47 protein-coding genes (2 of these 47 running past the window's edge) are annotated in these 57,671 nt (G+C 46.3%); 18 read left to right on the plus strand and 29 right to left on the minus strand.

Annotated features, from left to right (window positions below; all coding sequences use genetic code 11):
• The 10 genes from L0660_RS18395 to menB form a co-directional block, all read right to left on the minus strand.
• Positions 1–1,588, minus strand: the 5' portion of a protein-coding gene (locus L0660_RS18395; protein WP_235160691.1) for a phosphocholine-specific phospholipase C. The gene continues 959 nt to the left of window position 1, outside the view; 1,588 of the gene's 2,547 nt are visible here — the first part of the coding sequence; it begins with the start codon at positions 1,586–1,588; the stop codon falls past the left edge of the window.
• Positions 1,589–1,736: 148 nt separating this feature from the next.
• Positions 1,737–2,081 (minus strand): 50S ribosomal protein L20, encoded by a 345-nt coding sequence (rplT, locus tag L0660_RS18400; protein ID WP_026631508.1) that lies wholly within the window; start codon positions 2,079–2,081, stop codon positions 1,737–1,739.
• A 102-nt stretch (positions 2,082–2,183) separates the two neighbouring features.
• Positions 2,184–2,378 (minus strand): 50S ribosomal protein L35, encoded by a 195-nt coding sequence (gene rpmI / locus L0660_RS18405; protein WP_026631509.1) that lies wholly within the window; start codon positions 2,376–2,378, stop codon positions 2,184–2,186.
• 179 nt (positions 2,379–2,557) lie between these two features.
• Entirely contained in the window at positions 2,558–3,109 is a 552-nt protein-coding gene (infC, locus tag L0660_RS18410; RefSeq protein WP_051350250.1) for a translation initiation factor IF-3, read from the minus strand.
• A 113-nt stretch (positions 3,110–3,222) separates the two neighbouring features.
• Positions 3,223–5,166 carry a threonine--tRNA ligase gene (thrS, locus tag L0660_RS18415; protein WP_235160692.1) on the minus strand — a complete coding sequence of 648 codons (1,944 nt, stop codon included), beginning with the start codon at positions 5,164–5,166 and terminating at the stop codon, positions 3,223–3,225.
• A 59-nt stretch (positions 5,167–5,225) separates the two neighbouring features.
• Positions 5,226–6,422, minus strand: a complete 1,197-nt coding sequence (locus L0660_RS18420; RefSeq protein ID WP_235160693.1) for a lipopolysaccharide assembly protein LapB — start codon at positions 6,420–6,422, stop codon at positions 5,226–5,228.
• The gene (locus L0660_RS18425) at positions 6,415–7,302 is read right to left on the minus strand and encodes a class I SAM-dependent methyltransferase (protein ID WP_026631512.1); all 888 of its coding nucleotides are present in this window, start codon (positions 7,300–7,302) and stop codon (positions 6,415–6,417) included. The genes L0660_RS18420 and L0660_RS18425 overlap by 8 nt, the downstream gene beginning before the upstream one ends.
• Before the next feature lie 60 nt (positions 7,303–7,362).
• Positions 7,363–8,943, minus strand: a complete 1,581-nt coding sequence (locus L0660_RS18430) for a hypothetical protein (protein WP_235160694.1) — start codon at positions 8,941–8,943, stop codon at positions 7,363–7,365.
• Positions 8,933–9,343: an EVE domain-containing protein gene (locus L0660_RS18435; RefSeq protein WP_026631514.1), complete on the minus strand. Its 411-nt coding sequence runs from the start codon at positions 9,341–9,343 to the stop codon at positions 8,933–8,935. Before L0660_RS18435 ends, L0660_RS18430 begins: the two co-directional genes overlap by 11 nt.
• 54 nt (positions 9,344–9,397) lie before the next feature.
• The gene (gene menB / locus L0660_RS18440) at positions 9,398–10,222 is read right to left on the minus strand and encodes a 1,4-dihydroxy-2-naphthoyl-CoA synthase (RefSeq protein WP_082216399.1); all 825 of its coding nucleotides are present in this window, start codon (positions 10,220–10,222) and stop codon (positions 9,398–9,400) included.
• A gap of 113 nt (positions 10,223–10,335) precedes the next feature.
• On the opposite strand from menB, the gene L0660_RS18445 reads away from it, so the two are divergent.
• A complete protein-coding gene (locus L0660_RS18445) occupies positions 10,336–11,421 on the plus strand; it encodes an AMP-binding protein (RefSeq protein WP_235160695.1) in 1,086 nt (361 codons plus the stop codon).
• Positions 11,414–12,187: a hypothetical protein gene (locus L0660_RS18450; RefSeq protein WP_235160696.1), complete on the plus strand. Its 774-nt coding sequence runs from the start codon at positions 11,414–11,416 to the stop codon at positions 12,185–12,187. The genes L0660_RS18445 and L0660_RS18450 overlap by 8 nt, the downstream gene beginning before the upstream one ends.
• Before the next feature lie 15 nt (positions 12,188–12,202).
• Here the strand turns inward: L0660_RS18450 and L0660_RS18455 are convergent, their stop codons facing one another.
• From L0660_RS18455 to topA, 4 genes are read right to left on the minus strand one after another with little or no spacing between them, the layout of a single operon-like run.
• Positions 12,203–13,222 carry a helix-turn-helix transcriptional regulator gene (locus tag L0660_RS18455; protein ID WP_235160697.1) on the minus strand — a complete coding sequence of 340 codons (1,020 nt, stop codon included), beginning with the start codon at positions 13,220–13,222 and terminating at the stop codon, positions 12,203–12,205.
• A 17-nt stretch (positions 13,223–13,239) separates the two neighbouring features.
• A complete protein-coding gene (locus tag L0660_RS18460) occupies positions 13,240–14,121 on the minus strand; it encodes a bifunctional 5,10-methylenetetrahydrofolate dehydrogenase/5,10-methenyltetrahydrofolate cyclohydrolase (protein ID WP_235160698.1) in 882 nt (293 codons plus the stop codon).
• A complete protein-coding gene (locus L0660_RS18465; RefSeq protein ID WP_233798036.1) occupies positions 14,121–14,807 on the minus strand; it encodes an NAD-dependent deacylase in 687 nt (228 codons plus the stop codon). Before L0660_RS18465 ends, L0660_RS18460 begins: the two co-directional genes overlap by 1 nt.
• 34 nt (positions 14,808–14,841) lie before the next feature.
• Positions 14,842–17,304, minus strand: a complete 2,463-nt coding sequence (topA, locus tag L0660_RS18470) for a type I DNA topoisomerase (protein WP_235160699.1) — start codon at positions 17,302–17,304, stop codon at positions 14,842–14,844.
• A 335-nt stretch (positions 17,305–17,639) separates the two neighbouring features.
• Here topA and L0660_RS18475 point away from each other — a divergent pair, with 335 nt between their 5' ends.
• Both L0660_RS18475 and L0660_RS18480 read left to right on the plus strand, forming a co-directional pair.
• The gene (locus L0660_RS18475; RefSeq protein ID WP_235160700.1) at positions 17,640–20,411 is read left to right on the plus strand and encodes a bifunctional aconitate hydratase 2/2-methylisocitrate dehydratase; all 2,772 of its coding nucleotides are present in this window, start codon (positions 17,640–17,642) and stop codon (positions 20,409–20,411) included.
• Between the two features lie 57 nt (positions 20,412–20,468).
• Complete coding sequence (locus L0660_RS18480; protein ID WP_235160701.1) at positions 20,469–22,739, plus strand: aconitate hydratase; 2,271 nt, start codon at positions 20,469–20,471, stop codon at positions 22,737–22,739.
• Positions 22,740–22,906: 167 nt separating this feature from the next.
• Here L0660_RS18480 and lspA read toward each other — a convergent pair whose 3' ends face one another.
• Together lspA and L0660_RS18490 are read right to left on the minus strand one after the other, a co-directional pair.
• Positions 22,907–23,419 (minus strand): signal peptidase II, encoded by a 513-nt coding sequence (gene lspA, locus L0660_RS18485; protein WP_233798040.1) that lies wholly within the window; start codon positions 23,417–23,419, stop codon positions 22,907–22,909.
• A complete protein-coding gene (locus L0660_RS18490) occupies positions 23,420–24,112 on the minus strand; it encodes a DUF1080 domain-containing protein (protein WP_235160702.1) in 693 nt (230 codons plus the stop codon). It abuts the gene before it with no gap.
• A 137-nt stretch (positions 24,113–24,249) separates the two neighbouring features.
• Between L0660_RS18490 and L0660_RS18495 the strand changes: the two genes are divergently transcribed.
• Positions 24,250–26,067 carry a M61 family metallopeptidase gene (locus tag L0660_RS18495; RefSeq protein ID WP_235160703.1) on the plus strand — a complete coding sequence of 606 codons (1,818 nt, stop codon included), beginning with the start codon at positions 24,250–24,252 and terminating at the stop codon, positions 26,065–26,067.
• Between the two features lie 69 nt (positions 26,068–26,136).
• Here the strand turns inward: L0660_RS18495 and L0660_RS18500 are convergent, their stop codons facing one another.
• The 3 genes from L0660_RS18500 to L0660_RS18510 all read right to left on the minus strand — a co-directional run bounded on the left by L0660_RS18500 (position 26,137) and on the right by L0660_RS18510 (position 32,191).
• A complete protein-coding gene (locus L0660_RS18500; protein ID WP_235160704.1) occupies positions 26,137–29,943 on the minus strand; it encodes a CotH kinase family protein in 3,807 nt (1,268 codons plus the stop codon).
• A gap of 221 nt (positions 29,944–30,164) precedes the next feature.
• Positions 30,165–30,935, minus strand: coding sequence for a TIGR03915 family putative DNA repair protein (locus L0660_RS18505; protein WP_235160705.1), 771 nt, complete (start codon positions 30,933–30,935; stop codon positions 30,165–30,167).
• Positions 30,935–32,191, minus strand: a complete 1,257-nt coding sequence (locus L0660_RS18510) for a putative DNA modification/repair radical SAM protein (protein ID WP_233798045.1) — start codon at positions 32,189–32,191, stop codon at positions 30,935–30,937. The genes L0660_RS18505 and L0660_RS18510 overlap by 1 nt, the downstream gene beginning before the upstream one ends.
• 141 nt (positions 32,192–32,332) lie before the next feature.
• On the opposite strand from L0660_RS18510, the gene L0660_RS18515 reads away from it, so the two are divergent.
• On the plus strand, positions 32,333–33,082 hold the full coding sequence (locus tag L0660_RS18515) for a thioredoxin family protein (protein WP_233798046.1): 750 nt from the start codon (positions 32,333–32,335) through the stop codon (positions 33,080–33,082).
• Here the strand turns inward: L0660_RS18515 and L0660_RS18520 are convergent, their stop codons facing one another.
• Together L0660_RS18520 and L0660_RS18525 are read right to left on the minus strand one after the other, a co-directional pair.
• Positions 33,083–33,529 carry a DUF2059 domain-containing protein gene (locus tag L0660_RS18520; protein ID WP_235160706.1) on the minus strand — a complete coding sequence of 149 codons (447 nt, stop codon included), beginning with the start codon at positions 33,527–33,529 and terminating at the stop codon, positions 33,083–33,085.
• Between the two features lie 37 nt (positions 33,530–33,566).
• Positions 33,567–34,367, minus strand: a complete 801-nt coding sequence (locus L0660_RS18525; RefSeq protein WP_235160707.1) for a GNAT family N-acetyltransferase — start codon at positions 34,365–34,367, stop codon at positions 33,567–33,569.
• A 110-nt stretch (positions 34,368–34,477) separates the two neighbouring features.
• Between L0660_RS18525 and L0660_RS18530 the strand changes: the two genes are divergently transcribed.
• The 3 genes from L0660_RS18530 (at position 34,478) to L0660_RS18540 (ending at position 36,798) form a co-directional block, all read left to right on the plus strand.
• On the plus strand, positions 34,478–35,317 hold the full coding sequence (locus L0660_RS18530) for a sulfurtransferase (protein WP_235160708.1): 840 nt from the start codon (positions 34,478–34,480) through the stop codon (positions 35,315–35,317).
• A 135-nt stretch (positions 35,318–35,452) separates the two neighbouring features.
• Entirely contained in the window at positions 35,453–36,484 is a 1,032-nt protein-coding gene (locus L0660_RS18535) for an AraC family transcriptional regulator (protein WP_235160710.1), read from the plus strand.
• A 35-nt stretch (positions 36,485–36,519) separates the two neighbouring features.
• Positions 36,520–36,798, plus strand: coding sequence for a hypothetical protein (locus L0660_RS18540; protein WP_235160711.1), 279 nt, complete (start codon positions 36,520–36,522; stop codon positions 36,796–36,798).
• Here the strand turns inward: L0660_RS18540 and L0660_RS18545 are convergent.
• Positions 36,795–37,061, minus strand: a complete 267-nt coding sequence (locus tag L0660_RS18545; RefSeq protein ID WP_235160712.1) for a hypothetical protein — start codon at positions 37,059–37,061, stop codon at positions 36,795–36,797. The genes L0660_RS18540 and L0660_RS18545 overlap by 4 nt on opposite strands.
• Positions 37,062–37,230: 169 nt before the next feature.
• Here L0660_RS18545 and L0660_RS18550 point away from each other — a divergent pair, with 169 nt between their 5' ends.
• Together L0660_RS18550 and L0660_RS18555 are read left to right on the plus strand one after the other, a co-directional pair.
• Entirely contained in the window at positions 37,231–41,328 is a 4,098-nt protein-coding gene (locus L0660_RS18550) for an FG-GAP-like repeat-containing protein (protein ID WP_235160713.1), read from the plus strand.
• Positions 41,329–41,438: 110 nt separating this feature from the next.
• A complete protein-coding gene (locus L0660_RS18555; RefSeq protein WP_235160714.1) occupies positions 41,439–45,545 on the plus strand; it encodes an FG-GAP-like repeat-containing protein in 4,107 nt (1,368 codons plus the stop codon).
• 86 nt (positions 45,546–45,631) lie between these two features.
• Here L0660_RS18555 and L0660_RS18560 read toward each other — a convergent pair whose 3' ends face one another.
• Positions 45,632–45,865, minus strand: coding sequence for a hypothetical protein (locus L0660_RS18560; RefSeq protein WP_235160715.1), 234 nt, complete (start codon positions 45,863–45,865; stop codon positions 45,632–45,634).
• Between the two features lie 74 nt (positions 45,866–45,939).
• Entirely contained in the window at positions 45,940–46,569 is a 630-nt protein-coding gene (locus L0660_RS18565) for a pyridoxamine 5'-phosphate oxidase family protein (protein WP_235160716.1), read from the minus strand.
• Between the two features lie 79 nt (positions 46,570–46,648).
• Here L0660_RS18565 and L0660_RS18570 point away from each other — a divergent pair, with 79 nt between their 5' ends.
• Both L0660_RS18570 and L0660_RS18575 read left to right on the plus strand, forming a co-directional pair.
• The gene (locus tag L0660_RS18570; protein WP_235160718.1) at positions 46,649–48,142 is read left to right on the plus strand and encodes a PLP-dependent aminotransferase family protein; all 1,494 of its coding nucleotides are present in this window, start codon (positions 46,649–46,651) and stop codon (positions 48,140–48,142) included.
• A gap of 24 nt (positions 48,143–48,166) precedes the next feature.
• Positions 48,167–49,381 (plus strand): MFS transporter, encoded by a 1,215-nt coding sequence (locus L0660_RS18575; protein ID WP_235160719.1) that lies wholly within the window; start codon positions 48,167–48,169, stop codon positions 49,379–49,381.
• On the opposite strand, the gene L0660_RS18580 is transcribed toward L0660_RS18575, so the two are convergent.
• On the minus strand, positions 49,378–49,734 hold the full coding sequence (locus L0660_RS18580) for a helix-turn-helix domain-containing protein (protein WP_026632876.1): 357 nt from the start codon (positions 49,732–49,734) through the stop codon (positions 49,378–49,380). The genes L0660_RS18575 and L0660_RS18580 overlap by 4 nt on opposite strands.
• 125 nt (positions 49,735–49,859) lie before the next feature.
• Here L0660_RS18580 and L0660_RS18585 point away from each other — a divergent pair, with 125 nt between their 5' ends.
• Positions 49,860–50,138, plus strand: a complete 279-nt coding sequence (locus L0660_RS18585; protein ID WP_026632877.1) for a hypothetical protein — start codon at positions 49,860–49,862, stop codon at positions 50,136–50,138.
• 8 nt (positions 50,139–50,146) lie between these two features.
• Here L0660_RS18585 and L0660_RS18590 read toward each other — a convergent pair whose 3' ends face one another.
• From L0660_RS18590 to L0660_RS18605, 4 genes are all read right to left on the minus strand, one after another.
• A complete protein-coding gene (locus tag L0660_RS18590; protein ID WP_233798058.1) occupies positions 50,147–50,503 on the minus strand; it encodes a hypothetical protein in 357 nt (118 codons plus the stop codon).
• Between the two features lie 169 nt (positions 50,504–50,672).
• Positions 50,673–52,643, minus strand: a complete 1,971-nt coding sequence (locus L0660_RS18595; RefSeq protein ID WP_235160721.1) for a TonB-dependent siderophore receptor — start codon at positions 52,641–52,643, stop codon at positions 50,673–50,675.
• Positions 52,644–52,689: 46 nt separating this feature from the next.
• Positions 52,690–53,010: a DUF6660 family protein gene (locus L0660_RS18600; protein ID WP_233798060.1), complete on the minus strand. Its 321-nt coding sequence runs from the start codon at positions 53,008–53,010 to the stop codon at positions 52,690–52,692.
• A gap of 17 nt (positions 53,011–53,027) precedes the next feature.
• On the minus strand, positions 53,028–55,061 hold the full coding sequence (locus L0660_RS18605) for a heavy metal translocating P-type ATPase (protein WP_235160722.1): 2,034 nt from the start codon (positions 55,059–55,061) through the stop codon (positions 53,028–53,030).
• A gap of 302 nt (positions 55,062–55,363) precedes the next feature.
• Between L0660_RS18605 and L0660_RS18610 the strand changes: the two genes are divergently transcribed.
• The 4 genes from L0660_RS18610 to L0660_RS18625 all read left to right on the plus strand — a co-directional run.
• Complete coding sequence (locus L0660_RS18610; protein WP_235160723.1) at positions 55,364–55,555, plus strand: hypothetical protein; 192 nt, start codon at positions 55,364–55,366, stop codon at positions 55,553–55,555.
• Positions 55,549–55,869 (plus strand): type II toxin-antitoxin system PemK/MazF family toxin, encoded by a 321-nt coding sequence (locus L0660_RS18615; RefSeq protein WP_255712390.1) that lies wholly within the window; start codon positions 55,549–55,551, stop codon positions 55,867–55,869. The genes L0660_RS18610 and L0660_RS18615 overlap by 7 nt, the downstream gene beginning before the upstream one ends.
• Before the next feature lie 214 nt (positions 55,870–56,083).
• On the plus strand, positions 56,084–56,539 hold the full coding sequence (locus tag L0660_RS18620) for a DinB family protein (protein ID WP_235160724.1): 456 nt from the start codon (positions 56,084–56,086) through the stop codon (positions 56,537–56,539).
• Positions 56,540–56,595: 56 nt separating this feature from the next.
• Positions 56,596–57,671 carry the 5' portion of a pyridoxal-dependent decarboxylase gene (locus L0660_RS18625; protein ID WP_235160725.1) on the plus strand. The gene runs 328 nt beyond the window's last position, so 1,076 of the gene's 1,404 nt are visible here — the first part of the coding sequence; the start codon lies at positions 56,596–56,598; the stop codon falls past the right edge of the window.

The raw sequence follows: 57,671 nt of genomic DNA on the forward strand, positions 1-57,671 counted from the left end.
CAAAAACCTCTGAGCATACATTGCCCCCGCGGTTCCAGGGTGAGGCCACAACCAGCGGAACGCGGAAACCCAGTCCAATCGGACTTTCCCGGCATTCCTTTTTCTCTTTTTGGGTCATATCCTGCTCCATCGTCACAAATTCCGTTTTGCAATCGATGCCTTCGGAAACTGCGCCGGTGTCTTCCTTATAAGGATTAGGAACCACGAAAGGCGGAACGTGATCAAAATAGCCGTCGTTTTCGTCGTAGCAAAGGATGAAAATGGTTTTTTTCCAAACTTCGGGATCAGCGGTCAGGATATCCATTACTTCCGAAACATACCAGGCTCCATACCAGGGGGAGGTGGGGTGGTCGGAGAAATTTTCGGGTGCCACGAGCCAGGAGACGGTTGGCAGTTTTCCGCTTTTTACATCGCTTCGAAACTGGTGCAGAATGTCGCCTTGCGGTGCTTTGGCTTCATGTTCAATGTCGCCGTCGTGATATTTTACGGTGGTTACCTTGCGATAATCCGGGTCATTCTTGTTGGTGGTAAAGGCTTTTTCGTGAATGTTCTTGGTGCGTTGTGAGAGCTTTTCATAATTCTCAGGCGTCCACTTTTCAAGTTCTTCTTTTGCAAACGTGAGCTCCTTTTGCTTTGCAGTCAGGGACTTTTCAAGATCCGTCGCTGCTTTTGTTCCCTTTTCAGCTTTGGCCAGTTTCGCCTCCGTTTCTTTGATCTCGTTCGGAAGCGCAGCTAATCTTGCTTTTTGGTATTTCTGATAACCTGTGTGATAACGGATCTGATATTGGCTGAACCATTCAATCGGATTATCCGTAAAATTGGCCAGCCACGAATCTTCCTCGCCCGTCAGGCCTGTATCTATACTGAGTTCGTTCTGGTAAATGCGCCATGAAACGCCGTTGTCTTCGAGTCGTTCGGGAAATGTCATCCATGACGCTTCCTTATCATCCGTCACATTTTCATTTCTGACATTGGCGTAATGTTCCGGCCCCGATTTCTCACGTACAGTCCCCGACCACAGATAAAGCCGGTTTGGCGTCGTGCCAGTAAGTGACGAACAGAAATTCTGGTCGCACACGGTGAAAGCATCCGCCAGTGCATAGTAAAATGGAATGTCTTCCCGGTTATAGAAACCTTGTGTCAACGGCATTTTGGCATAATCCTTATGGCCCGGCTGCTTCGCAACTAGCCATTTGTCATATTTTCCATCATTGCGCGCATCCACCTGGTTGGGCCAGGAATGGGGTAGGGAACCCATCCAGGTTGCATTCGATTCGCGCATGTTCAGCCGGAACGGAACATAGGTTTCGCCAAATGCATTGGTTTGCATCCAGACCAGATTTTTATTGGGAAGGGTGATTGCGCGGGGATCATTAAAGCCGCGAACACCTCGCAAAGACCCGTAGCAATGGTCAAAAGAACGGTTTTCCTGCATCAGGATCACCACGTGTTCGGCGTCGAGGTAAGTACTTCCTTTTTTGGGATCAATAGCGAGTGCCCTTTGTATGGAAGCCGGCAACACGCTGAACATGCCAGCTGCTCCGGTGAGCATGGTTGCCTTTTTTATAAATTCTCTTCTAGAGTCCATGGTGTTATCAGGAATAGGTTTTGGTAACGTTTTATATTACCGCTTATTTCTGCTAAAGTACCACCGATTTGGATTCGAAGAATTATTTTAATATTAAGAGCGGACCGAAAGGGCAAAAAAAATCCCGCCGTTAAGGCGGGATGCTGTTTTATTTTACCTGATCAACGATCGCTTTGAATGCTTCCGGATGATTCATCGCCAAGTCAGCGAGAACTTTACGGTTCAGCTCGATGCCTGATGCACTTAGCTTGCCGATGAAAGCAGAATATGATAAACCGTGAAGACGTGCTCCCGCGTTGATACGCTGGATCCACAATGCACGGAAATTACGTTTCTTTTGCTTACGACCTTTGTATGCGTATGCCAAACCGCGCTCTACTGCGTTTTTAGCTACTGTCCATACATTTTTACGACGGCCGAAATAGCCTTTCGCAAGTTTTAATACTTTTTTACGTCTTGCACGTGACGCAACGTGATTTACTGAACGTGGCATAATTTAACTGTTTTTGATGGTCGGCGCTCTGATGAGTCTTGAAATGCCTTCTATCGGGTTGAACAAAAAACCAGAATTGGTATTCTAATTAATGGCTGCGAATTATTTCGCAAGCATAGCCATCACCTGCTTAACATTAGACACATCGATCAGACCAGTTTTAACCAATCCACGCTTGCGCTTGTTTGATTTCTTTGTCAGGATGTGGCTGTGAAACGCGTGTTTGCGTTTGATTTTTCCAGTGCCGGTCAGCGCGAAACGCTTTTTAGCACCAGAGTTGCTTTTCATTTTAGGCATGATTCAAAAAATTATTAATTGATAAAATATAAAACAGCGCGCGAAATTAGCCAAAATGTTTCATAAATGAAAATCGTGTCCCTGACAAAGTCAAAGACACGATCCATTCAAACATTATATATATCAGTAAATTCCTTCCGGGTTAACAAAACACCGGTTCGGTAACCGAATTTAAAAATCTATTTTTTTGCAGGAGCAGGTGCCAGAATGATCGTCATTCTCTTTCCTTCCAGTTTTGGCTCCATTTCAACCTTACCATATTCCGAAAGCGCTTCTGAGAATTTGTTCAACAGATTTACACCTCTTTCTTTAAATACAATGGTACGGCCAACGAAATGCACATAAGCCTTTACTTTCGAACCCTCTTTAAGGAAATTTATCGCATGCTTTAGTTTAAAATCAAAATCGTGATCATCCGTATTAGGGCCGAAGCGGATCTCTTTGATGACAACTTTCATTGCCTTCGCTTTGATCTCTTTCTGCTTTTTCTTCTGCTCATATTTAAACTTTGAATAGTCTACCACTTTGCAAACTGGCGGAACTGCCGTTGGCGCAATTTCAACTAAATCAAGGCTTTGCGCCTTTGCAAGAGCTCGGGCTGTATTGATATCAACTATACCTGGTTCAATATTTTCTCCAACCAGACGTACTTCTTTTGCTGTAATCCGTTCGTTTATTTTATAAGGTTCTTCGGGAACTCTTAACCGTCCACTCGGGGGTCTTAATGCCATATAACTTGGTTTGGTGTACTTTGGGTTTTGTTGGTAAAAGTCAAAAAAGTTAACACTGCTGTCACAAAAATAGTGCCTTAGTGCCGGAATAATAACAAAAAGTTAGAAAATCATCAAATTATGGCAGCCTCTTTCTTGAAAAAGCTTGCAAAATCCGCTATTGTCATGCTTCCCAGGTCGCCTTCGCCTTTTCTGCGGACTGACAATTTGCCCTCTGCTGCCTCTTTCTCGCCGACGATCAGCATAAAAGGAACCTTGGTAACTTCCGCATCCCGGATCTTGCGACCGATCTTCTCATCGCGGTGATCCACAAAACCGCGAATGTCATGATCCTGCAACTGGAAGAAAACGTCTTCCGCATAATCCGCAAATTTCTCAGAGATCGGCAGAATAGCGATCTGATCCGGTGAAAGCCACAATGGGAACTGCCCGGCCGTGTTTTCGATCAGGATCGCAATGAAGCGCTCCATTGAACCGAACGGTGCGCGGTGAATCATAACCGGCTGATGCTTCTGGTTATCAGAACCGGTGTATTCGAGGCCGAAACGTTTCGGCATCTGGTAATCCACCTGGATCGTGCCCAGCTGCCACTTTCTGCCCAATGCGTCACGCACCATGAAATCGAGTTTCGGGCCGTAGAATGCTGCTTCGCCAAGTTCGGTTACGGTGCTTAACCCGCGTTCCTGAGCGGCTTCAATGATCGCATTTTCAGCTCTTTCCCAATCTTCGTCTTTTCCTATATATTTCACTTTATCGTTCGGGTCACGGAGCGAGATTTGCGCGCTGTAATCCTCGAAACCAAGTGATTTGAAAACATATAATACCAAATCAATTACACGAACAAATTCTTCCTTCACCTGATCCGGGCGGCAGAAAATGTGTGCGTCGTCCTGTGTAAATCCGCGAACGCGTGTAAGTCCGTGTAATTCACCGCTTTGCTCGTATCTGTAAACCGTTCCAAACTCCGAGAACCGCAGTGGCAGATCCTTGTAGGAGCGGGGAGAGGTCTTGTAGATTTCGCAGTGATGCGGGCAATTCATTGGTTTCAACAAATATTCCTCACCCACATTAGGTGTTTTAATCGGCTGGAAAGAATCCTTGCCATATTTGTCCCAGTGGCCGGAAGTAACATAAAGTTCTTTGCTGCCAATGTTGGGCGTGATCACCGGAAGGTAACCCGCACGAGATTGCGCTTTGCTCAAAAACGACTGAAGACGCTCGCGAAGCATAGCGCCTTTGGGCAGCCACAACGGAAGTCCCTGACCCACTTTTTCTGAGAAAGCAAATAGTTCAAGCTCTTTTCCCAGTTTTCTGTGATCGCGTTTTTTCGCTTCCTCCATCAATGTTACATACTCTTCCAATTCTTTTTGCTTTGGAAAAGTAATCCCGTAAATGCGGGTTAACATCTTGTTTTCCTGCTTGTTACGCCAGTAAGCGCCAGCAATGTTGGTTAGCTTAACCGCTTTAATGAAGCCGGTGTTGGGAATGTGCGGTCCGCGGCAAAGGTCGGTAAAGCCGCCTTGCTCGTATAATGTAATGGAGCCATCTTCCAGGCCATCAATCAGTTCCAGTTTATATTCGTCACCTTTTTGGGTGAATAGTTCTAATGCATCCGCCTTGCTGATGGGCTTTCTGACGTATTCATTTTTTTGACGCGCCAGTTCAAGCATCTTTGCTTCGATCTTTGGAAAATCATCCTGTGAGATCGATTTATCGCCCAGATCAACGTCATAGTAAAAACCTTTTTCTATCGACGGCCCCGTCCCGAATTTTACACCCGGATACAATGCTTCCAATGCTTCCGCCAGCAAGTGGGCAGAAGAATGCCAGAATGTTGATTTACCGTCTTCGTCATTCCAGGTGAGCAATTTCACGAGGGAATCCTGCGTGATCTCACGCGTAGGGTCCCAAACTTCATTGTTCACTTTGGCTGCAATTACATTACGGGCCAAACCTTCACTGATACTGAGCGCAATGCCCATGGCAGTTATACCTTTTGGGTAAAACCGTTCACTTCCGTCGGGCAGGGTAATTTTTACTTGAGACGCGTCTTCCATTCAAAAATTTAATTCAATGACAATTAATCAAAGGCTTGTGAGGGCCACAAAGTACAAATCTATTCAATTTTAGCTTTTCGAGACGAGTCTACACGGATATTTGTAGTTCCTCTCGGTCGTATAACGTTAATTTTAACCCGGGATGTGTCCAGCAGCTTATAGCCGGAGCTGGCGCTTTCATTGGGATCATAAGTGGAGTAAATGTCTGTATTCTCCTCTCTTCTGATGCGCCAAAGGCCGTTTCGGGCACTCTGGTCACCTGGGCTTAGCACGAGCGCGGTAGAATAATAGTCCACAGCTTTGGTATAATCGCCTGCTTTTTCATAGGCATAACCCAGCATATTATTGATATCCTTGGACTTAGGCTTTATTTTCAAAAGCTGCTCCAATGCCCGGATTGCCTTGTAATATTCTTTCAATTGTGTTCCAACTGTCGCGACGCGCATCAGCGCCTCCTCATAGGTCGGTTTCAGCACGACTGCCTTCTGGTAACTAAGTAATGCCGTATCTGGTCTCGCCAAGGCATTGAAAATTTCCCCTTGTTCAAAATAAAGGCTGGGCACATTAGGGAAACGCTTTATCGCCCTATCGTTTATGGTAAGCGCCTCTGCGGGATTTTTTAGTTTTCTTAAAATGATAATGCTCTGCTCATAAGCCCTGAAAAGCTTTGGATTCACATTCATGGCATATTTGAAGCTGGAAAGACTGGCCAGCGAATCTCCCTGCCGCGCCTGCAACATGCCTTTGACATAATAGGCAGAGCCATCATAAGGAGCCATTTTCAATGCCTGGTTCAGGTAATTAACCGCTTCCCGGAAACGTCCCTTGGCTTGCAGGACGTCTGCCAGCAACACATACAGCTCAGGACTGCTTTGCTGTAACGCTTCCGCACGCTGTGCATCCTCCAAGGCCTTATCGATCTCACCAAGCTCCCGGTTGATTTTTCCACGTAGCAAAAAATATTCACTCACATTTTCCTGCTCGTAAATGGATTCATTAATGTCGTCAAGCGCTTCCGTATATTGTTCTCTTTCAAAATAGATGCGGGCACGTTTGAAATAATTCTGATCCGTATCAATGCTGCGGTTAATAAGCTCGGTAAGGGAAAGTAAAGCGTCATTTTGCCATTGCTCATGTGATTTTTTCACTACGGGCGGAATGCGCGTGGAATTCCTGGCGTCGCTCTGGCAGGATTGAATTAGCCCGGTCAGCACGATGCAAAGCAACAGTAATATGCTTTCGAAAGTTTTAGACATTCTGGTCCGAGAATCTTGAAAATACGCCTAACGGAAGGTTTTTGCCAAAAGAATCCGGGATAAACAACTCGCCAAATTCATGGTGAATCTGCGTCCCGAAATGTGCTTTGATCAAATTCTCCACGATGAGCGCCGAGAAGCCCAAAGAATATAAATTGATGATAAAAAAGAAATTTTCCTTCTTTAAAAGTAATGCGCAAAGTTTCAGGATCTCATTCAGACTTTCTTCCAAAAGCCATTTCTCGCCATCCGGACCGCGACCATAGGCGGGCGGATCCAGAATAATGCCATTGTATTGATTGCCTCTGCGCACTTCCCTCTGCACAAATTTCAATGCGTCTTCCACAACCCAGCGAATGTTATCCAATCCGCTCAGATCCATATTTTCCCGCGACCAGCTGATCACCTGTTTTACCGAATCCACGTGGGTAACATCCGCGCCGGAAGCTTTTGCTGCAAGTGAGGCAATGCCTGTATAAGCAAACAGATTAAGGACAGAAGGCTTCGTTTCCGGGATCTGTTTCAGCTTTTTGGCAATGTAGTCCCAGTTTGTCGCCTGCTCAGGAAACACGCCGACATGCTTAAAAGAGGATAATGCCAGTTTCGAGCGCAAATGCAGTTCTTTGGTCCGATATTGAAAAACCCACTTGTCCGGCATGCCGTCCTTCGCAATCCACTGACCTTTTTCCTGAGAATTTTTATCTCTTTTGAAAACCGCATTCGAACGCTTTTCCCATTCAGCCTCAGAAAGGGTTTTATCCCAAATCGCCTGTGGCTCAGGGCGCGATAAAATGTATGGACCAAACCGTTCAAGCTTTTCAAAGCCGCCGGTATCAATCAATTCGTAATCTGTATGTTGCTCCGGAGATAATAGAATCATGAAAATATAAATTTTTAAAAAATTTCCGTTGGCTTAAGCCGACGGGAATGGGGCAATGGGTTAATACGCAATCTTATTTAAATAAAACACATTGCGCCTGCCCCTGGTCTGCGGATCGCCGGCTGCATTGATAATGCGCTGCTCGCCCCATGCAAGGTAAAAGTTCTCATACCAGTAATCAATGTCGTCGGTGCTGGTTTTTCTTACTTTATCACCTTCGACATTGGTCTCGTTCGGGATCACGCGATCGCCGTCCACCACCTGGTTCCCTTTGATGATCTTGCTCCGGATGGCGCCGTTATGGCTATAAACCAGGCGTGAGTTACCATTGGTAAAAGTCTGCACCTTGATCTTCTCGCGCAGCTCCATGCTTTTCACATTATCAAAATTAATGCTGTTATCCCAAAGCATTTTTCCGTTTTCATCCACATCGGCCACCACTGCATGCGTGTAAGTGAAGCCATCAAAAACCTGCTGGTTATAGCCACCGCGTCCGCCGTACATCGGGTTCCATAAGTAAGGATTATAAAGGCCCATTCCAAAGGGATAACCCATCATGCTGCCATAACCCAGGCCGCCCATCATCATGGGATTCTGGTAACGGTATTCAGGATAAAAAACCTCTGCGACCAACAGGAAATTGTCGTTTTTCGGAACAATGTCATGCACCAGTAATCGGTAATTCAGTTTCAGATCGTCGCCGCTTTCTTTCTTCTTGCGGATGCGTTTTTCCATCTTTTCCTGCTGCCGCTCGTTCATGAAATTGAAGAAATTCTTAAACTCGGTAAAGCTGTGGTAACGCGTGAAAACCGGCTCATCCCCAACGATCTTGCTGATATAAAGTCCTTGTGAAGCTGCATTGGACGTGCTTTGCATATTCCGGTAACCATAAGTGCCGATCACGACCCTTACAGAGTCGTTGAGCACTTGTAACCTGCCGCTCAGCAACGAATAATCATCCTCGGGATCCACCGAAACCTGCGCATAAAGCTCACCGGTTTCTTCATACGAACGAGCCACAATGCGGGTCTGCCTTCCTTTTTTTACTGCGAAACAAACATTCACCAAATGATGCGCCGTGTCCACTTCAACGGTCTGAATGGCATTGGAGCCTTTGATAGCCGATGGCAAAACCTTCGTTTGGGATGTCCTGAGCTGTGTTAGAATTAAAACAGGCTCATTGCGGACCATTCCGGCCATGAAAACGGAGTAACCCAATGTTTTGAAATCAGTGATCTCGAAACGATCGAGTGTGTTGATCGTAAATGTTTCCACAAAGCCCGGCCCGACATTCACTTTCACGATCTGATATAAGGAACTGCGGTATTTACTGAAAAGCAAAAACACAGCCTGGCCATCGTATGAGGAGGTGATATAGTCCAGATTGGATTCAATAGGCCCGTCAATCGACCAAACGCGTTCCAGGTTTGTATCAAATTTCTGAACATTGAATGTGCCTTTCTCCGGTTTGGAGATGAGCAAGACGCCTTGCGCACCGAGCGGCACCGTCTGGTAAGCCATATTCCCTGATAAAGGCAACTCTATTCTCTTAACACCTTGTGCAGCAGCCAGCAATGATGCTGTAACAAGGCTAAAAAGCAACAGGATCTGACGAAGTGCAGAAATGGAATTAAGATTCATGTGCCAATGCAACAATAATGTCGAATTCTTCACGCTTAACCGGCACTACCGAAAGTCTGGACAAGCGCACCAGTTCCATATTTTTGAGAATATCATGTTTCTTGATCTGTTCGAGCGTGACCGTTTTAGGAAAATGCTCCACCGGGACCACGTTAACAACGACCCAGTCACCCGTATCGATCGTTGGATCGGGATAATGTTCTTTTGAAACTTTGGCCAAACCCACAACCTCCTTACCAATGTTGCTATGATAAAAAAGCACCAGATCGCCTTTCTTCATGGCCATCAGGTTGTTACGTGCGGCGAAATTCCGGACGCCGTCCCACATGCCTTCCTTTTCTGCTACAAGATGGTCCCAGGAATATTTATTCGGTTCACTTTTTACAAGCCAATGGTTCATGGATTTCAGTTAGGTTTTAAACAAATTTGTTGGTTTCAGAGATGGATCTTGCGATCAGGGAAATTTCGGGTATTTGCTGAAATCGGGTTTTCTTTTTTCAAGAAACGATTTCTGGCCTTCTTTCGCTTCCTCGCTCAGATAATAAAGCAATGTTGCATTGCCAGCCAATTCCTGAATTCCGGCTTGTCCATCCAGTTCCGCATTGAACGAGCTTTTCAGCATCCGGATAGACAATGGACTCTTTTCCTGGATTTTCTTGCACCATTCAACCGTTGTCGTTTCCAGGTCTTCCAAAGGAACGACTTTATTTACCAAACCCATTTGCAATGCTTCCTGCGCATCATATTGATCGCATAGGAACCAGATTTCGCGTGCTTTTTTCTGTCCCACAACCCGTGCAAGATAAGATGCACCAAAGCCGCCGTCGAAACTCCCAACCTTTGGGCCTGTTTGTCCGAAACGCGCATTTTCAGCCGCAATGGAAAGGTCGCAGATCACGTGCAGCACGTGTCCGCCGCCTATGGCCCAGCCTGCCACCATAGCGATAACTGCCTTAGGAATAGAGCGTATCATGCGTTGCAGATCCAGTACATTCAAACGTGGCACATGGTCATCGCCAATGTAACCGCCGTGGCCGCGAACGGACTGATCGCCGCCGGAACAGAATGCTTTTCCGCCTTCGCCGGTTAAAATAATAACGTCGATACGCGTGTCTTCGCGGCAAATGTGCATCGCGTCGATCATTTCGGTAACGGTGAGCGGCGTGAATGCGTTGTGTTTATGCGGGCGATTTATGCTTATTTTTGCAATGCCTTCGTGAAGCGTAAAAAGGATTTCCTCGTATTCTTTAATGGTTTCCCACTGGATTGAGCTTGACATAAATTCGGAATGTAAATGAATAATCTGGCGTTAAAAAGTTAACTATAACGGCCGTTAACTCGTTCGCAACAATCTGCGAAATTACAGATTGTTTGGGTTTCCTTCAAAAACAAATGAATAACTTTCCAATGCTCTGGAACACAAGTATAAGCGCAATTAAAACGCAGGAAAGGCCGGAGCATTCCTACTTTGCCGAGGCATATGATTTCATGCAATCCTGGTTGAGCGGCCAGCAAACATTCACATTACAGACTTCCGGCTCGACCGGGACGCCCAAACCGATCCAAATTCACCGAAGCCAGTTGATCGCAAGTGCACAAATGACGGGCAAGGCGCTGGGCCTTCATGCAGGAACGCGCGCGCTTGTTTGTCTGAATGTACATTATATAGCAGGCCTGATGATGCTTGTCCGCGGGATGGAGCTGGATTGGGATCTGACGGTCATTGAGCCATCTGCCAACCCGTTGCTGGACGTTAATGGGCTTGATGCATTCGATTTCACTGCTTTGGTGCCGTTGCAACTGGGCGCTATCCTCGAAAATCCAAAGACAGAAAATCAGGTGAACCGATTAGGAACAGTGCTTTTGGGCGGAGCGACTGTTAATGTCTCGCTGCAAAGAAAAATTGAATCATTGAGCGTTCCGGTTTACCAAAGTTACGGGATGACCGAAACGGTTTCGCACATTGCGTTGCGAAAGTTGAACGGAGAAAATTTTTCAGAAGATTACCAATTCCTGCCCAACATTGTTTTTGGCACAGACGGTCGCGGCTGCCTGCACATTTCCGGACCGGTTACGAATGGTGAAGTTGTCCAGACGAATGATCTGGTTGAGATTGCCGGAGATACATTCAAATGGATCGGAAGGGCTGATAATGTGATCAATTCGGGAGGCGTTAAGATCGTTCTGGACAAAGTGGACGCGACCGTAGGCAAAGTGTTTTATGATTTAAAGATCGGGAATGCATTTTTTAACTGGTTCGTTTCGGATGAAAAACTGGGGCAGAAACTGATCCTGGTTGTTGAAGGAACCGCGAATACTTTTCAGGCAAAGGACATGATTGAAGAAATTAGAAAAAGCCTTTCCGCCTATGAAACGCCGAAACATGTTTACTTTGTGCAGCATTTTAATAAAACAACCACGGACAAGGTCGATAAGCGGCGCACGGTCCAACAACTTTTAGCATCTCAAAATGGATAAGAATATTCAGATCCCCGGTTACTACATCATTCGTTTTCAAACGGCCTCCGTCGTTCCGGCCCCTTATTCGCATTTTTATACATTAAAACTCGATATCGCTGCGAAGGACCAGCTTACGGTTGATTTTGACATTAAATATCTGGATCGCGATGAGCTGGATGAGGACGATCTGCTGGACGAAGGTTTTTCACCGGATGATGATTACGCCTGGAAAGGCAATGTTCCCGCGATCTGGATCGCGCAGTTTCAGGACATTATGACTTCTTCCAAAATCATCAGAAAAAGAGAAGAAAGTGAATTTGAGGATTTTGTAGAAATTGAGCTCGACGAGAATGGTAAAATGGTTACTATTTATCCGGTCGATAAGGAACGCTGGTCGTACTTCTTACAGGAGTTTATGCAGGCAGTTTTTGAAGCGGGTGGGAGAGAGATGCCATTTGAGCTTACTTACCTGGAAATTGACGGCGATAGCCAGAAGCAGCTGGACCTGCGCGCATCATTCGCAGAAAAATCGTTCACATTGGTAAAGGATAAAGCGCCGGCCCGAAAACTGGAATGGTCGCAGTTGCAAAAGGTTATGGACACGGTTTATAAGGCCGAGTTTGTGCCTGATAATGCTTCGGATAAAAAGCCTTCTAAGAAGGGAAAATACATTACTGCCGGAGATGGACTTTGGTATCAAATGGGCGTGGCGATCCTGGAAACAACCTCAAAAAGCCGGGATTTGGACAAAATTGAAGCTTTGTTCAATTCTTTATCCAAATAATTGCTGTTCAAATTATTAAGATCTGTACTGGTTCAGTTCCTGCTGCAATTCATCTACCAGCAGGCTGACCCTTTCCAGTGAAGGCTGCGGTGTAGGCAGTTGCAAACTTACAAATGCCTTCACTTCCCAAACTTCCTGCACATCCTGCAAAGGAACTTCTAATTCTTCAAACTCGGCCATATCGGACGTCAGAAGCAACATTCCCGAAGTTTTTACCTGATTAAATGCAGTCCTGTAAACGAATCCGTGGCCACGCAGGACAAACATGTATTGCAAACCATCCTTAATGTCATACCAATTCCTCACGAATGTTCCCACCAGTATAGAACCCGGGTAGGCAAAGTCTGCACCGCTTTCAAAGGCCCGGTAATAGCCCATAGGCAGGTTGGGAAGCTGAAAAACGGGAAGTTGGTTCAGATAGCCCGGATTTTGAAAGTTAGCAAGGTATTCCTGCTGTAAATTTTTTGCAACCCATTGAATGGTAGGGTAGTTAACTACTTTTTCTTCAACGGGTGCATTAAACTGGCTGCCCTGGAATTGGTTGTTAAAAACAGGCAGTTGTGAATCAGGACGAGCGCTCGCTGCCGGGTTTTGTATAGCTGGCTGGTTCTGTGGCTCGCCATTTACAGGCTTGAAATTGACCTGCTTGGAAACCATTCTGATCTCCGGTTCAGGCTGCTGATATTTTTCAATGATTTTTGACAAAGGCTGCGGTTCCGAAAAAGCCGGGATGCGGATCTGCGAAGGAGCAGGCGCATTGCCCGAATGCGACACCGTCATAGGCCGACCGGCATTCATGGGCAAAGACATATCCGGGGTTTCCCTTAATTTCCTAAGGTCATTTTTGAGCAGGTTATCCACTGTAATGCCAAACGCGGCCGCCATATTTTTCAAATTGGTCAGGTTTGGATTGGCACGGGCCTCTTCGTAAGCGCCAAGCAGAGAGCGTTTTATCGCGATCTTTCTTGCAAATTGCTCCTGAGTCAGGCCATTAAGCCTCCTGAGATATTTGATATTATTGCTGACGATACTCATGATGAATGCCTTTCAGGTTATTGGTAAATTTCCTTCTTAGCAGCTTTGAAAGTGTTGGTTAGCAACCCGCAAATGGTCATCAGGCCAACGCCTCCCGGAACGGGCGTAATGTAGCTAGTTTTCGGCGCGACGTCATTGAAGTTAACGTCACCCTTGATCGCAAAACCGCTTTTCTTGGTCTCGTCCACAACTCTCGTGATGCCCACGTCAATCACTACTGCTCCTTCTTTAACGTAATCAGCGGTCACAAATTCTGGTCGGCCAAGGGCAACGATCAAAATATCTGCGGTTTGGCAGATTTCTTTCAGATTCTGTGTTTTTGAATGTGTAATGGTTACCGTGCAATTGCCCGGATATTCATTACGCTGCATTAATATGCTCATCGGCAACCCCACGATCTGGCTGCGGCCGATCACTACGCAATGTTTTCCGCTGGTTTCGATCTTAGCGCGAATCAGCATTTCCAATATCCCAAACGGAGTTGCTGAAATGTAAGCAGGCAAGCCTTTGCACATTTTGCCCACGTTCACCGGATGAAAACCATCCACGTCCTTAGCCGGACTAACGGCTTCCATAATGGTGTTTTCAGAAATATGTTTGGGTAGGGGAAGCTGCACAATGAATCCGTCCACGTCCGGATCATTATTTAATCCTTCTACTGCATCCAAAAGTTCTTTTTCGCTTATGTCAGGCCCGAACCTCAGCAATGTTGAAGTGAAACCGATTTCTTCACAGCTTCTGATCTTGGATGCTACGTAGGTTTCGCTTGCGCCATCTGCACCAACGAGTATGGCGGCCAAATGCGGCTTTTTGCCACCACCGGCCACCCAGGCTTCCACTTCGTTTTTTATTTCAAACTTAATTTGGGATGAAATCGCTTTCCCGTCTAGTAACTGCATTATTGACTGATAATATTTTTGATAAGAATTTCCATTCCCGTAGTCGCCTTTTCCTGAATGAATGTCATGTTGGGTTTAAGGCTGATGTCGGGTTTTGCAGGATCGATAATATAAATAGGCTTGTCCGCGCCGACGTAATGCACGAGTCCGGCTGCCGGGTAAACCGCCAGCGACGTGCCGACAACCACAAAGATGTCAGCCTGTTCCGTAACATCCATCGCGATTTCCATCATCGGAACTTCCTCGCCAAACCAAACAATGTGCGGCCTCAGCTGGCTCCCAAGTTCACAGAGATCTCCCGTTTTTAGCTCCCAGGATGACATTTCATAAACCAGGTCAGGGTTCTTCGTGCTTCTGGATTTGAAAAGCTCGCCATGCAAATGGATTACGTTTGAAGAACCGGCGATCTCGTGCAGGTTATCGACGTTTTGGGTAATGATGGTTACGTCAAAATCTTTTTCCAACTCCACGAGCGCATAATGGGCAGCATTGGGCTTCACGTCCGCAGCCTGCTTTCTGCGCTGGTTGTAAAAGTCCAGCACAAGTTCCTGGTTACGCTGCCAGGCTTCCGGGGTGGCCACATCCTCAATGCGGAAGTTGTCCCACAAACCGCCATTGTCGCGGAATGTGCTGATCCCGCTTTCGGCACTGATGCCCGCTCCGGACAGCACTACAAGTTTTTTCATGATCTTTATTTTCTAGTGTGTAACTGATTTATTATTAGCTCTTTTTCGCTGCTTTGGGTGCTGCGGGCTTTTTAGCCGCCGGTTTCGCCGCTGCCTTTTTTGCCGCCGGTTTTTTTGCTGCCGGTTTTTTCTCCGCCACCTTTTTCTCTGCCGGTGCTTTTACAACAGCCGCCTTAGCCGCCGGTTTCTTGCCAAATCTTCCCGCAGGCTTGTCCGGTGTCTCTGCCGCCAGCTTCACCACTTCTTCATAAGTAAGCGATGCCGGTTCTGTTCCTTTTGGAATCTTAACATTCTTTTTTCCAAAAGCAATGTAAGGTCCGTATTTACCATTCAGCACTTTCGCGTCGGGATCTTCGGCGAACTCTTTGATGGTCCTGTTGCTGTCCTGTAAGCGTTTTTCAGTGATAATTTCGATCAGTCTGTCCTCGGTAACAGCCATTGGATCGTCTGTTCTTGCCAGAGAATAATATTTGCCGTCGTGCTTTACATATGGACCGAATTTTCCGATGTTGACGATCAGTTCTTTCTCCTCGTACAAACCTACTTCGCGTGGCAGTTTAAATAATTCAAAAGCTTCTTCCAGCGTAATGTTCTCCATCAGCTGACCTTTCATCAAGCTCGCAAATTTTGGTTTTTCCTCATCTTCCGCATCACCGATCTGCACATAAGGACCGTATTTACCGATTCTTACGGACACTTTTTTGCCCGTTGCAGGATCTTCGCCCAGATCGCGCGAAGTAAGGCTGCGGTCGATGGCTTCTTCGTTTGCCTCAGTTACTTTCTTCTGAAATGGCGTGTAAAAGTTCTTGATCATCTGGCGCCATTCGAGCTGGCCTTCGGCGATGTGGTCAAAGTCCTTCTCTACATTCGCCGTGAAAGAATAATCGATAATGTCATTGAAATGGCTGACCAGGAAATCATTTACGACCATTCCGGTGCTGGTAGGGAAGAGTTTTGCCTTTTCAGAACCGTAAATTTCTTTGTTAACCCTGCTGTTGATCTTATCGTTAGCAAGGGTCAGTTCTTTAAACTCGCGTTCGGTTCCCTGGCGATCCTCTTTTACAATGTATTCGCGTCTTAATATCGTAGAAATTGTCGGTGCGTATGTGGATGGACGTCCGATGCCCATTTCTTCCAATTTCTTTACCAAACTCGCTTCCGTATAACGCGGCGGGTTTCTTGTAAACCGCTCCGTTGCTTTCATATCCGCCAGATTGAGGATCTGGTTAATGTTCAGCGGAGGCAGCATTCCTTTCTGCTCTTCATCGCCTTCATCATCGCTGGATTCCAGATATACTTTCAGGAAACCCTCGAATTTAATCACTTCACCTTGTGCAACCAGTTCTTCCGAAGTCGTTGAAATAGCAATGGTTGCAGTGGTGCGTTCCAACTGCGCGTCCGACATTTGAGATGCAATGGCGCGTTTCCAGATCAGCTCGTATAAGCGTTGCTCGTTGCGGTCGCTGCTGCCATTCAATGTTGAGAAATCGGTTGGCCTGATGGCTTCGTGAGCTTCTTGCGCAGACTCGTTTTTGGTCTTGAATATCCTTTTATTATAGTAATCCTGTCCATATTCCTTCGTGATCTGAACTCGCGCTTTCTCCAATGCTTCCTCCGACAAATTCGTCGAGTCCGTTCTCATGTAGGAGATTTTACCAGCTTCGTAAAGCCGCTGCGCAACAGTCATGGTTTGCGCAACCGAAAAGCTCAGTTTCCGGGATGCTTCCTGTTGTAAAGTAGAAGTTGTGAATGGTGGTGCAGGTGTTTTTTTAGCTGGTTTAACTTCAAGGCTTTTGATAGAAAACTGCGCGCCGATGCATTTTTCAAGGAATTTCATGGCGTCTTCTTCCTGCGGGAAGTTCTTGGCAAGCTCTGCATTCAACACTTTACCATTTCCCAGATCAAAATGCGCGGTTATCTTGAAACTGCTTTTGCTTTTAAATGCGTCAATTTCCCTTTCCCTTTCTACAATGATCCGCACCGCCACAGACTGGACGCGCCCCGCAGAAAGGTTTTGCTTACCAATGCGTATTTTTTTCCAAAGCACCGGAGAAAGCTCGTAACCCACAAGCCTGTCGAGAATGCGCCTTGCCTGTTGTGCATCCACAAGGTCTACATCTATTATACGCGGTTTGGAAATCGCATTTTGTAAAGCAGTTTTCGTAATCTCCCGGAACACAATTCTTTTGGTGTCGTCGGGTAACCCCAATGCTTCTTTCAAGTGCCACGAAATCGCCTCTCCTTCGCGGTCATCATCCGTTGCGAGCCAAACTTCTGCGCCTTTGGCCAGTTTTTTGAGCTCGGATATCACCTTTACTTTGTCAGCTGAAATTTCATAAGAAGGCTGGAAACCATGCTCAACATCCACACCCATATCATGTTCCGGAAGGTCACGAACGTGCCCGAAACTTGACTTGACGGTGAAATCTGCTCCTAAATAACTTTCAATGGTTTTGGCCTTCGCCGGTGACTCTACGATCACCAGATTTTTTGACATAACTTTCGATTTAAGGGATCTTGTAGCACTTTGAATGTCCAAATATAGGGTACAATCCTGCAAAAAATCAAAGCACCGCCGAAAAGGTAGCTTAATTCGCCGATAATGCGACTGGCCTTATGAGGTGTTTTTTAAATTATTTTTTAAAAATCTTATTGGCAAGAACAAAAAGAATCAGGGCAAGGTTATCTAAATGCGTCGTTAGTATATAATGATGCTAAATAATGGCGAAAAACGGCAGGTAAGCCTCAGCTTCTCCCGTAAATTTGTATTTTCGCGTGTTTTATTGATCAAAAATCTTCCCCATAATTGAGGCGTATATTGAAATTTTCACTATGAACATTTATCAGGATTACATCAAGGAAATTGAAGAAAGAGCAACCCAGGGACTTCATCCTAAACCTATTGACGGCGCCGAATTGCTGGGAGAAATCATCGCTCAAATCAAAGATTCCGAAAACGAATACCGCAAAGATTCTCTTAAATTCTTTATTTACAACACATTACCCGGCACGACAAGTGCCGCCGGTGCGAAAGCCAGATTTTTGAAAGAGATCATTCTTGGTGAATCCATCGTGCCTGAAATAACGCCTGCTTTTGCTTTGGAGCTTTTATCGCACATGAAGGGCGGACCTTCAATCGGCGTTTTGCTGGACCTGGCATTGGGTGCGGATCACTCGGTGGCGAAACAAGCTGCGGAAGTGCTCAAAACGCAGGTTTACTTATATGATGCTGACACAGACCGTCTGAAAGAAGCATTTAAAAGCGGCAACGAAATCGCCCGGGAAATCCTTGAAAGCTATGCCCGCGGGGATTTCTTCACATTGCTGCCTGAAATACCGGAAGAAATTAAGATCGTAACATTCATTGCCGGAGAAGGGGACATTTCAACCGATTTGCTCTCTCCTGGTAATCAGGCGCACTCGCGCTCTGACCGCGAACTACATGGTCAATGCATGATCACAACCGCCGCGCAGAAGCAAATCAAAGCATTACAGGAAGAGCATCCTGACAAAAGCGTGATGCTGATTGCTGAGAAAGGCACGATGGGCGTGGGCTCTTCGCGCATGTCCGGTGTGAATAATGTGGCGCTTTGGACCGGTAAACAAGCAAGTCCGTATATTCCCTACGTTAACATTGCGCCTATTGTGGGCGGAACCAATGGCATTTCTCCGATCTTCCTTACAACGGTTGATGTTACAGGGGGAATTGGAATAGATTTGAAAAACTGGGTGAAGAAAGTGGACGAGAACGGAAACGTTGTTCGTAACGAAAGCGGAGATCCGGTTTTGGAAGAGGTTTATTCAGTTGCTACGGGCACTGTTTTGACCATTAATACAAAAACAAAGAAACTTTACAACGGCGATCAGGAACTGATTGACATTTCCAAAGCGCTTACGCCACAGAAAAAGGAATTTATCAGAGCAGGCGGCTCCTATGCCATTGTTTTTGGTAAAAAAATACAAACGGTTGCGGCAAAGATCTTAGGCATCGAACCTACGCTTGTTTTCGCACCTTCGAAAGAAATTTCAAATGAAGGGCAAGGCCTTACTGCGGTTGAAAAGATCTTCAACAGAAACGCAGTGGGGACAACGCCGGGTAAAGTTTTGCACGCCGGTTCTGATGTTCGTGTTGAGGTTAACATTGTCGGTTCGCAAGATATTACGGGGCTAATGACCGCTCAGGAACTGGAATCAATGGCTGCGACTACGATTTCGCCGATTGTGGACGGGGCTTATCAATCTGGTTGCCACACCGCATCGGTTTGGGATAAAAAAGCGCAGGCTAACATTCCGAAACTGATGAAGTTTATGAATGACTTCGGCCTCATCACAGCGCGTGACCCGAAGGGCGAATATCACTCGATGACCGATGTGATCCACAAAGTCCTTAACGACATTACCATTGACGAATGGGCAATCATCATCGGTGGCGACTCTCATACGAGAATGTCCAAAGGCGTTGCTTTTGGTGCTGACTCGGGAACTGTTGCCATTGCACTTGCAACCGGTGAAGTTTCAATGCCAATCCCGGAATCCGTCAAGGTAACATTCAAAGGTGACATGAAAGGTCACATGGATTTCCGTGATGTCGTTCACGCCACACAGGCGCAAATGTTGCAGCAATTTGGCGGCGAAAACGTTTTCCAGGGCCGCATCATTGAAGTGCATCTGGGAACATTACCTGCCGACCAGGCATTTACATTTACCGACTGGACTGCGGAAATGAAGGCGAAAGCTTCCATTTGTATTTCAGAAGATGACACTTTGATCGAATCCCTGGAAATTGCTAAAAACAGGATCCAGATCATGATCGATAAAGGCATGGAGAACCATAAGCAGGTTCTTCAAGGACTGATCAACAAGGCAGATAAGCGCATTGCTGAAATCAAATCCGGTGAAAAACCTGCTTTGGTGCCTGATGCAAATGCTAAATATTATGCAGAAGTTGTCATTGATCTTGACGCGATCGTTGAACCGATGATTGCCGATCCGGATGTAAATAATAAAGAGGTTTCAAAGCGTTACACCCATGATACAATCCGTCCGCTTTCTTTTTATGGAGAGGACAAAAAAGTTGATCTTGGTTTCGTAGGCTCTTGTATGGTTCACAAAGGGGATTTGAAAATCGTTTCTCAAATGCTCCGTAATCTAGAAGAACAAAAAGGCAAAGTTGAATTCTTCGCTCCGCTGGTTGTGGCCGCGCCGACTTACAACATTATAGAAGAGCTGAAAAAAGAAGGTGACTGGGATGTTTTGCAAAAATACTCAGGCTTTGAATTCGACGATAACGCTCCGAAAGTGGCGGCGCGTACGGAATATGAAAATATGATGTATCTGGAACGTCCGGGCTGCAACCTTTGCATGGGTAACCAGGAAAAGGCCGCAAAAGGCGATACAGTTCTGGCTACTTCGACCCGTCTTTTCCAGGGAAGGGTTGTTGAAGATTCGGATCGTAAAAAAGGAGAGTCATTGCTGGCATCTACGCCGGTGGTCGTTTTGTCCGCAATCCTCGGACGCATTCCAAACATTGAGGAATACAAAGCGGCGGTGGTTGGCATTGACCTAACGAAGTTTGCACCGCCAGTTAAACAATTGGCGAGATAATCGATACTGGCACAGTTGTTGACGCGTGTGAATGTATTAGCATAAATAATAATTACTATGGCTTTTGACTTAGACATGATTAAGGGCGTTTATGCCCGTATGCAGGAAAGGGTGGAAGCTGCTCGTAAGATAGAGGGGCGGCCTTTAACGCTTGCAGAAAAGATTTTATATTCCCATTTGTGGGAAGGAACCCCTACACAGGTTTACGAGCGCGGCAAGTCCTACGTGGATTTTGCTCCCGACCGTGTGGCTATGCAGGATGCCACCGCTCAAATGGCGCTGTTGCAGTTCATGCAGGCCGGGCGGCCGCAGGTTGCAGTTCCTTCAACGGTACATTGTGATCACCTGATCCAGGCAGAGGTTGGGGCAACGCAGGATTTGAAAAATGCGGTTGACAAGAACAAAGAGGTTTATGACTTCCTTTCTTCGGTTTCCAATAAATACGGCTTAGGGTTCTGGCGCGCAGGTGCTGGTATCATTCACCAGGTTGTGCTTGAAAACTATGCATTTCCGGGCGGTATGATGATCGGGACGGACTCACACACGCCTAATGCAGGTGGTTTGGGAATGATTGCGATAGGTGTGGGTGGCGCGGATGCCAGTGATGTAATGTCCGGTTTGGCTTGGGAGCTTAAAATGCCCCGTTTGATTGGTGTTAAACTAACTGGTAAGCTAAGCGGATGGACTGCTGCGAAAGACGTCATTCTTTGGGTTGCAGGACAGCTGACTGTAAAAGGCGGAACCGGCTACATTGTCGAGTATTTCGGTGATGGTGCAGAAAGCATTTCAGCCACAGGCAAGGCGACGATCTGTAATATGGGAGCTGAGATCGGTGCTACTACATCGATTTTCGCATATGATGAAAGAAGCGCTGCTTATCTGAGAGCAACCGAAAGGGCTGAAATCGCAGATGCAGCGGACAACATTAAGTCATATCTGCGGTCTGATGACGAGGTTTACGCAGATCCTGCGACCTATTATGATCAGTTGATCGAACTGGACCTTTCTACACTGGAACCACACGTAAATGGACCTTTTACACCGGATTTGGCCTGGCCTTTGTCTAAATTCGCCACTGCGGTGAAAGAAAATGGCTGGCCGGAAGTGCTTTCGGTTGGGTTGATCGGATCCTGTACAAATTCAAGTTATGAGGATGTTAGCCGTGCGGCGTCTCTTGCGCAGCAGGCTGTGGATAAGAAACTGACTGTAAGCTCGGAATATACCATTACGCCAGGTTCGGAACTCGTTCGCTATACGGTGGAACGCGATGGATACCTCGATACATTTGCCAAAATCGGCGGTGTTGTGCTCGCGAATGCTTGCGGACCTTGTATTGGCCAGTGGGCACGCCATGGGGCTGAAAAAGGAGAGAAAAACTCCATTATCACTTCCTTCAACCGTAACTTCTCGAAACGTGCGGATGGTAACCCCAACACGCACTCATTCGTAGCTTCGCCTGAGATCGTAACTGCGCTGGCCATCGCCGGTAGGCTTACTTTTGATCCGCGAACAGATAAGCTGGTTAATTCGGAAGGTGTTGAAGTAATGCTGGACGAACCAACCGGTTTGGAGCAGCCGATAAGAGGATATGCCGTAGAAGACGCCGGTTACCAGGCTCCTGCGGAAGATCCAAGTCAGGTTCAGGTTTTGGTAAGCCCAACTTCGGACCGCTTACAATTGCTGGAACCGTTTGCTGAATGGGAAGGGACAGATCTAAAAGGTTTGAAACTCCTTATCAAGGCGAAAGGAAAATGTACGACGGACCATATTTCAATGGCTGGCCCATGGTTGAAATACCGTGGTCACCTCGATAATATTTCCAATAACATGCTGATTGGTGCGGTAAATTATTACAATGAAAAAACCAACACCATCAAAAATCAGCTTACCCACGAATATTCGGAAGTCCCCGCTGTGCAGCGTGATTACAAAGCGCACGGGATCGGAACGATCGTTGTAGGTGACGAAAACTACGGAGAAGGTTCGTCCCGCGAACACGCAGCGATGGAACCGCGTTTCCTTGGCGTACGTGCCATTTTGACAAAATCATTTGCCCGTATCCACGAAACGAACCTGAAAAAGCAGGGAATGCTCGCATTAACCTTCGCTAATACAGGTGATTATGATAAAATCCAGGAAGACGATACGATTGACATTGTCGGACTGCAAACTTTTGCAGAAGGTCAGCCGCTAACCATCGTTTTGCACCATGCAGATGGCACAAGCGAAGAGTTTCCGGTAAACCACACTTACAATGAGCAGCAGATCGAATGGTTCAAAGCAGGTTCGGCATTGAACATTATTCGCAAATCGGTTGCGGCAGCGTAGTCTTGTTGACATTCATGTATAAACGCAAAAAAAAGGCTTCCATACGGAGGCCTTTTTTGCATAAAGAGTAATCACCAAATGAATACAGAACCAATATTTTATCCCTCTGGGATTTGACGCTAACCGACCTTTTGCTACCGATATTTTATCCCGCCGGGATTTGACATTCACCTTAATATCCTGGCTTTTTGCCTGGTGTAGGATTGGATGAAAAAGATGAACATGCCCATCATAATCGACACGTCGGCCATGTTAAAAATGCCGGTTTGGAAGAAGCCAAGGTTAATGTGCAGAAAATCGGTTACCGAACCGTGCATGAGCCTGTCATAAATATTTCCTATGCCGCCGCCAATGGCAAAGCTCAGCGCCAGCGCGCTCATAAGCGTGAGGTTTCTTTTCAACAATATGTAGGCAACGCCAAAAAAGAGCACGATCAGCGGAATAACCGAGAGTAAGATGACCTTCATCGTGTGCGGAAGCCCCGCGCCAATGCTTAGGAAAGCACCGGTGTTTTCTACGTAAGTGATCGTCACAATGTCTTCCACAACGCTTATCGTTTGATAAAAACCGACATTTTTGCGAACGACATTCTTTGATATCTGGTCGCAGCCGAAGTTGGAAATAAGGATCAAAAAGATGGCTATATTCCTGATCAGCCGGTCCGATTTTATATCAAACATTTATTTCGAGAACGATTTAATAGATGCAACTTTCACTTCCTTAAACTCAACTTCCGATCCTTCCGACTGCAAAGCAATCTGTCCTTTCTGTGCAGTCGCATTATAACCGTAATTAACCATCACGCCATTCAGCCACACCTTGATCGAATTTTTTACACATTCGATCGTCATGGAGTTCCATTCACCCAGCGGCTTTTCCGTGCCGTCCGTCAGGTTGGGGACTCTTCTTAGTTTGTCGCCGTTGACGCCCCATTTTTCTTTCGGTCCACGCCTTTTCTCCATATCAGGCACCGTAATGTCTTCCTGAATACACCAGAAATCACCGGCATTCTGATTCATCAGCTGCACCTCGATGGATTTTGGAAACATTTCATAAAGCGCCCTGGGCGTAGAAACGAAAACAAGCGCGCCGCAATTGCCCGGCTTACCAGCAAAGCGATATTGAAATGTGAAACGAAAATTCTCATACTGATCATTCGTAATCAAATGTCCCCCCGGCGTTCCAAGGCTTATTAACAGACCATTACGCACAAGGAACGGTGTTTTCAGCGCAGGATCTTTATCCATATCAGGCACGTCAATGTGCCAGCCTTTTAAGTCCTTGCCATTGAAAAGTGTTTTTGTCTGGCTCTGTGATTGGTGGGAAACGCTAAGAAAGAAGAAGATGCAGAAGGGCAAAAGTATTTGTCTCATCAATGAGCTTATTTCAGGTTAGGATATCATTTAGAACGGAAAAATTAAGCAATTATCCGCTCAGTGCAATCACCGCCGTATTAAATGTAGAAGATTAAGATTAAATTGGCCGCTTCCGTTTTCATTTTAAAGCTGCTATGAAAAAACTCATTTACCTGTTTTCGCTCACATGCTTTGCGGGCAACGCTTTTGCGCAAAAGATTAATTATGACATTTCTTTCCCCAATCTCATCCACCACGAAGCCAGCATTGCTGCAACGGTCACCGATGCGCCTCAGAAAGAACTGACATTCCGCATGAGCCGCTCATCGCCCGGTCGCTATGCCACACACGAGTATGGAAAGAATGTGTACGACGTAAAAGCAATGGATAAAGCAGGCCGCGACATGGCAATCCAACGTGTTGACGGCGATGTTTATAAAGTTTCAGGATTGAACGGTTTTGTAAAAGTACAATACACGCTTTACGCCAATCATGCCGACGGGACTTACGCCGGTTTGGATCAGAACAGCATTCACTTGAATGCACCCGCCACTTTTCTATGGGTAAAAGAATTGCAGAATGCACCGATTGAGGTAAAATTCAATTTGCCCAAAGAAGGAAAATGGACCATTGCCACACAGCTCAAACCTGCCGCCCAACCAAACACATTCGGCGCAGCCGATCTGCAATATTTAATGGATTCTCCGATCAAGATCGGGAAGCTCGTCATGAAGGAGTGGACATTGAACAATCCGGATAAGAAGCCCGTGAAATTCAGACTTGCGCTGGAAATTGCCGGAAGTGATTCACTGGCAGACAGTTTTGCAGCGAAGATCAAACGCATTACACAGGAAAGCCAGATGATATTCGGCGAATTTCCGGCTTTCGATTTCGGCCAGTATACATTTCTTGCCAGCATTAATCCCTATGTGCGGGGTGATGGCATGGAGCACCGCAACAGCACGATGATCTCGATTCCCACTGCTTTCACTGGGGCAAATAATTTGCTGGGCGTATTTTCCCATGAGTTTTTTCATGCCTGGAATGTCGAACGCATCCGCCCGAAATCGCTCGAACCATTCAATTTTGAAAAAAGTAACATGAGTTCCGAGCTTTGGTTCGCCGAAGGTTTTACGCAATATTACGGCGACCTTATTCTGGCCCGTGCCGGCTTTGATTCACCTGAGGAATATTGCCAGACATTGAGTTTTTTGGTAAATACCAAAGAAAATACAGCTGGTGCGAAGCGTATTTCGCCAGTCCAGGCTAGTAATAATGCGGTTTTTGTGGATGCTGGTGTCTCGATTGACAAGACAAATTATCCCAACATTTACACTTCCTACTATCCTTACGGCGCGTCCATTGCATTGGCGCTTGATCTGCAACTGCGTGCGCGGGGGCTCACTTTGGACGGATATATGCAAGCCGTTTGGCAAAAGCTGGGAAAACCGGAAATAGCCTATCAGGTGAGTGACCTGGCGGATGTGCTTGTGGCTTACAGCAAGGACAAAACGTTTGCAGAAGGTTTTTTTGCAAAATATATCAATGGCCACGAATCCTTCGACTATGCGCCATTGCTTCAAATGGCTGGCTTGACTTTGAAAAGACAGTTTGCCGGCAAAGCATGGGTCGGAGATGTGCGGTATAAGGAAGGAACGGAGCTTACCATTTTATCCAACACAATCATTGATTCACCCCTGTACAAGGCAGGCCTGGACATTGACGACCAGATATTGAAACTGGATGGGAAAACTGTGACAACGCAAGCTGAGTTAAATGTCATCCTTAATGCGCACAAGCCGGGAGAGGAAATTGGCATTGAATACCGTCACCGCGAGGATGTCAAACTTGGCATGATCACATTCATGGAGAACCCGAAATGGGTGGTAGAACTAAATGAAACGGCCGGCATGCCTGTGACAGAAGAAATGAAAAAATTCCGCAGAGACTGGCTTGGAACGAAGATCAAATAACTGCATAGTGATTGAAAAAAACAGCAAAAGCCGGGTTATGCCCGGCTTTTGCTGTTGATAACGGTTTCATCAATGCGTGATCACCAACTTTTTCGTTTCCGTTGTTTCTCCATTTTTAATTTGAAGCAAATAAACCCCCGCAGGCGCATCAGGCAGCTTAATTTTTGCTTCCTGCTTGCCAGTTCCTTTTATTTTCGCAGTATGCCAAACGCGACCGCGAATGTCAGTAACGGTGATGGTTGCTCCATCCGGGCTGGAAAGGTTGAATTTAGCATTAAACTCTCCGGGTGCGGGATTAGGGAACACATTCAGGCGTTCGTCAGCTCCGCCTGGATTGAGCATGGTTTCCGGCGCGCCCAACCTTGCATTGTTCTGCCCGCTGCTGGTGAAGCAAGCCTTATCTTGTCTGATACTCGGGCCATTTAAGCCTTGGATACGCACCGTGTTATTGCCTGCCGCAAGCGTCACATTAAACACCTCCTCACGAAATACAATGTTCCAGGAATATGTGGCAGGCAGATTAGCCGCTGCAATTGCCGTAGCACTGTTTACCGAAATTGAAATGTTAGGATTTGAACTCGCCGAATAGCGCAATTTCAGCTGGTAAGTCCCGGCACTCGGCACGCCATTCACTGCATAATCCACATAATGGTTGGAGTTTTCCTTCAATCCCCGTGTGCTGCCGCCGGAAGCATTGGGATCGCCGGAAATCGCGCCGTTACCGGCCTGTAACTCCGATTCCAGGCACAATGCAAAGTCACCGCCGACCGGAGGCGTGCAGTTGCTAATGTTCAAAGTTACCGTTGCCGTTTTATCCGCGCAGCCGTTTTTCAATGCTTTCACGGTGTAAGTATAGGAACCATTTGCGCCCGGCGCCGCAATGTTGATCGAGCTTCCGGTTTGGTTGATGCCATTTCCTGTCCACGTGTAAGTCACGCCGGAGCAATCTGCGCCCGTGCAACCGGATGATAATGTAACATTGGCAGAGCAGGCCGGATTTGTGTTGGAAGCGTTTGCCGTGACGTCAAATGCGCAAGTCGGTTGTTGCGGGTTTTGTCCGCCCGGGCCGGTCACGCATATTTTGTCCTGCCGAATGCTGGCTCCCGGCAGTCCCTGGATCCTGAGCGTATTATTGCCCTGATTCAATGATACATTAAATGTTTCCTCACGCCAGACAATGTTCCACGAATAAGTAGGAGGGAAACTGGCCGAAGATAAAATCACATTGCCATTCACTGAAATGCTCGCCTGAGCAGCAGCATTGGCATAATAGCGCACTTTTACCTGATGCGAACCGGTCGCTTTCACCCCATTGACGGCGTAATCCACGTAATGATTGTAGTTATCCTTATCACCCCTGGTGCTGCCATTTGAGGCATTAGGATCTCCGGTAATCGGGCCATTTCCACTTTGGTTTTCCGCTTCCAGACATGCGCTGAATGGATCACCACCGACCGGCGGCGTGCAATTGGTAATGTTCAATGTTACCGTTGCGGTCTTGTCCGCACAGCCATTTTTCGATGCTTTTACGGTGTAAACATAGGAACCGTTTGCGCCGGGAGCCGCAATGTTGATTGAGCTTCCTGTTTGGTTAATGCCATTTCCTGTCCAGGTGTACGTTACGCCCGAGCAATCTGCACCCGTGCAACCGGATGATAATGTAACATTGGCAGAGCAGGCAGGATTTGTGTTGGAAGCGTTTGCAGTAATGTCAAATGCACAAGTCGGTTGTTGCGGGTTTTGTCCGCCGGGGCCGGTCACGCATATTTTGTCCTGCCGAATGCTGGCTCCCGGTAATCCCTGAATCCTGAGCGTATTATTGCCCTGATTCAATGTTACATTGAATGTTTCCTCGCGCCAGACAATGTTCCAGGAATAAGTGGGAGGAAAACTGGCCGATGGTATAACCACATTTCCATTCACAGAAAAACTTGCCTGCGCTGATGCGTTGGCATAATAACGAACTTTCACCTGATGCGCCCCTGTTGCTTTCACACCATTGATAGCGTAGTCCACGTAGTGATTGTAATTATCTTTATCACCCCGCGTGCTGCCATTTGAAGCATTCGGATCGCCGGTTATAGGGCCATTTCCACTTTGGTTCTCTGCTTCCAGGCATGCACTGAATGGATCGTTGCCCACTGGCGGGTTGCAATTGCTAATGTTCAAAGTCACTGTCGCCGTTTTGTCCGCACAGCCGCTTTTAGATGCTTTTACAGTGTAAACATAGGACCCGTTTGCACCCGGAGCTGCAATGTTAATCGAGCTTCCCGTTTGGTTAATGCCATTTCCTGTCCAGGTGTACGTTACGCCGGAACAATCTGTGCCCGTGCAATTGGTTGATAATGATACATTTGCAGCGCAAGCTGGACTGGTGTTGGAAGCATTCGCTGTGATATCAAATGCGCAGGTTGGTTGACCATTGCAGCCTCCATCTTTCATAGGGCAGAAATAAGCATCCAACCAGCTGAGCCTTTGCGTAATGTAATTGTTGACGTATGCCAAACCTCCCGAACGATTGGCGCCGCCGTAATTGTCTTGTGAAACGGCTGCGTCGCGCTCGTAAATCAGATTGGAATTGAGCAAATTATAATTTGCCTGGAAACGATTTTTAAGGTCGGCTTCTGCGAGAATATTTTGCCTGAGCTCGAAATATCGGGTGGCGAGTTTGTTTTTGAAGCCATCGGGATTGGTACGAAAGAGCTTTTTGAATAGTCCGTTTTGCCTGTCACCCTGCGTTTTATTACTTCTTACCCCATCCGGAAAGTAGCCCCAGGCCCCGTCGAGATCCCAGGGAATAAAAAACCAGGGCTGTCCCTTGTCGTAGCGACCGATAAAATAATTCTTTTCCATGTTATCCTCCACTGACAACAGGTTTAGGAAAATGAAATAGTCAATAACATTTTCCTGCTTAAAAAGCGTCCAGATGTTAGCACGGAACTCATCGTCGGATGATTCAATAACGCCTTTCAACAAATTCTGATGACTGTTCCAGTCGCTGTAATCGGGATATTCCAATTCCCAGTTCTGCCATTCTTCCGCGCCGGGCGAAGGCCTGGCCACACCAATTCCTTCCCATGCGGCGGAAAGCGACCAGTCATCTGCTTTGAACAATTCGCCTCTGATCACATCGCCATCATTCTTCTTCAATTGCAGTTGCTTGCGGTCCATATCCTCACCGATCATATATACACCTTTGTAGGATTTATTCATAAAAACCTCCACATATCTGGTGCGGATTGAAGACACTGCAGACGGCTCCGATGAAGCGTAATACAGCTTATGCATATCAATCCAAAGGTTATGCGAAACATTGTTTGTAGAGCGCAATTCCTCATTCCACATGCCAAAAAATAGCCAGCGCTTATCGCTTCTCAACCCTAGAATGGATTCATCTTTGTTCTTTCCCTGTGCATCTTTGAACTGGACACGGTAATTCTTTTTCGGGAAAAATGACGAGCTGTTACCACGGATCCGGATCGCCATATTGGAAATCAGCGGAGAATTTGTGGCTTCCGCGATCGATATGCCGCCAGGAATTTCTTCTTCCAGGTTGATCTGAGCGGGATCCGGCACGTCCAGGTTCACCAACGGGAGCTGCGTGAAGTATAAACTATATTGCTGTCCGCCGTTTGTCACCAGGTATTTCACTCCATATGTAAGTGTCGTAACACTTCCTGAAAATGTAAAGACTTTCGCCCCGAACTGCATTTGAATAGGAGAGCCTGTTATCTGGGACGCGGTTGGAACCTGGTTACAGACAATCATTTTGCGCCCCTCGTCTACATAAAACCTGTAATTGTCCGCGGGAATTTGGGCGTGCGCACCTAGTGAGACAACCCATAATAAGGTTAAGTAAAAGAGGTTTTTCATCATATTAAGTTTTGTGTATAAAATGCTAACCGATATTCGGATAGTGCATTTCAAACTTAATATATTTACATGCTACAACCTTACCGAATAATAACTGAAAACTACCGTTTATTTATAAAAACCAGCCGTTAATCCAAATATTATCAAATAAATTCCTGGGTTGAGATAGAATAATTTTGTAGAAATTGCTAAAAAGATGTTGTCTGTAATGAGCATGGCAGTCGTCATTCCTGTTTCTCTGAAAGATACTTCCAGTAACGCTTCGGCACGTGGCGGATGTGCAGTTTCATGTTTTTCCGCGCCGGAATGTTGACACTGCGGAAGTAATCTTTCCAAAGCAGCGCATATAATTCCTCTTGCGGATCAAGCACATTAACTGGAAGCGCATTGAGGGCCGGAGACATTTCCGCTGTGAAATCAAAAGTGATCTCTTCTACTTTTTCAAGATCGTAGAATAACCCGTATTTCCGTTTCAAATCGTAGATAATCCACTTCTGGTCGGCGTAGCGGTTTTTGAAATGATCTATGAGTAAGGGCAGCACATTGAAATCGGGTTCAATGTGGGCGTAGAAGATATGGTCGGCCGTTTTTTGAAAGCGAATAAAAGCTTCCATCCGATGCTTTTCCCGATGAACTTTATGGCTCATCTGCGAGATTTCTAAAACATATTTGTTTCCGAAATTAGCCTCGGCGCCCGGCGGACTGTCGATAATGTAACGGATAAATTCAAACAGATCCTGAAATGTAGCGGGCTGCTCGGAAAGGAATGCTTTATAGATAGATTTCATCCAGTTGCTATCCAGCTTTTTGGCCAAACCCTTCCACACCCGGTTTGCTTTCGCATCGTCACTAATGACAGTGAATGCTTCCTTGAAAACATCAGGCACGTAATGCGTTTGACTGACAAGCTTTACGGCCTCAGATTTTTTCTGATAACATTCAAAAACTGCCGTTAGCAAACCCTCCAACGTCCCGTCAAACACAAATATTTCCATCAGAAAATAGAAAGCTGGTTCTTGGGGACTTTCGTGTATTTACTGCTACTTTCCGACAAGATCACCGCCTTAATGTGCCCTGCTTCATAGTCCCGCAGTTGCAGCGGACTATCGGCATAGCGGATAAAATGTTTGGCTTTATTGAATGAGATCCCGATCTTTTTAAGCTGGTCCTGGTGAAGCCTGCCGAATTTTCTGGCCTGAACAATTTTCAAAGCAGAACCCACGCCGATGCCCGGCACACGCATGATCATCTTATAATCGGCCGTATTGACGTCAACGGGGAAATCTTCGAGGTGCCTTAATGCCCAGCTCAGTTTTGGATCAATGTCCACATCGAGATTGGGATGGGCATCATTCAAAATTTCCTTGACATCGAATCCATAAAAGCGCATCAGCCAGTCTGTCTGATATAACCGGTTTTCCCTGATCAGCGGCGGCTGTGAGCCTATAACAGGCAATCGGGCATCCTGGCTGATGGGGATATAGCCTGAATAATAGACCCTTTTCAGGGAAAAATTTTTATAGAATGTATTTGCCGTATGCATAATCTCCTTGTCGGATTCCGGCGTTGCGCCAATCACCATTTGCGTGCTCTGACCGGCCGGCACAAACTTCGGGACTGCCTTAATAAGCCCTTTTTCGCTCGAAAACTGCGTAATAGTCTGTTGAATGTAGTTCAGCGGCTTTTTCACATCCTCGTGTGACTTTTCAGGAGCGAGTAATTTCAATCCCGATTCGGTGGGCATTTCCAGGTTAATGCTCATCCTGTCGGCATACATGCCCGCCTCTTTCAACAACTCTTCACTTGCTCCGGGAATGGTTTTCAGGTGAATGTAGCCATTGAAACGCTGCTCGTTCCGCAGCTTTTTTACAATCCTTACCAGCCTCTCCATGGTATAATCGGCATTTTTGAAAATACCGGAGCTCAGGAAAAGGCCTTCAATATAGTTGCGGCGATAAAAATTCATTGTCAGCTCCACCACTTCATCCACCGTAAATGCCGCTCGTTTGATATCATTGCTGCGCCTCGAAACGCAGAATGCGCAATCGTAAATGCAGTGATTGGTGAGCAGGATTTTGAGCAGCGATACGCAGCGCCCATCCTCGGTGTAGGTGTGACAAATCCCCGTTCCTTCCGCATCGCCAAGTCCCTTATTTTCATTCTTTCTATTACTGCCACTGGATGAACAAGATACGTCATACTTAGCTGCATCCGCCAAAATTTCCAACTTCTCACGAATCCTCTCGAACATATATTTTTTTGAATAAGTGGACTTCCTCTAAAATATTGTGAAGCACTAACCAGTTATAACAACGATATTTGCGTTTTGATAGTGCAATATAGTATCAAATATTTGATACGCACAGAATCTTAATTAATAAAAACGTTCCAGATGAATTTCGGTCGTACTGAGATTTTTTTACACATTTTTTTCTTCACTGTCTGCTCCATCGCTTATGCTCAGCCACAGGAGCCAAAGGTTACCCGTTACAATGGGAAAGTGAGCCAGCAGATCGTTATGACCAGGGATTCTCCGATCTACGATCACGCCTCCGGCAAGCGGATCAGCTATGCTGTGTATGACGAAATGCTGCGAAAAAATCCGGGCGTTTACCGGACTCAGCCGATATTCGACAAATTCGGGAAAGCATCGTCTTTTGAAATAGTAAAAAAGAGCCAGTTACTGATCCAGGACAATGGATCGGTCATGCAAAATTCGGATCTGATGCCCGAGATAGGGGAGCCGCTCCCGCCGTTTGTTATGCAGGGCCTGGACGGGAGGGAATATAATTCGGAGAAACTGAAAGGAAAATATGTGCTGCTCGGATTTTGGGTCAAATTTGAAAAACCCCTTTACACGTTCGCCAGCACCAAAGTGATCTCTGATTTTATTAATGAGAATAAGAAAAAAGGGATTGACATCGTGTCACTAGGGACTACATTGAACACGGAAGAGGAATGTTTGGATGCGATCCCGAAACGGAACTGTGGTTTCATTCCCGTTCCGGAATCGTATGGTTTTAATCAGCGCTACAAAATCAGTGAGACGCCTTTTTTCATTTTATTAGACAAAAAAGGAAACATTAAGGCGATGGCTCCGCATACGGAGTTTTCCTCGATCAGCGATTTGGTACTCAGATAATCAGTAACCTTTGGCTTTCAGCTTTTCCTGAAATTCCATTGCAATTTTCCGTCCCCACTGCTGCCCGACTTGCATGGATTCCTGCATGATAATGGGCGTTTTGGAAGCGTATTTCTTACCAACAGGCGTCTCATAAAAGGCAATGAGTTGCTGTAAATCATCCTGCGTCAGGCTTTTAACGTAGACCGGTTCCAGCATTTCCACCAGATCGTCCAGTGATGTTTTTAAGAATTCGCCTTCAAATTGCTTCCATATGCTGTCCGGAACGGTGGTTTTTTGTTGTTTGAACATTGTGAACATTTGCTCAATCGCAACTTTGTAGGATTTTTCTGAGCCGGAGGCTTCAAACATTTGCTTCAATTTGGCCTTATACTCAACATTCCCTTGCGCATTTGAGAATGTAACACAGCTTAAAACAAGTAACAGGGTGTACCAGGATTTTCTCATGACTTTTGCTTTAAATGGTTGATGTTCATTGATTGTTTTAGCCCAATTGGCCACTAATGCGGTTATAAATCCCGGTGGGTTGCCAGTTTCTTTTTTCTCCCAGAAACATGCGTCTCGACAATTTGTAATGTTGAAATGACAGTTCATTTAAATAATTGATCGCAAAAATGTGATCGGACGGCAGTACGGCCGCGCTTTCGTCCTGTGCCCGTCGTTTAATCAATGCAGCTCCCGCCGCTTCCGAAATGGCCATGATCGGTCCATCGCCCCAACCCGGAATATAGAATCCCTGCACCTGATTGTCCGCAACATATAACAATCCTGAATCAATAAAATCGGAAAGCACGCCGCTGCGGTCTTCTCCTGAAACGTGCTGATCGATTGCAAGAATCTGCGGAAGATAAAGTGCCTCAAACGGCACGATGAATTCGGATGAAGAAGCCGCTTGCAAATTGCTGGTGCTTCTTAAATGCGTATAAGTGGTTTCAACTTCAAACCCCAATTTCAGATAGACAGGATATCCATATTCGGTCGCATCCAGATAAATGGTCTTGAATTTAGTTCGGTCAATGTTGGCAATAAGGTCTTCTGTGATCGCGTTCCCGAGGCCCTTTTTCCGATGCCCGTCATGCACAACAACACAGGCAAGCCAGGCCGTATCCGCATGCAGAATAGAGGTTCCGACGGCTACAAGTTCTCCCTGTTCCAAAATTTTGATCGGATGGCAGTGTGGTGAACTGATAAAATATTCGAATCTAGGGATAAGACTGCCCCAGTCAGGAGGCTGTAATGCAGACAATTGTGCTAAGTCCGCAGGTAGAAATTCGGAACTCTTCATGGTTGGCTAATAACTTTTTCGAGCTGCTAAATAGTTAAAAATCCTTTTCGGAATTGACGGCAGGTCATAAATATTTATATTTTTAGCAATCAATTCCAAATCCGAAACCTATGGAGATCATTAAAGCCGCAGATGTCAGACAGCTCATCGAAGATCAGAAAACCATCATTGTCGATGCCAGGGGCGGGCCGGATGCGTGGGAACGTTTTCGCTCTGCACACATTGAAAACGCTCTTTTTGTAAATCTGGAAACGGATCTTTCGCATAAGTCAGACAATGCTGCGCATGGTGGCCGGCATCCTTTGCCAGCGCCGGAAGTCTTTGGCGAAACGCTGGGAAAATTGGGCATTACTCCGGATGCCGTTGTGATCGTTTATGATGATAAAAAGGGTGCAAATGCTGCTGCCCGGTTTTGGTGGATGCTGAAAGCTGCGGGGCATGAGAAAGTATTTGTAGTAAGCGGCGGAATTGAAGCGCTGCAAAAAGCAGGTTTCCAGACGGTAAAGGGCGAAGCTCCGAGCCCGGTTGCTGCACCAAGATATCCATTCGATGATTATCAAATGCGCCGTGTGGATGCCGATGAAGTTGCCGAGGCAGCGGAAAATCCTGACTATATGGTGATTGATGTTCGTGAAAATTATCGGTATGTAGGTGAAAGTGAGCCAATTGATCTCGTTGCCGGGCACATTCCCGGTGCTGTCAACATTCCTTTTGCCGGAAACCTGGATAAAGACGGAAACTTTTTGCCGAGCGAAGAATTGGCCGAAAAATATAAAAGTGCATTGGGTTCACGGGATCCGAAGAATATAATCGTGCATTGCGGATCCGGTGTGACGGCTTGTCATACATTGCTGGCACTCACCGATGCCGGTATGGATGGCGCCGCACTTTACGTGGGATCATGGAGCGAATGGTCGCGCAATGATCGTCCTGTGGCGACCGGAAACTAGTTTGGAGATGCTTAATAGGATGGTACGACGCTTTTTTGCATCCGTTCAGTAACTCAAAATGAGCGGGTGTGGTCAAACGGGTTATTTTTGTTTTGGTTAAAAAACGAAACAAACTAAACCTGTAAAACGCGCGAAATGGGTGCTTATGTCCTTAACTCAACTGACATTCTTGAATTTAATAATTATCCCAACCCGCAATATGTCGGAGCAGATCATTATGCTTCGCAGGGTGACGGCTTCATTTGTTTCCGGGAAGAAAAAGTAGGAACACTCCGGTTTAAGAATGCGCTTTTCCCGCACATGCATGTGATGGATCTGCGTTGGAGCACCAATAAGGAGATTTGCATTCAAGGGAATGATGTAGGCGATAATGTTAACATCAATTTCCATATGCGGGGAAAGCTGAATACGCATTTTAAGGGTTTGAACCAAGAACTTAAAATGCGTCCCGCAACGCATAACCTCGTTTTTTCGCCTAATGACGGCGATATCAACCGTGTCGAGGCGCATGCAGAATTGGAAATGTTTCACATTAGTTTTAACAAAGCTTTTTTCGCCGATATCATTGGCTGCGATGATGCATGGAGTGAAAAAGTTTTAAATAATCTGGCTCAGAACAAGCCTTTTTCCGGCGTGAAGGGAACGATGGATCTCACGCCTACTATGCAGCTGTTAGTAAATGATGTAAGAAATTGCCAGTCGGCAGGCCCGCTCCGAAATTTGTTCATCCAATCAAAAACGCTTGAACTGCTTGGTCACCAGATCAGCCAGTTCCGGAATTCCGATTTCGTTCATGAAGACATTAAGCCCGATGAAGCAGAAAAACTGTATCATCTTAGAGCATATCTCGACGCTCACTTCCTGGATGAACTAAGTCTGACGCAGCTAAGCCGCATTTGTATTCTCAACGAGTTTAAGCTCAAAAAAGGCTTCAAACTGCTTTTCGGGACGACTATATTTCATTATCTACGGGAAAAACGAATGGAATATACGCGCAAACTTTTGCTGGACTGTTCGCTATCTGTGGAAGAAGTAGCTCATAAACTGGGATATGAGCATGCCCATCATTTTTCCACAGCTTTTAAGAAATTCTACAAAACGTGTCCATCTAGTTTTAAGATCGGCAAATATGCAACTATGCACCGGTTTCGAGACTTTGTGGTATGATATTTTGAATCAAGTACAAACGTTTGAACAGAGCCATGAAAAATCATATTGAGTGCCATTACAAAGACGGAGCACTTGTTTTTTGCACCACGCACAGTTATTCATATACAACAGCGCACCAGATTCTGGATGTTTTCAATGTGCTCGGGCTGGTTTCTAAATTGCGTGTTAAATCCTCCGATTTGTTCGGCGTGGTTGGCCGCCTTCATGTCAATTACGATCCGTTTCAAAATGATCCAGGAAAGTGGAGCGAAGTTGTTTCAGAGCTTGTTCGCAACAAAACATTCCTGGAAGAAAAACTCGAATCTTTTTAACCCTTATTAAGCTCTTGAAGCTGCTTAATTAATTCATTCAAGTCCTTTTCAGCTGTTCTGAGCGCTTTTACTTCATCGCTATCCAAAACGCTCTCGGCAGGATCGTCAAAATTCTTTGATTCCTCCATCACCTCCGGATTTTCCCTGTTCTCCTGTGAAAATTCGGTCGCAAGACTCAAATTTTTGCGTTCAAATTCAATCTGCTGCCGTTTTGAAAGAATTCGTTCTTCCAGATCTTTCTTCATGTCCTGTTCCGTATTCATAGTGTTTTTTATTGTTTAAAAATGAGCTGAAAAAACCAAGCCACTACCTTCTGCTCAATAGACTTCACCGTTCATTCATTGGTTTGTTGCTGAAAATTTTGGTTTACTAAGATTTGCGAAATGGGGACTTGATGTCGCCTGCAAATTTGTAAACCCTAAAATTCACAATATGAAACAGCACTACAAAAAGGGCCTTTATCTCATATTATTTATGCTGTGGGCCGCGGCTTACATATTGAAAATGAGCGAGCTGGTAACAGGCACACATATCCCGGACCTTCCCGCGCAAACCAAAGCAAAGAATATCCCTGACCAAAAAAGTGTCGTCCACGACAGCACCGTCAGCAACATTCAGCAAAGCCTGGCAAAACGGGAATACAACATTTCTTTTGACGACGAAAAAAAATCGCTGCAAAGCCCGAACCGCAAGCAGGGCCTGCGCGCCTACTATAAGCCAGGCGAGCTGATGGTGAATAACCGCGTTGACTCGGCAGGCCATAACTTTTCTTTCAAACTCATCAATGAAGGAATTTACGCAGACGGTCAAAAGATTCTAGGGCCGCAAACGGATGCAGCACTTTACCACGCAGATAACAAATTGCAGATCAGGCACCGCGGCTTTACCGAAGAGTTCATAAATAATGAGGAAGGCGTACGCCAGAACTTCATCATCAGTTCCGCACCAAAAGCCACCAGAGAACTTCAAGTAAGGCTATCCGCCAAAGGCTTAAAAGTCAAAGATCTCCAAAATAACCAGCTGCAATTTTATGCCGAAAACAAGAAAGGCGAGGTTGTAAGCAGTTTGATTTATAAAGATATTAAATGCTGGGATGCGAAAGGGGATACATTACCTGCAACATTAAGCTACAAAAATGGCCTGGTAATGCTGAGCGTGGCAGTGGAAGATGCCACTTATCCGGTTACCATTGACCCGATTGTCGTGAACGGTAACCCAGCCAATGCCAATTCAGTGCTGGAAAGTAATCAGACTGGTGCCCAGGCAGGCTATGCAGTTTCTTCTGCGGGAGATGTCAATGGGGACGGTTACAGCGATGTGATCATAGGTGCGCCTTTCTTTGATAAGGGTGAAAGCAATGAAGGGGCTGCGTTTATTTACCATGGTTCGGCTTCGGGCATTGCAGCGATTGCTGCCGTGACATTGGAAGGCAACCAGAATGAAGCCCAATTTGGCATAAGTGCAGCCTCCGCGGGCGACATTAATAAGGATGGGTTTAGTGACATTATTATAGGCGCACCGTTTTTTAACAAAGGTGAAAGCAAAGAAGGTGTGGCCATGATCTATTATGGTTCAGCCTCGGGGATATTGAACAATGCTACAATATTGGAAGTTAATCAACCTAATGCAAAATTTGGCCGTGCCGTGGAGGGTTTAGGAGATGTGAATGGTGATGGTTACAGTGACGTTATTGTGGGCGCCCCTTTGTATGACAAAGGCCATTCAGATGAAGGTGCAGCTTTCATCTATCACGGCTCGGCCGGCGGCATTGGGCTGGCAGCGGCCACCGTGTTGGAAGCAGACCAGAAAGAATCGCAATATGGGTACAGCTCCGCGGGCGCTGGTGATGTCAACGGCGATGGATATAACGATGTCATCATCGGTGCCTACGCTTATGACAACGGTCAAACAAACGAAGGGGCAGCTTTTGTATATCATGGATCAGCTATTGGCGTTAGTAAAATTGCTGCTGTGGTCTTTGAAAGCAACCAGAACTTTGCGCAGTTTGGCTGGTCTGTGGCCACAGCCGGGGATGTAAACGGGGATGGCTATTCCGATATCATGGTCGGCAGTGATTACTATGATTTCGGCCAGAACAACGAAGGCGCGGCATTCATTTATCAGGGATCAGCCCAAGGCATTAAAGCGGGCGCTGTCAGGCTGGAAAGCAACCAGGCCGAAGCAAGAATGGGCATCTCCGTCGCCTGTGCAGGGGACGTCAACGGAGATGGTTACAGCGATGTGCTGATCGGAATCTGGCAATTTGACAAAGGAGAGAACAATGAAGGAGCAGCAGTTATCCACCACGGCTCTGCAAATGGAATCAACATCAAAGCCGCATCAACATTGGAGAGCAATCAAGCGGATGCAGGAATGGGTTGGGCTGTAAAGAGCGCTGGGGATGTGAATGGGGATGGGTATAGCGACGTCATAACGGGTGCGAATATGTATGATAATGGGTTGGATAATGAAGGCGTAGCGTTTGTTTGGTTGGGGATGGCAAGTGGGCTGGCAAATACTTCTGTTCTGGAACTAGAGGGCAATCAGGGTAATGCACTGTTTGGGTGGTCAGTAGCTGCAGCAGGAGATGTGAACGGCGATGGATTTGGTGACATAATTGTAGGAGCCAGTCTTTTTGATAATGGTGACGTTGATGAGGGAGCTGCCTTTATTTACCATGGTTCTGTTAACGGTCTTATGCCAACTTTTACGACAGCTCTTGAGTTAAACAAAGAACAAGCAAAATTTGGCTTTTCCGTTTCCACAGCAGGAGACGTCAATGGAGATGGGTATGATGATGTGGTGGTTGGAGCTCCGCTTTTTGAAAATGGTCAAGAGAATGAGGGTGCAGTATTTGTTTACTACGGTTCGAATCTGGGAGTATCTAAAATAGGACAAACAAAAATTGAGGGAAATAAGACTGGTATTGAGCTTGGACTTTCAGTTTCAAATGCGGGTGATACCAATGGTGATGGATTTGGTGATATAGTTATAGGTGTGATATTTTATTCCAATAATGAGCAAGAAGAAGGCGCAGCATTCATTTATAACGGGTCCGCTGCGGGACTATTAATAAATTCTGTCAAAGTATTAGAGAGTAATCAGGCATTTGCATGGTTCGGCTATTCCACATCGGGTGCCGGCGATGTAAATAGTGATGGATTTGCTGACATAATTGTTGGAGCACAGTTTTATGATAATATTTATACAGATGCTGGCGCTGCAACGATTTTTTACGGCTCACTAGCAGGAATAAATGCTAATTCATTTATACAGTTGGAAAGCGACCAACACAACGCATTATTTGGCTGTTCTGTATCAAGTGCGGGCGACGTCAACGGAGATGGTTTTAGTGATCTAGTTATAGGGGCTAGAGGATATGATAACATAAGTATTGATGGAGGAGCTGCATTTATTTACTACGGGTCTGTTGCAGGAATACTGTCGGACAAATTCAACAAAATTGGAATTGCAGCGACCCATTCAAATTTGGGGGTAACCGTTGCAGGTGCTGGTGATGTGAATGCTGACGGATATCATGATGTGATTGTGGGTGCTGACTATTTTAGTAAGGGTGAGAAGGAGGAGGGGGCCGCTTTTATTTTTCCGGGAACAAATGCTGGAATTTTTGCAGAGCCTATTTTTGAAGTTCAAGGTCAACGTGAATTTTATTTCTTAGGACGAGCGTTAGATGGTGCAGGAGATATCAATGGGGATGGATATGGTGATATAGTTATTGGAACCCAATTTTTTGATCATGAAAGTTTTGATGAGGGTTCTGCAACTATCTACTACGGAAACAACTTTAATAATAACAACAACCTCCAAAACAACCTACGCCTCTACAACTCCGACCTCACAACCCCTATCAACCAATCCCAAAAAGCCAAAAACAATTTTGGAATTAGCCTTTATGCAAAGTCTTTTCTTGGGAGGAGCAAGGGGAAGCTGGTTTGGGAGACAAAGGCTAAGGGCCAGGGGTTTTCTAAGGGGGCGAATAATGTAATTACGAATAGTACGATGTCCTCGGGTTCTTGGATTGGTTATGCGAGTTTGGGGTTGACGGGGGTTGAGATGAAAAGTGTGATTGCAAAGCAAGGGACTTCAACCAAGGTGCGTGTGCGGGTGAAATATGATCCGGCGTTGGCATTGACCGGCCAGCTCTATGGTCCGTGGCGCTATTTGCCTGCTTACCTTTTGGGTAACAGCGCTGCGCCGGTTCCGGAGAATGTTGTAGATGATATGTCGGAGACCGTCAGGAGGAAGGTCGGGGAGACGATGGCGGAAAGGGAAGGGGAATTGATTTACGTATATCCTAACCCGGCATCTGATCGGTTAATGTTGAAGTCGGATGATTTTGATAAGATAAAAAGTATTCAAATGTTGACGGTCACGGGCCGGTCGGTTTATCGCTCTTTAACTCCGGTTACGGAAATTGATGTCCGGAATGTTGCGGCGGGGAGTTATATTTTATTGATCACGCATGCTGACGGTTCCGCGAGTACGCGTAAAGTAGTGATTGAAAAGTGATGTATATCTTAGTGAATAGCCATACATGATTTTTATTTTTTTACGCCTGCCCTTGAGAACAGGATATGTACTGTCTACTGCAAATTTTTTAAAACACGAAAACTCAGAATATGAAACAGCACTACAAAAAAGGCCTTTATTTCGTTTTATTCTCAATGTTGGTAATCGCTTATATATTAAACACACAGCGGCTAACATTGAGCAAAAGCGTTTCATATATAACTAAAATGGTTAGGCTGAATGAATATCAACAACAGAGCAATGTCATCCACGACAGCACTGTCAGCAACATTCAGCAAAGCCTGGCAAAACGGGAATACAACATTTCTTTTGACGACGAAAAAAAATCGCTGCAAAGCCCGAACCGCAAGCAGGGCCTGCGCGCCTACTATAAGCCAGGCGAGCTGATGGTGAATAACCGCGTTGACTCGGCAGGCCATAACTTTTCTTTCAAACTCATCAATGAAGGCATTTACGCAGACGGTCAAAAAATTCTAGGGCCTCAAACTGATGCAGCACTTCACCACGCAGATAACAAATTGCAGATCAGGCACCGCGGCTTTACCGAAGAGTTCATAAACAACGAGGAAGGCGTACGCCAGAACTTCATAATCAGTTCCGCACCAAAAGCGACTAGAGAACTTCAAGTAAGGCTATCCGCCAAAGGCTTAAAAGTCAAAGATCTTCAAAATAACCAGTTGCAATTTTACGCCGAAAACAAGAGAGGCGAGGTGGTCAGCAGTTTGATTTATAAAGATATTAAATGCTGGGATGCGAAGGGGGATACATTACCCGCAACATTAAGCTACAAAAATGGCCTGGTAATGCTGAGCGTGGCAGTGGAAGATGCCACTTATCCGGTTACCATTGACCCGATTGTCGTGAACGGTAATCCAGCCAATGCCAATTCGGTGCTGGAAAGTAATCAGGCTGGTGCCCAGGCAGGCTATGCAGTTTCTTCTGCGGGAGATGTCAACGGGGACGGTTACAGCGATGTGATCGTAGGTGCGCCTTTTTTTGATAAGGGTGAAAACAATGAAGGGGCTGCGTTTATTTACCATGGTTCGGCTTCGGGCATTGCCGTGAATGCTACAATAACATTAGAAGGCAACCAGAATGAGGCCCAATTCGGCATAAGTGCCGCCTCTGCGGGTGACATTAACAAGGATGGGTTTAGTGACATTATCATTGGAGCGCCCTTTTATGGCAAAGGCGAAAACAAAGAAGGCGTGGCAATGGTTTTTTACGGTTCAGCCCTTGGCATCAAAAGCAACGGGACAATTCTGGAAGTCAACCAGGCTGATGCGAAGTTTGGCAGGGCTGTGGAAGGTTTGGGTGATGTTAATGGCGATGGTTATAGTGACGTGATTGTCGGCGCTCCCATGTACGACAAAGGGCAGGCAGACGAAGGCGCAGGTTTCATTTATCACGGCTCGGCCAACGGCATCAGCCCGGCAGCCGCTATTGTTTTGGAAGCCGACCAGGCCGGCGCTCAATATGGTTACAGCCTGGCAGGTGCAGGCGACGTTAACGGAGATGGTTATAATGATGTAATCATTGGTGCTTATGCCTATGACAATGGTCAAACCAATGAAGGAGCTGCGTTTATCTATCACGGATCGGGAATTGGAGTCGGTAAAAATGCTGCTATCTTCTTCGAAAGCAACCAGATCAATGCGCAGTTTGGCTGGGCCGTGGCAACAGCCGGCGATGTGAACGGCGATGGTTACTCCGATATCATTATCGGCAGTTATCTCTATGATTATGGTCAGGCTAATGAAGGCGCGGCATTCATTTATCAAGGATCAGCCCAAGGCATTAAAGCAGGGGCGATCAGGCTGGAAAGCAACCAGGCCGAAGCACGACTGGGCATCTCGGTCGCATGTGCAGGGGACGTCAATGGGGACGGTTATAGCGACATTATGATCGGCATTTGGCAATATGACAAGGGTGAAAGCAATGAAGGTGCAGTCGTGGTACACCATGGCTCTGCAAACGGAATCATCAGCACAGCAGCATCGACACTTGAAAGCAACCAGGCTGATGCAGGGTTAGGGTGGGCAGCGAAAAGCGCTGGCGATGTGAATGGAGATGGGTATAGCGATATTATTACCGGAGCGAATGGGTTTGATAAGGGGCAGGTGGATGAGGGGGTGGCGTTCGTTTGGTTGGGGATGGCGGAGGGGATTCAAAATCCTCCATCTTTCTCAACTAAATTTCAATTTGATTATCAAAGGATGAGTACATCCTCAGCTGGTGATATCAATGGAGACGGATTTAGCGACCTTATAATAGGAATTCCAGACTACAATGAAACGGGAGCCGTCTTTATATATTATGGCTCAATTAATGGCATTAGCAATAACCCAAACACGACCATTGAAAATGTTCCGGCGAGCGATGAATTTGGTTGGTCCGTATCCAGTGCAGGTGATGCCAACGGCGATGGATACGGGGATATAATAATAGGAGACATTACCTATTTCGTGGAACAGGACCCTCAAACACTTGAAATCATTTCAGGCGCGGCATTTATATATTATGGATCGCCTCAAGGAGTTAATAAAAATGTGAATACCATTCTTAAAAGCAAAAAAGGTACATCCCTTATGGCTTGGTCTGTTTCCAGTGCAGGTGATGTCAACGGAGACGGATATGGAGACATTTTGGTAGGGGACGAAAGCTATGATAATGGTCAAGAAGAGGAGGGCGCTGTGTTCGTGTACCATGGATCTCCAAGTGGCGTCAATCCAGTGGCTGCTGTAATTTTAGAAGGTGATAAAGTTTTTACACAGCTTGGCTATGCAGTTTCCAGTGCTGGCGACATTAACGGAGATGGATATTCCGATATCATTAGCGGAGGTCCATATTACTCGAATGGTCAAATTCAGGAAGGGGTTGTATTTATTCACTATGGGTCGCAATCCGGAATTTCCAAGAATTCATTTATAAAACTGGAAAAGGATAATGATCAAGCTAATTTTGGCATCAGTGTTTCAAGTGCTGGGGACGTTAATGGAGATGGGTTTAGTGACATCATTGTCGGCGCGAGTCAATATAGCAATGGCCAGTCGAACGAGGGCGCGGCCATACTTTATTATGGACAAGGAGGTGGATTAAATACCACACCTCATGTTCTGGAATGTAATCAAACTAATGCTAGAATGGGCTCATCTGTCTCAAATGCGGGTGATTTAAATGGCGATGGGTACAGTGATCTAGCTATAAGCGTTCCTGACTTCTTTGTATCCCAAAGCATTCGGGGAAAATCAATGATTTATTTCGGATCATCTGTTGGAATTAACAATAGTACAATCCCTATGAATCTCAACAATACCAATCTTGTCGAGCCCTTCACTGATTTTGAATTGTCAGTAACTTCTGCCGGTGATCTTAATGGAGACGGATATGGAGATTTAGCAATCACTTCTCTATTCTTTAATTATGAGAGTCTTACACAGAAGAACATCGGTTTAATCTATCTTGGAAATTCAAACTCCAACAACAACCTCCAAAACAACCTACGCCTCTACAACTCCGACCTCACAACCCCTATCAACCAATCCCAAAAAGCCAAAAACAATTTTGGAATTAGCCTTTATGCAAAGTCTTTTCTTGGGAGGAGCAAGGGGAAGCTGGTTTGGGAGACAAAGGCTAAGGGCCAGGGGTTTTCTAAGGGGGCGAATAATGTAATTACGAATAGTACGATGTCCTCGGGTTCTTGGATTGGTTATGCGAGTTTGGGGTTGACGGGGGTTGAGATGAAAAGTGTGATTGCCAAGCAAGGGACTTCAACCAAGGTGCGTGTGCGGGTGAAATATGATCCGGCGTTGGCATTGACCGGCCAGCTCTATGGTCCGTGGCGTTATTTGCCTGCTTACCTTTTGGGTAACAGCGCTGCGCCGGTTCCGGAGAATGTTGTAGATGATATGTCGGAGACGGTCAGGAGGAAGGTCGGGGAGACGATGGCGGAAAGGGAAGGGGAATTAGTTTACGTATATCCTAATCCGGCATCGGATCGGTTAATGTTGAAGTCGGATGATTTTGATAAGATAAAAAGTATTCAAATGTTGACGGTCACGGGCCGGTCGGTTTATCGATCGTTGGCTCCGGTTACGGAAATTGATGTCCGGAATGTTGCAGCGGGGAATTATATTTTATTGATCACCCATGCTGACGGTTCCATGAGTACGCGTAAAGTAGTGATTGAAAAATAAGTGTTTTTTTGGTGAATGTGAAGAGAAAATCCTTCTGTGTTCAGGAGGATTTTTCTGTTCTTAATATGCGGGATCAAGTGCTCGAATCAAACCAAAATTGCCATGTCCGGATCGTTCGAATTTTGAAAGGTGTCCGAAGAATAGCCCAAACCAACTCGTTTTCCGGTGTTTTCAGCCTGTTCCAAAAGTTGAAAGACTTTTTCTTCTCCTTCCAGTTGGAGCGCTTGGTATAAAACATTCCCGTAATGAAATTCCTGGGAACCTAGTCCGTTTTTTAGGGCAGCCAACTGGCAACGGTCAAAAATTTCCTTTCCTGTCATGGTTTGCAATGTTTGGGTTCATCTGGTATCAATCTGACCGAAAGATGCGCAAATTTTGCCCAAGGTTGCATGGGTTAAGCCAAATGTTTTGGCAACGGGATGTTCTGGCTCAGCTCGTCCGCAACCGGCGCCAGATATTTTGTCTGGATGGGAATGATGCCCGACCAGATCGGAAGCTCCAAATCTTCCTCTTCGTCCTTAGGCATGCCCGACCGCGTTTTGGCACAGGCTTCTTCCAATGAGAATGCTAATGCAGTTGTTTTCCTGACTTCGCTGTCCGTCATCGGACGGAGATAATCCCAGCTGTTGGGGACGATCTTGGTCGTAAGCCATTCAAATGCAGCTTTTTTCGTATCCCAGTCCTCCACTTTTTCGGCATTTGAAAATATTATAACCGACCGGTAGTTGACAGAATGACTGAATGCAGACTTCGCCACAACAAGCGCGTCGGTGAGCATAACGGTAATGCAAACCGGAATCCCTTTCTCGATCTCCCTGATAAAATGGCTGCCTACTGAGCCGTGAATGTAAATTTTGTCCTCATAGCGCACAAAGGCAGTTGGAATAGAAAATGGCCGATTGTCAACGGCGTAACTGATCGTACAGAATAACGCTTCATCAAGAATGGCGTAGATCACCTCATTGTCGGAAGTGGATCTTTTGGGTAATCTGCTGGGTAAAAGATGGGATGGAGGAGTGCTCATGTGTTTTTGTTTTTTACAAAAATATGCTGAAATTGGCTGCTCAAAAGAGTCCAATATTTAGAAATTAAGTGGTCCAATTATGGTGCAGGTTCTCTCCACTTTGCTGCATGTTGAAAAGGGCAGCAAGCAGCCCGTATATCTGCAAATTGCCAACCAACTCATGGCGCTGATCCGTAACGGAACATTGCAAACAGGATACAGATTGCTTAGTACCAGGCAATTGGCGACATTATTGAAGGTGCATCGACGAACCGTGGTGCAGGCGTACGACGAATTACTGGCGCAGGGCTGGCTGGAAAGCCACACCGGGAACGGAACATTTGTGGCCAAACATTTGCCCGAAATCCAATCAGCCAAAAAGGACATGCATGCGGAAAAGGCCATTATGCCTGCTTCGAAAGCAGGTTTTCATTTCAAGCAGGCACCGCACCTCGACCGGGCGGTCCTTCGCAATAGCACGCGCTTGCATTTGGACGATGGTTTTCCCGATCCCCGGCTTGCACCGCTGGAAGACCTATCGAGGGCTTACCGCAGCCAGCTATTAGGCGCGAATCCGTATGCAAGGTTGGGTTATGGTGATACAAAAGGCGCTTCCTGGCTCAGGGAAGAGCTTTCTGCCTACCTCAATGAGACGCGCGGGATGAAAACCTTGCCCGACAACATATTGATCGTCCGGGGAGTGATCATGGGTTTGTATCTCGTGAGTACGGCCCTGCTGGAACCTGGGGATAATGTGGTGGTTTCCGCACCGGGGTGGTTTGGCGCTAATATGAATTTTACGCAGGCCGGTGCGAATGTGCTGCGGCTGCCAGCGGATGAACACGGGATAGATGTGGCCGCATTGGAACAAATGTGCCAAAAACAAAAGATCAGGCTGGTTTATGTGACTTCGCATCACCATTATCCCACCACCGTCGCGCTTCGTGCCGACCGGCGTCTTAATCTGCTGAAACTGGCCGAGCAATATGGTTTTATTCTATTTGAGGACGATTACGATTGCGATTTTCATTATTTAAGCAAACCGCTCATGCCACTTGCAGGCGCAGATACGGCGGGAATGGTCATGTATTGCGGATCTTTTACCAAAACAATTTCACCCGCTTTCCGCATCGGTTATCTGGTCGGGCCGGCGGATGTGATCTCTTATCTGGCCAAATTGAGGCGGATCATCGACCGGCAGGGTGACCAGATGCTGGAAAATGCCATTGCAGAATTGCTGCATACAGGCGTCATTCAAAGGCATTTACGCAAGTCAGTGCGGATATACAAGCAGCGCAGGGACTTATTCTGTGACCTGTTGCGGAGCCAGCTCGGCGATCACGTAACGTTCCAGGTTCCCGATGGCGGTATGGCGGTCTGGACGCAGTTTGATCCTAACATTAACCTTGTCAAACTTGCGGAGAAAGCGCTGCAAAAAGATTTGTATATGTCCAGTGGAACATCCGGAATTCCGGCGGGAAATGCTTACGACGAGCCACCGGGCAGCGCTATACGGCTCGGTTTTGCCTCTTCCAATGCACAGGAATTGGAAGAAAGTGTTGAGATAATCAGGAATTTATTGGGAAATTTGTGAGCCAATTAGCCTTGAAGATAAAGTATGCTGAATAAGATCATTGAAAGTTATCGCGTCTCATTTAGCGGATTAAGCCGGGAAACCTGGTTGCTGAGTCTGGTCATTCTGGTTAACCGCTGCGGCTACATGGCGGTCCCTTTCATGAGTATGTACATTACCCAAAGCCTGCATCGCAGCATTGCGGACGCAGGTTTGGTCATCACCTTATTTGGTGCGGGTTCCGTTCTCGGCGGCATGGCGGGCGGTTACCTGACGGACATCTGGGGTTTCCGGCCCGTACAGATAGTTTGCCTAATTATCAGCGGAATACTCTTCATTCTCTTCGGAATGGTCACCGATTTCACTGCTCTTTGTTTTCTGATTGTGTTGCTCAGTTTCTTCGTGGAGGCTTTCAAGCCTGCGAACAGCACGGCGGTTGCCGCTTATTCTTCGCCGGAAAATCTTACACGGTCTTATGCATTGAACCGGCTTGCAACCAACATTGGCTTTGGTTTCGGCACTTCTGTGGGCGGAATCCTGGCGGCCATTAATTACAGCTTGCTGTTTTGGGTGGACGGAATCGTATATGCAATGGCTGGCGTGTTAATCCTGTTTTTGCTCCCGAATGCAAAATTGGTTCGGTCTGTTAGTCGTGAAGATAGCAATGCCAAATCGGGGCAATCGCCGTGGAAAGACATGCTGTTTGTCCGCTTTATGGTGATTGTAATGTTGTATATGATCTGCTTTGTGCTGTTATTCCGGCTGGTGCCGGTGTATTGGAAAGAACAGATGCACATTCATGAAGCAACGATCGGCATCTTGCTGGGAATGAACGGGTTGATTATTGCGCTCTTTGAAATGGTCCTGATCCAGAATCTGGCAAACCGACGTCCGGATTCGTACTTTATGATCGCTGGAACACTATTCAGTGCACTGGCTTTCAGTATGCTGGTTGTTCCGGTAGTTACGCCGATCATTCTGGCGGGTGCTGCGGTGCTGTTTTTTACGATCGGGGAGATGCTCGCATTGCCTTATATCAGCACTTTCGTGCTTGCCCGCGCTTCGGAATTTAACAGAGGGAAATACTCCGCCGCCTATTCCGTTTCCCAGTCGGTTGCACAGATTATAGGCCCGGCAGCCGGTGCCTACATTGCAGCGCATTGGGGCTATAATGTTTTGTGGGTTGCATTGATTTTTCTCAGCCTTGTGTGCGCAGCAGGGTTCAAAACGCTTTTTCAAGAAAGAATGGGGCTCGGTTAAGCCTCATTTTCTTCTGATTTTCGTGCTTGTTCCAACAGATCGAGCAATTCTTTATTTTTTTCAGCTTCCCGTTCCAGGGCCTTCTTTTGCAGTTCGATCAGATCGTCTTTTTTCACCATCACATAATTTTCCTGAGGCTCTTCAAACTGCGGGCTTTCACCGATGAGGTAGGCTGCGGTTGTGCTGAATAGTTCTGCCAGTTTTTTGAATTCAGCAATGGAGGGTTCGTTCTTATTTGTTTCCCAATTTGAAATCGTTCCCTTTCCTTTTTTCGCCATAATTAGCGCCAGCTGTTCCTGGCTCAAACCTAATTTTTCGCGACCCTGCTTTATTCTTTGGCCTATACTAATCATTTATTTAGAATTTAGTGCAGTTAATTTGATAATAATATATTTTTATTGTACTTTTGTATATCGCTTTCAGTAACGCACAAATTACAAAAAAGCAAGTATACTCTCACACATTATCGCTGTATCAAATGGAAAAACACCAGACCAGGGTGAAAGAGTACGGTTGTATGACAATCAAAGAGCGCCTGCTCCTCCGGTTCATCAAGTCAAGAAATGTTGTCGGCAAAAACTGGCGCGGCGTGTTAGCCTCCCGCGATCCTTTCTTTAACACCAAGCTGGGCGGAGATTATTTAACCTCCGTCGCCCAGGCAGTGTCAGACAGTAGTCGCGGCAATGTCGACCGCATTGAGCGCGTGACTGTTGCGCTCGAAAAAATTGCAGGCATTAAGCCGGTTAACGTTGTGTAACCTAACCGTTACTTTAATTCCGTAGTAATGAATTCCAGAACGCCGGTGCCGGTATTTTTTAGATCATGAATGGAGCTGCCCTGCTCAATAATATTTTGAAAAGAGGTTTGCCCTTTTTTGAATGTAAAACTTACCTGGCTGCCGTCCTCCTGGTTAGAAACGCCCTGGCCGTCCTGTAAAACCGTCCAGAAATAATCGTAGTTATGACGATGATAATGGATGCGCTCGCCAGGCTGCAGGCTAATGTGCCATACTTTCACTTTATCATTCTCAAAAAGCAAAGTATCGCCAACGGCTTGGTTCTGCGTGTTTTCTACTAGTTCTTCCCGAAGTTGTTCAGGGGATAATGCATCGGTTCTGGACATTGTTCCTCGCGGTTTTGTTTATCGTTGATTGACTTTTTATGTTCTTTTGGAATTGACAAAAGGGTTTTTAGTTAAAAAATTACTCTAATTAAAGTCGTGGGATCAGGCAAAAAGCATTGGATAATAACCAGGAAAAGGAGCGGCTTCCCAACTCCTTTTCCTGGGTTTTTTACAAATTAATTTTGATGCCTCCGTTAAATACAAAACCGTCTAATGGTGCGTAAATGTCGCGGAAAACGGGATTAGTGATTGAACCTGAGTTGATGCTGTCGAAGCGCGTTTGCCGTGCGTCGAGGAAATTTTCAAAATTAATGTAGATGGAAAACCGCTCCCACAGTCGCTCCACCATGAAACCGAGGATAACATATTCTTTGCCGGTTTTGCCGTCGCTTAGTTTTTGTTTACTAAAATAATAAGCTTCCAATCCGGCCTTCCATTTTTCCTCTACTTCATAAAACAACACAGAGTTAATCCTGTGTTTGGGCGTCAGGAAATTCTGCTGATGACGGCCGTTTTCTGAAATTCTGGCATCCGTATAGGTGTAGCCAAGAAACAGTTTGAAGTCGCTGTAACCCAGTTTCAAATTTGTTTCCGTTCCACGCGTGTCGATGTGCCCGTTAATGTTCTGAAACAGATATCCTCCGTCGCGGTCCGGTTTCAGAATCAGGGGCTTGTTGATGTAAGTATAAAAGAACAACTGGTTAACGCTCAGGCTCAGTTGGTCATTAAATAGCATGGTCTGATAATTCAGATCCCAGTTTCCGCCATAGCTGTGTTCGAGGCGGTTTCTGTCTTTATCAATTCCTGAAACCCGCTGATACTGAATCCGCTCGCTCTCTTCCGTGAAAATTGTGGGCGCTTTATAGCCCATGCCGCCACCGATCCGGGAAGTAAAGGCAGGCGAAAATTTCAGTAATGCCGAAATCCTGGGCAGAAAAGCCAGGCCGTAATCCATCACATAATCGGCACGCAAACCGGTTTCCACATGCATCCATTCAGCTGCTTTCCAGGTATTTTGTGCGAATGCGCCGAATGTGTTGAGGTTATAGTCGCGTTTTGGAGCATTAACAGGCATCTTTTCCTTGAACTGGTCCGTCCACAAATTGGCTCCCGCGATCCATTCCAGTTTTTCACCATGATTGGCATAGGACGCTTCCGTGAATGTCGAATATTGCGTTCCGTCAAATGTGTACCCGGGCGTCGTAAGCTTTCTGTTGAAATAGCTGACGCTGTTTTTCACGATAAAGTGCTCGTGGTTTCCAAAGATGTGATCGAACAAAAACTGCGTGCTGATGCGCTCCGTTTTGTTCTTTTCGAAATAGGTGTGACCCGGTTCGTTTTGGTTTTTAATCAAATGCATATCCCCGCCGATGCGATTTTCGAATGCCGTGTTCACGCCCAGACTGATCGTTGTATTCTGATTGAGATACACAAAAAAACGTGGATTGAATGTAAAACGCTCAAATTTCGGAATGGCTGAGAGGTCATTTCCGGAAGGGTCATAGGCTGCATTGCGATTATGCGCAGCGAAGATGGTGGCACCCGTTTTCCCAAATTTTTTGGAATAAAAACCATTGGCGTCAAAGCCGCCTGCGCTTGTCCCATTCAAATGAAATCTCAGTTCCTGCTCGTCCTTGGGCGTTTTCGAGATCAGGTTGACCAGACCGGCAATCGCGCCGCCTCCGTATAATGTAGATGCGGCACCTTTGATCACCTCCACTTGTTTGAGATCCAGCGGTGGAATTTGCAGCAAGCCCAACCCGCTCGAAGCGCCCGAATAAAGCGGGAAGCCATCCTTCAAAATCTGTGTATACCGGCCGTCCAGGCCTTGAATACGAATGCTGGCGTTGGCGCTTGTGGCCGAAGTGGTCTGCACCTGAATGCCCGTGCTTTCGCTGAGCACCATGCGGATGTCGCCTGGTTTCATGTTTGCTTTTTCGTCCAGTTCCTCGCCGGCAATGAATTCCACGCGGGTAGGAATGTCGCGGATTGTGCGAGAGCTGCGGGTGGAGGAGATAGTGACTTCCTCCATTTCCTGGGTTTTGTCTGTTTGGTAAACAGATGTTGTATCGGTTTTATCTTGTGCCTGAATTCGGCCGGCATATAGCACAACCAGCACAAGCAAGAAAAATTTCTGCATTGTGAGATTTAAATCAAAGTAAAAAAAAAGGATTGTTATTACTGATTTAAACCAGCTTGGGCGGCTGCCAGATGGCAATGGGGATTATTTCGAAATAGGGATCTTTGTAAAAAGCGGTTTGAAATGCAGCCCGAACATGCGATTGCAATGCAAAATAAGGCGTTGATAACACATTCAAAACCTGCCCGCAGCACGCACAAATGCAGAATGGTGAGCAATTTTCCGAGTGATTTTCGTGATCCTGCTGCGTGTTATTGTTGAAAGCCGTTTCATACCGGTCATCGTCCATGCATTCCACCTCGTCGCCGCAGGGAAGCAGCGCCAGCAGGAGCATATAGGCAGACAGCAGGATGGCCAGAAACTTCATTGAATGTGTTTTTTTACCTAAATTTTCTTTCCCTGTATTCTGAAAGCGTTCAGGATCGCCAGCAAAGCTACGCCAACATCTGCAAAAACCGCTTCCCATAATGTTGCAATTCCTCCGGCGCCGAGGATCATCACGAGCACTTTGACGCCCATGGCGGCCGAAATGTTTTGATATACAATGCTTTTGGTAATCTTCCCGACTTTGATGGCGGAAGCAATTTTTACAGGCTGATCGTTCTGGATCACAATGTCGGCCGTCTCAATTGCCACATCTGAGCCCAAAGCGCCCATAGCAATGCCCACATCAGCCAGCGCAATCACAGGCGCATCATTCACGCCGTCGCCCGCAAAGGCAATGTGCCTGCCCTCCGCTTTCAGCTGCTCCACAATCCGGACCTTGTCCTCGGGTAGTAAATTTCCATAGCTTCGACCGATTTGCAGCTGTCCGGCGATATGCGAAACAACCGCTTCCTTATCTCCCGAAAGCATAATCGTCTCAATTCCAAGCTTTTTCAGCTCTAAAACCGCCTCCAACGCATCCTCTTTGATCTCGTCGGCAATGGTAATGTAGCCGGCATAGGCATTGTTAATCGCTACGGCGACAATGGTTTCGGCAATGCTGGCAAGCTCACTGGGGTAAGCGACCTGGAATTTGTCCAGCAATTTCAAGTTTCCGGCCAGCATTAAGTCTTCGCCGATTTTCCCTTTGAGACCGTGACCCGAAATCTCTTCGACGTCGGTTGGTTTAATCAATCTGAGACCGGAAGCATGCGCAACGACGGCCTTTGCCACAGGATGGGTGGAATAACTTTCCAGCGAAGCCGTTTTGGTAAGAAAGTCATTGATATTCAGTTTGGTCTCTACTTTCTGCACCTTGAAAACACCTTTGGTCAATGTGCCTGTTTTGTCCGAAACCAGCGTATCAATTTTAGTAATGACATCGAGGAAGTTCGCTCCCTTTACAAGAATCCCATTGCGGGACGCCAGCCCGATCCCGCCGAAATAGCCCAGCGGAATTGAAATTGTCAGCGCACAAGGGCATGCGATCACGAGGAACACCATGCCGCGATAAAGCCATTGGTCAAAAACATAATTACTTACAAAAAAGTAGGGCAGGAGGATGATCAGCAATGCCAGGAGAAAAACGATAGGCGTATAAATCTTTGCTAACCGGCTTATCAGCAATTGAGTAGGTGCTTTTCTCCCGGTTGCTTCCTGCACCATTTCCAGAATCCGCGAAAGTTTTGAGTCTTTAAAAAGCGCTGTAACCTCCACTTCAACCGACTTCTCCGTGTTGATCATTCCAGCCAGAACAGCTTCATTTTGACTCTTCTGGTCGGGAACGGATTCGCCGGTAAGAGCGGCTGTGTTGAATGTGCCGTTAAGCGATTTTAATGTGCCATCCAAAGCCACTTTTTCGCCCGCTTTCACGACAATCGTCTCGCCAACGGCCACAGAACCGGGAGCAACCTGAATATCTTTACCATCGCGGATGACAGTAACCTGCTCGGGCCGGATGTCCAGAAGCGCCTTAATTGACCGCTTGGACCTGCTAACAGCCAGATCCTGGAACAATTCTCCGATCTCGTAAAAGATCATAACCGCAACGCCTTCGCTGAATTCGCCTATATAGAAAGCACCGATGGTCGCAATGGTCATCAATGTAAATTCATTGAAAAAGTCGCCGCGCATCACGCGACGGAAGGCAGTTGCAATGGTTTTGTTTCCAGCCAGCACATATGCAGTCAGCATGAGGACGATCTCAGCATTCCGGTCAACCTCGATTTTTAAAATAAACGTGGCAAAAAGAAAACCAAATAAGATGGCCAAACTCACCCAGAGCATCCAGCGGCTTTTCAGCAATCCCGCATCTGAGCCGCTGCCATGGTCGTGGCTATGATCGTGGTCGTGGTCATCGTTATCCCAGTGGTCATGCCCGTCATGTGCTGCGTGAGAATGTTCTTTTTTATGGTTTATCAAAACCGGCATATCTGCCGAACAGCAATCCTTGCTATCCTGATGTATATGTTTTTTATCTGTGTCAATCTTCATTGCATTATAATCAAAAGGTGTTTGCGTTATCGCAATCATTTGTAACCGGCATTCGATAACAACATAGCAAATATATGCGCTAACACCGTGCAACAGGGTTACAAGTCCTGAAAATCAGCTAATTGCAATGCTGTTGCAGTGGAATTGATGCGTTTGATCCGGTCAGCAGAACACCGGATTTTTTGCATCCGGCTGAATTTCAGTTGACAATTTGATTTGTTATAACAATATTATAACTTTGGAATATGTTGGTCAGAGTGCGTAGGATCGGAAACTCCCAGGGCGTTATCCTTTCAAAAAACATGATGGAACAGTGCAATATCAAGGACCTTGTGAATGTGGAGGTCAAAGGAAATGCCATTGTCATTGAACCTGCCACGCAGAGTCCGCGGGCGGGTTGGGAACAGCAATTTGAGTTGGCTAATAAAGGGAGTGAGGAAGATTTGATGGAGGGGTTTTCCAATGAATTCGATGACGCCGAGTGGACATGGTGATCAAAAGATTTGAAATTTATCTTGTTTCTCTTGATCCTACCGTCGGAAGTGAAATAAAGAAATCGCGGCCGTGCGTCGTGATCTCTCCCGACGAAGTCAACCTGTCGCTCAACAAGGTCATCATAGCACCGCTTACATCCACCATCAAAAAATACCCTACACGCATTGCCTGTTCCGTAGCAAACAAAGCCGGGCAGATCGCTTTGGATCAGCTCAGGACCGTTGATAAAGTGAGGCTCAGCAAGAAGATCGGCATTCTGGACGCCGAGACTTCCGAAGGCGTGCTGGATATAGTTAAAGCATTATTCGCCTGACTTTCATAACGACCTGTTTCAAAGAAGTTACCGATAGCAGCGTGTGTGGGGGTTGCCGAGGAAACGGTTTGCGTGATCTTATTGGTGAGCACTTGATCCCGAAATTTCCCCGGAATGCACCAGCCCACGCGATAGCCGGGCGCGAATGGCCTCCGTAAGTGCCTTATCCGGAATGTTTGTTACATTACGCTGCACATTAATAAAACTGTTAGCTATGAAAATTGAAATCCTTATTCAACTTTTCGAACGAGACCTTAAAAAATTACGGGACGAAATTCAACAATATCCTTCCGATGATTCACTATGGGTCCGATTGCCTGGGACGATCAATACGGGTGGCAACCTTTGCCAGCATTTGATCGGGAATCTGAGGACTTATGTGGGGCTTGCACTAGGCCAGGTGCATTATGTGAGGAACCGCGACGCAGAGTTTGCTGAGCGACTCTTCACCCAAACAACCTTGCTCGATGAACTGGATAAATTGCTGTCTATTGTAGTGAATTCCGTCGCGAGCCTGTCCGAAGCGCAGCTCGATGCCGAATATCCCCGGAATGTCCTGGATATGTTCGCCAATCAAACCACTGCATTGGTTCTTACCCATTTATCAACCCATTTATCATACCACTTGGGCCAGATCAATTATCACCGAAGATGGATCTCGACGCTTTAAGCAGTTTGATAAGGCCGGAAAAATCAATTTAGTGAAAGCGCATTACAACGATTAATATGAACATTGAATTACAAAAAGATCTGGCGCAGCTGGATCAGATTTTAGAGAATGTCAAGAACACAAGTCTTGATTTTTTTTCGCAACTGAGTGACTTGCCTACCTATGTAAAAGATCAGAAAGCCGATGCTGAACTTTTGGGAACGAATGGGTTAGGCGTTGAGAAAAGCCTGGAACGGTTCAAAGAAAAATATCAGAAACTGATGGTAGCAAGTTCGGGGCCGAGATTTTGGGGCTTCGTTACCGGAGGTGCAACCCCAGCTGCCATTGCGGGTGACTGGCTGACAGCTGTTTTTGATCAAAACACACAGAGTACGAGCGGAACATGCGATGTTTCTGCGATTGTGGAAAAGCAAACGATCCGTTTGTTATGCCAGCTGTTCAACTTGCCTGAGGATTTTAACGGCGGTTTTGTCACGGGTGCGACCATGTCCAATTTCACGGGCCTTGCCGTGGGAAGGCAATGGGCTGGTAAGAAATTGGGGATTGATATTTCCAAAGAAGGAATGTCGTCTGGCCTTGTTGTAATGGCTGCAACGCCGCATTCTTCGGTGATCAAATCACTTGCTATGCTCGGATTTGGCAGCAATCATTTGGTGAAAATCGATGCATTGCCGGGCCGGGAGGCGATGGACATTTCGGATCTGGAAGCGAAATTAAATGAGAATAAAGGAAAACCGGTCATCGTGAATTGCAGTGCCGGCACTGTTAACACAGTAGATTTTGATGACATTAATGCAATTATCGGATTGAAGAAAAAGTACGATTTCTGGCTGCACATTGATGCTGCATTCGGCGGTTTCGCGGCTTGTTCTCCTGCGCACATTCACTTGCTCAAAGGCTGGGAGCAGGCCGACAGCATTACCATTGATTGTCACAAATGGATGAATGTGCCCTACGACAGTGCCGTGATCCTGGTGCGAAAAGAACATGATCGATTGCAGGTGGAGACTTTCCAGAACAGCAATGCGCCGTATCTGGGCGACACTTTTGAGAATTTTTCTTACCTGAACCGTTTGCCCGAGAACTCTCGCCGGTTCCGTGCTTTACCCGCATGGTTTTCGCTGACGGCTTA

The organism is Dyadobacter sp. CY351, assembly GCF_021502625.1.
Taxonomy (GTDB): domain Bacteria; phylum Bacteroidota; class Bacteroidia; order Cytophagales; family Spirosomataceae; genus Dyadobacter; species Dyadobacter chenhuakuii.

Bases quoted from the DNA above. Each gene is read 5' to 3' on its own strand.
- rplT (WP_026631508.1), bottom strand. From the start codon at position 2,081: ATGCCACGTTCAGTAAATCACGTTGCGTCACGTGCAAGACGTAAAAAA.
- rpmI (WP_026631509.1), bottom strand. From the start codon at position 2,378: ATGCCTAAAATGAAAAGCAACTCTGGTGCTAAAAAGCGTTTCGCGCTG.
- infC (WP_051350250.1), bottom strand. From the start codon at position 3,109: ATGGCATTAAGACCCCCGAGTGGACGGTTAAGAGTTCCCGAAGAACCT.
- thrS (WP_235160692.1), bottom strand. From the start codon at position 5,166: ATGGAAGACGCGTCTCAAGTAAAAATTACCCTGCCCGACGGAAGTGAA.
- L0660_RS18420 (WP_235160693.1), bottom strand. From the start codon at position 6,422: ATGTCTAAAACTTTCGAAAGCATATTACTGTTGCTTTGCATCGTGCTG.
- L0660_RS18425 (WP_026631512.1), bottom strand. From the start codon at position 7,302: ATGATTCTATTATCTCCGGAGCAACATACAGATTACGAATTGATTGAT.
- L0660_RS18430 (WP_235160694.1), bottom strand. From the start codon at position 8,943: ATGAATCTTAATTCCATTTCTGCACTTCGTCAGATCCTGTTGCTTTTT.
- L0660_RS18435 (WP_026631514.1), bottom strand. From the start codon at position 9,343: ATGAACCATTGGCTTGTAAAAAGTGAACCGAATAAATATTCCTGGGAC.
- menB (WP_082216399.1), bottom strand. From the start codon at position 10,222: ATGTCAAGCTCAATCCAGTGGGAAACCATTAAAGAATACGAGGAAATC.
- L0660_RS18445 (WP_235160695.1), top strand. From the start codon at position 10,336: ATGAATAACTTTCCAATGCTCTGGAACACAAGTATAAGCGCAATTAAA.
- L0660_RS18450 (WP_235160696.1), top strand. From the start codon at position 11,414: ATGGATAAGAATATTCAGATCCCCGGTTACTACATCATTCGTTTTCAA.
- L0660_RS18455 (WP_235160697.1), bottom strand. From the start codon at position 13,222: ATGAGTATCGTCAGCAATAATATCAAATATCTCAGGAGGCTTAATGGC.
- L0660_RS18460 (WP_235160698.1), bottom strand. From the start codon at position 14,121: ATGCAGTTACTAGACGGGAAAGCGATTTCATCCCAAATTAAGTTTGAA.
- L0660_RS18465 (WP_233798036.1), bottom strand. From the start codon at position 14,807: ATGAAAAAACTTGTAGTGCTGTCCGGAGCGGGCATCAGTGCCGAAAGC.
- topA (WP_235160699.1), bottom strand. From the start codon at position 17,304: ATGTCAAAAAATCTGGTGATCGTAGAGTCACCGGCGAAGGCCAAAACC.
- L0660_RS18475 (WP_235160700.1), top strand. From the start codon at position 17,640: ATGAACATTTATCAGGATTACATCAAGGAAATTGAAGAAAGAGCAACC.
- L0660_RS18480 (WP_235160701.1), top strand. From the start codon at position 20,469: ATGGCTTTTGACTTAGACATGATTAAGGGCGTTTATGCCCGTATGCAG.
- lspA (WP_233798040.1), bottom strand. From the start codon at position 23,419: ATGTTTGATATAAAATCGGACCGGCTGATCAGGAATATAGCCATCTTT.
- L0660_RS18490 (WP_235160702.1), bottom strand. From the start codon at position 24,112: ATGAGACAAATACTTTTGCCCTTCTGCATCTTCTTCTTTCTTAGCGTT.
- L0660_RS18495 (WP_235160703.1), top strand. From the start codon at position 24,250: ATGAAAAAACTCATTTACCTGTTTTCGCTCACATGCTTTGCGGGCAAC.
- L0660_RS18500 (WP_235160704.1), bottom strand. From the start codon at position 29,943: ATGATGAAAAACCTCTTTTACTTAACCTTATTATGGGTTGTCTCACTA.
- L0660_RS18505 (WP_235160705.1), bottom strand. From the start codon at position 30,935: ATGGAAATATTTGTGTTTGACGGGACGTTGGAGGGTTTGCTAACGGCA.
- L0660_RS18510 (WP_233798045.1), bottom strand. From the start codon at position 32,191: ATGTTCGAGAGGATTCGTGAGAAGTTGGAAATTTTGGCGGATGCAGCT.
- L0660_RS18515 (WP_233798046.1), top strand. From the start codon at position 32,333: ATGAATTTCGGTCGTACTGAGATTTTTTTACACATTTTTTTCTTCACT.
- L0660_RS18520 (WP_235160706.1), bottom strand. From the start codon at position 33,529: ATGAGAAAATCCTGGTACACCCTGTTACTTGTTTTAAGCTGTGTTACA.
- L0660_RS18525 (WP_235160707.1), bottom strand. From the start codon at position 34,367: ATGAAGAGTTCCGAATTTCTACCTGCGGACTTAGCACAATTGTCTGCA.
- L0660_RS18530 (WP_235160708.1), top strand. From the start codon at position 34,478: ATGGAGATCATTAAAGCCGCAGATGTCAGACAGCTCATCGAAGATCAG.
- L0660_RS18535 (WP_235160710.1), top strand. From the start codon at position 35,453: ATGGGTGCTTATGTCCTTAACTCAACTGACATTCTTGAATTTAATAAT.
- L0660_RS18540 (WP_235160711.1), top strand. From the start codon at position 36,520: ATGAAAAATCATATTGAGTGCCATTACAAAGACGGAGCACTTGTTTTT.
- L0660_RS18545 (WP_235160712.1), bottom strand. From the start codon at position 37,061: ATGAATACGGAACAGGACATGAAGAAAGATCTGGAAGAACGAATTCTT.
- L0660_RS18550 (WP_235160713.1), top strand. From the start codon at position 37,231: ATGAAACAGCACTACAAAAAGGGCCTTTATCTCATATTATTTATGCTG.
- L0660_RS18555 (WP_235160714.1), top strand. From the start codon at position 41,439: ATGAAACAGCACTACAAAAAAGGCCTTTATTTCGTTTTATTCTCAATG.
- L0660_RS18560 (WP_235160715.1), bottom strand. From the start codon at position 45,865: ATGACAGGAAAGGAAATTTTTGACCGTTGCCAGTTGGCTGCCCTAAAA.
- L0660_RS18565 (WP_235160716.1), bottom strand. From the start codon at position 46,569: ATGAGCACTCCTCCATCCCATCTTTTACCCAGCAGATTACCCAAAAGA.
- L0660_RS18570 (WP_235160718.1), top strand. From the start codon at position 46,649: ATGGTGCAGGTTCTCTCCACTTTGCTGCATGTTGAAAAGGGCAGCAAG.
- L0660_RS18575 (WP_235160719.1), top strand. From the start codon at position 48,167: ATGCTGAATAAGATCATTGAAAGTTATCGCGTCTCATTTAGCGGATTA.
- L0660_RS18580 (WP_026632876.1), bottom strand. From the start codon at position 49,734: ATGATTAGTATAGGCCAAAGAATAAAGCAGGGTCGCGAAAAATTAGGT.
- L0660_RS18585 (WP_026632877.1), top strand. From the start codon at position 49,860: ATGGAAAAACACCAGACCAGGGTGAAAGAGTACGGTTGTATGACAATC.
- L0660_RS18590 (WP_233798058.1), bottom strand. From the start codon at position 50,503: ATGTCCAGAACCGATGCATTATCCCCTGAACAACTTCGGGAAGAACTA.
- L0660_RS18595 (WP_235160721.1), bottom strand. From the start codon at position 52,643: ATGCAGAAATTTTTCTTGCTTGTGCTGGTTGTGCTATATGCCGGCCGA.
- L0660_RS18600 (WP_233798060.1), bottom strand. From the start codon at position 53,010: ATGAAGTTTCTGGCCATCCTGCTGTCTGCCTATATGCTCCTGCTGGCG.
- L0660_RS18605 (WP_235160722.1), bottom strand. From the start codon at position 55,061: ATGAAGATTGACACAGATAAAAAACATATACATCAGGATAGCAAGGAT.
- L0660_RS18610 (WP_235160723.1), top strand. From the start codon at position 55,364: ATGATGGAACAGTGCAATATCAAGGACCTTGTGAATGTGGAGGTCAAA.
- L0660_RS18615 (WP_255712390.1), top strand. From the start codon at position 55,549: ATGGTGATCAAAAGATTTGAAATTTATCTTGTTTCTCTTGATCCTACC.
- L0660_RS18620 (WP_235160724.1), top strand. From the start codon at position 56,084: ATGAAAATTGAAATCCTTATTCAACTTTTCGAACGAGACCTTAAAAAA.